Raw genomic sequence first — 57,671 nt, forward strand, 5'->3', positions numbered from 1 at the left:
CCGGCGGAAGCCGAGGAACGCTACTACGCCATGCTGGAAGAACCAGCCATGGCCGCGTGACTCAAAAGAAACGGCCTCCGGCAAACCCGGGGCGGTTCACCTCCTCATCTGTGGTACTGCTGATCTGCGTCCGGTTGCGGCCCTTCTCCTTTGCGAGGAAGCATGCGGCATCGGCCAGGCCGAGAGCCTGTTCTGTTGCGCCGGCACCGGCTTCGCCGAAACATGCAATACCGACGCTCAGGGTCACTCCGTACCGGCGGCTTTTCCAAACAAAGTCTATGTCCTTCACCGCTCGGCGCAGAGACTCAGCGAGAGCGGCAGAGTCCTCCCGGCCACAATTCCATCGGACCAGAGCAAATTCGTCGCCGCCAAGCCGTGCCAACACATCGTCGCTCTGGCACTGGTGTGCTATGGCCGAGGCAACCTCTTTCAGTAGCTGGTCGCCTGCCGCATGACCGCACCGGTCATTCACAATCTTGAAGTGATCGATGTCCATGTAAAGCAGCGCATGTGGACCGGCGCTGGGAAGGTTGTCCGTCTTCTCAGCGAAATCGCGTCGGTTGGATAAGCCAGTCAACGAGTCATGTGCCGCCTGATAGGACACCTCTTGAGCAAGCTGGTAAGCTTCTGTGACATCATTCCCTTGCACGAAAATGCCGGTAACATTGCCACTCTCATCGAGGATGGGTTGGTAGATAAGATCGATGAATCGCTGTTCCAGCTCTCCATTGGCCACTCTCTGCAATTGGATTGGCATGGCGCGCCCGATAAACGGCTCGCCAGTCTGATAAACCCGATCGAGCTTCTCCAAAAAGCCTTGTGGAACGACTTCCGGCAGCACCTCAGATAACGAATGACCGATGATGGTCCGACAAGTTGATAATATGCGTCGTTGGCAAGTTCATAGATGTGACTTGGACCGCGAAGAACACAAATGAAACCGGGCGCTTGCTGAAACAGCTGTCGTAGCCGTTCCTGCTCGAACTTGCGATCCTGTTCACTTGGAACGCGCCTGCCCCTCACTGTGCTAGTTCGAGATCGCATTGCCGCTATCGACCCGGGAGCGCGACCACTCTTTCGCCAGTTCCTCGCCACCATTCACCCCCGCACCATCACGGCCCTGACTATCCAGCTATGTTAAGACCACGAGAGGGGCTCTCCAGCTTCATCGAAATTACCCGTAATTCGCGCGCTAACATTTGTTAGGCTGGCAGTGTTCACAGCAAGTTAATCGGGTAATTCAAATGATATCAACATCACGCTCCCAATAGCAGGCGCTCTACTGCAGGAATCAGCTGCTGTTGCTGAGGCCTCACTCAACCTGCCTCTCGTTAGAAGTGTTCGACATCGTTCGTTTAAGCCAGATATCCGCGCATCACACCGAACTCCTTTTCGGCGTCCCAAAAAGCGGCAGTCTCAGACCGTGGTTCTCTCGTTGCAGGTCTAGGCGAATTTTGTGTCGATTGGCTTCGACACATGACGATTTCAGAGCTTACGCTTAAGTCCAGGGATGAAGAGCCGGTTCGTCGGCTGGAGGTCTTCACGGGCTCCGGTCGTCGGCGTTAATGGTCGCCGGACGAGAAGGGGCGGATCGTCGGAAAGCTGTGAGGCGACCGTGAGCGTGGTGGCACGGCGATATGCCTTGTCCCCACAGCAGTTGTCGCGTGGCGTCGGGCAGCTCGTTACACTTTGGCGGCATTGACGGCATCCGAACCGTTGTTTGTTCCCCCCGTGGTGACGGCGCCGCATTCGGAAACCGCGCTGCCGTCGCGTCCAAGGCCACGAAAACGGAAGGCTCGAGACGCTGGCGGGATCGAGCTTGAGATCAACGGTATCGCCATACGAGTTGGCCGGGGAGCCGGCGCCAGACGATTGCGGCGGTGATCCGGGCGCTGAAAGCAAACATCGTGATCGGGCCGCCAGGTGCCGTCAAGGTCACGGTGGCGACGGAGCCGGTGGACCTCCGCCAGGGAGCGGAAGGGCTGGTCGCGGGGGTGCGCGAGACGATGGGGCCGATCGCTTTAGCGGTGCGGTCTATGTCTTCCGTGCCAAACGCGGGGTCTAATCGATCCGGATGGGGTGAAGCGACGGTTCTGGGTGCCACGTTCTTCCTCACCATCTTCCGTGACCTGACCGAAGCAATCGTCGTCGGTTTCGCTCTGGGATCGGTGCTCTTCATTCACAGAATGAGCCGCACGACCGCCGTCGCGACCCACACTCCATTTGTAAGCCGGGACGAGGCTGATACAACGCGTCCGCGCGGTGCCTATGACGAAGAACTCGCGGCAAACCCGGACGTGGTTGTCTAACGCATCACCGGAGCGCTCTTCTTCGGTGCCACCGCTTCCATCGGTTCGGTGCTCGATCGAATCGAGGACAGCCACAAGGCGTTGATCGTCGACTTCTCGGCCGTCCCGTTTCTCGACTCGACGGGAGCCAACATGATGAAGGGGGGCTAGCCCACAAGGCGCACCAGCGCCACGTTGCGCTGTGGCTGACGGGGGCAAGCGACGACATACGACGAGTGCTGATCACGCATGGGCTGAAGCAGCCCATCGTGCACTACGCGTCCACTGTCTCGGATGCCGTGGCTACGCTACTGATAGACAAGCAGGGAGTTGGCCAGACGCGATAGGCACACCGCCGTTCGGCCGCCGGCAAGTGATGCCCCGGCTCCACCTCCACTCTGGAGCGTGAAGAACGATGTTCGAAGCCTTTGATGGCAGGCATATGCCGAAGCCCAGCCCCCGACCAGCGCAGCGGCCTGAACGCAGCGCTGCAGGGCGTGTTTCATTATCCCTGTTCCCACGCCCTGCCCTATCCATTGGATGTCGGTAGCGAGTTAACCGTCGAAAAGGCAGGAAACTGGGTCGGGCGGCTGGTCACTTCGAACAAAGCGAAGCAACATAGTCGGAGCCATCAAAGTCGGCGCAAGGGCGCGTGGCCGACACCCGCCCTACCTCATGAACTACAACGGACGCCTGTAATGCCCTCATGCTGACTGGAGCGTGCGCGTGGATTCAGCCAGTGGACGAGCGTGGGATTTGCAGGCTCGGATGGCGACGCCGAGCACGGTCCGTCATTGCCGCGCTGATTGGGACCTGCAAGCTAAACGTCGTTGAGCCGCGAACGACCACCTCAACAGCCAGATCGACAATCTCCTGCCCTAGGCCTATATCCGGGCTGCCGAACTCGAGGCCGTGGCCTGAGAACACCCGTTATGGCCATTCAGCGTGCGCTGCGGTTCGTCCCCCGCTTGTCTGACCATCCGTCGTTCGCGGACGCATGACCCGTTCATTTCTAGCCCGTTGAAGCCCCGCAAGCGGATTTTCTCTCCCCTCGTCCAAATCGCGTCGCCATCGACAATGCAATTGACGCGCTTGCTGCGTATCCGGCCGATGTACCCGACGCAGCTTCCACCTGACGCTCTTGGGGAACGCTCTCCCAACTTTGCGCCCCCTGCACCGATAAGCGCAGCGCGAGACCCAAAGACAAAGACCGGCGGTTGCGCGAACATGGCAGCCATTCCGCTTGTTCGAGCCAATGTGATGTGACTGGTTTTGATGTGATCATCGCGACGCGGACGAGAGAATGATCGGGGAGGATGAACACACCTAAAGGCCGGCATGATGAAAGGCTATCGTGAAGCTCTGCCTTTGGCGCTACTTCTCACAAGCGCTATCCTGTTGGCAGCGTTCCTCGTCGCGGCGGCGCTGCTCTTCTGACAGTTAAAAAAAGTGCCTCGCGACCAAGCGGCGCGAGGCAATCGGCCGAGGGGTAAGTCGGGATCCATGGCCGTGGTGCAGCGGACCACGATACACATCAGGCGTCAAGTCAGTGCGGGATGATACAGAAAGAACTGAACCCTCAACATCATTCGACGGCTCCAACCCTGTGTGCAGGTCGAGCGCCCAGTCGCCACGGACGCGATCAGAAGCTACTTAGAGCCGATAGCAATACACTGCCGCCCACAAAGGCAATCGTTGCGATTGAGGTGAGTAAGAGCGACGCGACGACCGTACGTGCTGTATCTCGAAAATCGTACATAGGTACCTCCGGCAACTCTCCCGTAGGGGAAATCCTTGAGCGCGTCACGGGTTCCAACAAGAAGCGCGCGCCAGCTCGCTGCCCGCCATCCTGTCCAGACAGCCGGCGTAGGCAGAAAGGCTCAGGCTCCGGCTTAGGGAGAGTCTAAGTCTCAGGGAGATCGGAAAATCGGGGTAAAGGAGGGTGTCGCGCCGCCGCCAATAGCCGACGGACTTAACCCGTGGATCATTGAGGGGAACCCAGCGAGCGATAATATGGCGTAGTCAGTTGCCCGTCAGTTGCCCGGCACGACCGGTGGCGCCCAATCAGCGCCCACCCGATGCCGATGACGAGAGGATACGGCCAAGCGTGGCGACGAGGACTAGCAGGTTGCAGGCCAACGTCACCGCCATCGTGGCGACCATGCTTTTCGGCGTGATCACGGTAGGATTATTTTAGGTACAAGTTCGCCAATTCCGGGCGACGGAATATCGGCCGATTGTTGCTGCTCACGTCTAGGCTTCGCTTCTATGCTCGACAGAGGTGCATCGTTTTGTCTGGTCCTGGTCATGCTTGAGCCTAGCAAGGGCTATTCGGGTCGCTTCCAGTCTGTCGGCGGCTTCCAACAGGAGCGATACAACTTCAATCTTGGTATAGCTACCAGGTGCGGCGGCAACTTCGCGCAATCTGTTGGTAAGTTCGGGCATGGCTCCTCCTTTCAATGGGGCATTATACGCCCGCTCATCGGACGCGTGTCAAATCGTCCAGGCGGAATGTCTATAAGTGGTGCCACTATCGTGGGGATGCTTGCGCCGCGCCTACCGCGGACCTGCAACGTCAGGTGTGCTCACCATCGGTGAAGCAACGCGGCTTTCCTTGAGCGCAACGGCCTCGATGGGAGAGCGAGTGCATTACACTTGGATTTCTCGTTACGGCCGGAGTGTTGTCATGAACGCGTTCGAAATGGGCGCGGATCGCCGAAAAAATGCTCTGTTTCGTCGTCTCCCGCCGTCTCGCGGCAAGTAAGTGTCTCGAGCGCGATTAAACCAGTTCCAAATATCCCCACCCGTATTTTAGCAAAATGCTGGAGAGCGCAGTGCCTACGGCGACCACTGCAATGAGGCGACGCATGCGCTTCCGCCTCGTTCGTTCACCGGTCCAGTCGTAGCGGGGTTCGTAGTTCATCGTCCAAACCGAGGGCCTTCTCCAGCCTTCGCCCTTTGACAGCCATTTCGCTGCATAACCCGTTAGCGGCCCAATGCTGCGGACGCTCCAAGTTCGCTCATCTTGTTGAAGAATGGCTCACCGCCCGCTCTCTCTGCACCGTCGGCAAGCACGTTGTCTGCCAATTGATGCCGAACCGCGGCGCCTCTGGAGGGATCCGGATGCCCCGGCAGACAGCAAGGGCGGACGAGCGTGCCTGCCAGGGCGTCATGGATTGCTACTCCAGACATTAGCAACACGTGAACTATGACGTCCGATGGTTAATGAGAGCTTAAGGCTATTGCCGATCCATCTATTGCTTATGGCATTTCGCCAACGTGCCTCCAGGGTACGGCATTTTTGAACTCGATACGGGTGACGTAGACTACCTTGGCGTGGGAGCCTTGACGACACCCATCCGCGGCGAAAGGGCCGTCACGGCGACTTTGTCCGATCCCAACCTTGCCTGTTACGCTTCCGAATAGGGCCGTTGATTTTTGTGCAGATCTTCAGGTCCCGGTCGGTTCGACCCAGATGCCGGGACGATCTGCGCCGCGCAATATTTAAACTCCGGGATTTTGCCGTATGGATCGAGCATCGGGTTGGTGAGCTTGTTGGCGGGGCTCTCGTTGAAGCAGAACGGCATGAAGACCATACCGTCGGCGACTTCCCGGTCGGCGCGAAGAATCGCCTCGACGGTGCCGCGCCGCGTCTCCACCGCGATCACCTCTCCCTGCGACAGCCCGCGACGCTTGATCTCATAAGGGTTCATCGCGGCTATACCGTAAGGCTCGATGGCATTGAGCACGCCCGCGCGACGGGTCATGGCGCCAGTGTGCCAGTGCTCCAGCAGGCGCCCAGTGGTCAGCACCAGCGGGTATTCGTCGTCGGGAACCTCGTCAGGCGGCAAAAGGTCGGTCGGCACGATGCGCCCGCGTCCGTCGGTGGTGGGGAAACCTGAGGTGAAAACGACCTCGTTGCCGGGGACATCAGGTCCGTCGGCTGGATAGACGACGGATTCCTCGCGTTCGATGCGTTCCCAGGAGATGTGCTTCAGCGAAGGCATCACCTGTGCCATCTCGGTGTAGACTTCCGAGACATGGCCGTAATTCCAGCCCAGTCCCATGCGGTTGGCGAGCTCGACGATCAGGTCGAGATCTTGCCGCGCCTCGCCGGGCAGGTCGAGTGCAGGCCGGCCGATCTGCACCTGCCGGTTGGTGTTGGTGTAGGTGCCGAGTTTTTCGGCATGGGCCGATGCCGGCAAAACCACATCGGCATGCCATGCCGTCTCCGTCAGGAAGATGTCCTGCACCACCAGATGTTCCAGTTTGGCGAGGGCCGCACGGGCATGGCTCTGGTCGGGATCCGACATCGCCGGGTTCTCCCCCATGATGTACATGCCGCGGATCTCGCCGTCGTGAATGGCATCGACGATCTCGACAACGGTCAGCCCACGCTTCGGATCGAGCGTCTGGCCCCAGAAATTCTCGTACTGGCCGCGGATATCAATGTTCTCCACCGACTTGTAGTCGGGGAAATACATCGGGATGAGCCCGGCATCGGAAGCCCCCTGCACGTTGTTCTGACCGCGCAGCGGATGAAGCCCCGTGCCGGCGCGCCCGACGTGGCCGGTGATCAGCGCCAGCGCGATCAGGCAGCGGGAATTGTCGGTGCCGTGTGTATGCTGGGAAACACCCATGCCCCAGAAGATCATCGAGCGCTCAGCCTTGGCGTAGGTACGCGCGACCTGACGCAGCACATCCGCCTCGATGCCGCAGACCTCGGCCATCGCCTCGGGCGAGAAGTCCCTGACCTTGGCCTCCAGCGCCCGGAAGCCGGAGACGTTGGCCTGGATGTACTGCTCGTCGTAGAGCTTCTCGTCGATGATGACATGCAGCAGGGCGTTGAGCATCGCCACGTCGCTGCCGGGCTGGAAGCGGAGCGAGTAGGCGGCGTGGCGCATCATCTCCTGGCCGCGCGGATCCATGACGATCAGCTTGGTGCCGCGCTTGGCCGCCTGCTTGAAATAGGTGGCGGCGACCGGATGGTTAGTGGCCGGCCGAGCCCCGATGATGATCACGCAATCGGCCTTCAGCGCATCCATAAAAGGCGCCGATACCGCGCCCGAGCCGACACCCTCCATCAGGGCCGCCACCGAGGAAGCATGGCAGAGCCGCGTGCAGTGGTCGACATTATTGGTACCGAAACCCTGCCGCACGAATTTCTGGAAGAGGTAGGCCTCCTCATTCGAGCCCTTTGCCGAGCCGAACCCAGCCAGTCCCTGCCCGCCATGTTCGTCACGGATACGCTTCAGGCCGCCGGCCGCGCGCTCCAGCGCCTCCTCCCAAGTCGCCTCCCGGAAAATCGTCAGCGGGTCGACCCCGCGCAGATCGATGTCGCCGGCCTTGGGCGCGTCGTCGCGGCGGATCAGAGGCTTCGTCAGCCGTTCCGGCGACATCGCGTAGTCGTAGCCGAAGCGGCCCTTGACACACAGCCGGCTCTCGTTGGCCGGACCGTCGCGGCCGTCGATCTGGACGATCCTGTTGTCCTTGACCGCGACCTTCGTCTGGCAACCGACGCCGCAGAACGGACAGACCGAATCGACGACCGTGTCGAATTCCTGGACGACACGGGTCCTTCCCGCCTCGTCCATCAGTGACTTCTCGTAGAGCGCGCCGGTCGGGCAGACCTGAACGCATTCGCCGCAGGTCACGCAGGTCGACAGGCCCATGGGGTCGTGCATGTCGAAGACGGGGACGGAATGGTTGCCGCGTTGCGCCATGCCGATCACGTCGTTGACCTGCACCTCGCGGCAGGCACGCACGCAGGCGCCGCAGGTGATGCAGGCATCGAGGTTGACCGCGATGGCCGGATTGGTGACGTCGAACTCCGGCCGCATGTCGTCTACGGCGAAACGGGATTCGAAGCGCCCCTGCGCAATGCCCATCGAACTCGCCCATTCCCAGAACGGGGACTGCGGGTCGGGGCCTTTCGCGACCGGCCGCATGTTGCTGGCGAGAAGCTCGAACACCATCTCGCGCGATTTGCGGGCGCGCTCGGTGTCGGTCTTCACCACCATGCCCGCGGTCGGCTTGCGTATGCAGGAGGCAGCCAGAACGCGCTCGCCTTCGACGTCGACCATGCAGGCGCGGCAATTGCCGTCGGGACGGTAGCCGGGCATGTCGACATGGCAAAGATGCGGGATCTTCGTGCCTTCTCGCCTGGCGACGTCCCAGATGGTCTCGTCCTGTGCGGCGGTGACGGTCTTCCCGTCGAGGGTGAATGTGATGCGGTTTGCCATCAGAGATCACTCCGGAAATGCGTCAGCAGATGGTTGACCGGGTTGGGCGCCGCCTGGCCGAGGCCGCAGATCGACGAATCCCGCATGACCATTTCGAGGTCGCGGATGTTACTCTCCGGCAGTGGCCCCACTTGCTTCAAGAGGGTCACCAGCTTTTCGGTTCCTTCGCGGCAGGGCGTGCACTTGCCGCAGCTCTCATGCTTGAAGAACTTCATCAGGTTGAGGGTGACGTCCCTGATGTTGTCGGCCTGCGAGAACACCACAACGGCATGCGATCCGACGAAGGCGCCCTGTTTTGCAAGCTCGCCGCCGAAATCGAGCTGAATGTCGCCCATCGACGCCGGCAGGATACCACCGGAAGCGCCGCCCGGCAGATAGGCCTTGAACTCATGGCCGTCGGCCATGCCGCCGCAATGATCCTCGATCAGTTCGCGGACGGTGACGCCGGCGGGCGCCAGCTTGACGCCGGGCTCCTTCACGCGTCCCGACACCGACCATGAGCGGACGCCCGGATGGTCGGGGCTGCCGAGGCCCGCAAACCATTCGGGCCCCTTCTCGACGATGTCGCGGATCCACCACAGCGTCTCGACATTGTGGTTGAGCGTGGGACGCCCGAACAGTCCGACCTCGGCGATGTAGGGCGGACGGTGGCGCGGCATTCCGCGCCGCCCCTCGATGCTCTCCAGCATCGCGCTCTCCTCCCCGCAGATATAGGCGCCAGCGCCGCGCCGCAGTTCGATGAAGCCGGGCTCGACCAGCCCCGCCGTCTCGAGGGCCGCGATCTCCGTGCGCAGGATGGCCAGCACGGCCGGATACTCGTCGCGCATGTAGAAATAGATGCGCTCGGCTTCGACCGCGTGAGCCGCGATCAGCGCGCCCTCCAGGGTGCGGTGCGGGTCCTTTTCGAGATAGATGCGGTCCTTGAAGGTGCCGGGCTCGCCCTCGTCGCCGTTGATCGACATCAGGCGCGGGCCCGGATAGGAGCGGACGAAGCCCCATTTCTTGCCAGCGGGGAAACCTGCGCCACCGAGGCCGCGCAGGCCTGCATCGCCCAGCATGGCGATGATTCCGTCTGTGGTGACCGCGCCGTCGCGGATGCTTTGCAGAAGCCGATAGCCGCCGGTACTGCGATAGGCGTCAAGCCCGATATAGGCGGGAACCCTGACCCGGATCTCTCCGGCATCCACCATCTGCAGCAGGTTCCCTGCGGTCGCGTGGTCGACCTCGCGATCGCCTATGCGCGCGGCAGGCGCGCCGGCGCAGCGGCCCATGCAGGGCGCACGCATCACCCGGATCGCCGCCGGATCGGCGCCCGCCTGCAATTCGGCAAGTAGCGTTTCGGCGCCCGCCAGCATGCAGCTCACCGAATCGCACACGCGGATCGTCAGCGGCGCCGGCGAGGCTTCCCCTTCCTTCACCACGTCGAAGTGGTCGTAGAAGGACGCCACCTCGTAGACCTCGGCCTGCGAGAGGCGCATATCCTCCGCCAGCGCCCGCAAATGCTGCGCCGACAGATGGCCATATCGGTCCTGGATCATGTGCAGGAACTCGATCAGCAGATCGCGCCGTCGCTCGCCCGCACCCAGCAGCGCACGGACCTCGGCGAGCGCGGCATCATCCAGCGGACGCCCCTTTGGTCCGCGATCACGCCGCCGTCGATCCTGCATCGTCAAGCCCTCAATCCCCGGATGTACCTTCCATCTCTGTTAACAGCATTTCCGACACCCTAGGATGTTGATTATGAGGCACGATATGTTCCCTGCACGACGGACGCGAACATCGCCCGAAAGATCGGCGGAATGCAGGGCACCCTGACGCCCCCTCTCACGGCTTCATGATCTGCAACTTCTCCACCACGAACACGAGACGATCGCCGTCGCGCCTCGTCGACTCGAGCCTGTCGCCCGTCTCGTTGAGCAGGTTGGGGATGTCGATCGCCGCCAGCGGGTCGGTGCAATGGACCTCGAGCCCCTCGCCCGGCTTCAGGGTCTTCAGCGCCTTGCGCGTCTTGAGCGCAGGCAGGGGACATTTCAGCCCCGTCAGATCAAGCTTTGTCGTCAACATCATGAGGACGCATGATGCCCGACGCGGCGCGACGACGTCAATCGGCTCCGCTGTCGCGCATGGCTCTGCAAAATGCCGGTCAAAGCAGACTGGAATAGGTGAGGAACCGGACGGTTTCACCCGGCTCCACGCGCGTGACCTCCTCGCCGAGCTCGACGAGGCCATCGGTCGCGACGAGCGACGACAGCAGCCCGGCGCCCTCGCGCGGAAACTTGGTTGCCTCCAGGGAGCCATCCGCGGCCGTGCGGAGCGTCACCCGCACATATTCGCGTCGGCCTTGCTTCTTGCGATAGGAGAAGGCTGTCCGCACGGCACTCGGGATCGGCGGCAGCGGACGGGTTCCGGCAAGGGTGAGGATTGCTGGGCGGGCGATATGCGCGAAGGTAACGAAGCTCGCGACGGGGTTGCCGGGCAGCCCGATGAGCGGGGTTCCCCCGATCACGCCCATGGCGACCGGCCGGCCCGGCTTGATAGCCACGCGCCAGAACACCAGCGTCCCGCAATTCTCCACCGCGGCCCTCACGCAATCGGCGTCGCCCGTCGACACGCCCCCTGAAGTCAGGATGAGGTCGTGCGTCGACGCCGCTTCGCTCAGCTTGGCGGCGATCAGATCGCTGTCATCCGCCAGGATGCCCAGATCGGTGACGTCGCAGCAAAGCCTGGCGAGCATAACCATCAGCATGCTGCGGTTGGAATCGAAGAGCTGCGCCGGCCCGCGCATACCACCCGGCGCGACGATCTCGTCCCCGGTAGAGAACACCGCGACGCGCACCTTGCGCCTGAGCTCGACATTCGCATATCCGAAAGCCGCGGCGAGCGCGACATCCTGCGGGCGCATGCGGTGTCCCGCAGGCAGGACCGTCTCGCCCAGCGCGATATCCTCGCCCGCCGGGCGCACATTGGCACCCCTTTTCAGGCCGGGCGGGAGAATGACACCGCCGGTATCGTCCACGCGCACATCTTCCTGCATGAACACCGTATCGGCCCCTTCCGGCATCGGAGCGCCGGTGAAGACGCGCACGGCTTGACCCGGCGGCACGACCACATCCGATGTCATGCCGGCCTGGAGCCTGCCGGTAACGGCGAAGGGCGTCTCGCCGGTCTGCGGCAGGTCGTCGCCTCGCACCGCATAGCCGTCGACTGCGGAATTGGTGAAGGGCGGCAACGGCAGCGGCGCGGTCATATCGCTTGCAAGGACGCGCCCGTCCGCCAGGACGAGCGGCACCTTCTCGGTCTCGCGCACCCCACTGAGCTTCGAGGCGATCAGTGCGGCGGTCTCGTCGATGGACCGCATCGGTCCGCCAAACGCGAAACAGTCATCCGAAAGTTGCGCCATTTGCCTTCTCAATCTGCCGGCGCGCGGAAGCCTTAGCCGCAAGCGCGCCGATCCGGGGGCCTTTTTTAACCTGCCTTCGTTTGAACAGGCTATAAAGTACGGGTCAAGCCGACGCTGGCGCGACGCCGGATACGACTTCAGGAGACTGCCATGCATCAGTCGATACGCCAATCGGACCTCGCGATCGTCCTGCCCAACCCGCAGGATACGCGGCTGACGGAGCTGGTTACCGGCATCGACCATACCGGCGCGGCGGTAGAGGTCCGCGTGCCCGTGGAGCGCGCCCTGACGCTCTATCTCAACGCGCAGGAGATCGTCACCATGATGACGATCAACGACTACCCGGAATATCTCGCGCTCGGCTACCTCCTGAACCAGAACATGCTTCTGGCCGACGACGTGGTGACCGACGTCGAATATGACGAGGACCTGCAGGTCGTGGTCGTGCGCACCGAGCGCAATACGGATTACGAGCAGAAGCTCAAAAAGCGGACGCAGACATCGGGCTGCGGCCAGGGCACGGCGTTCGGCGACCTGCTCGAGGCGATCGAGGACATCGCCCTCCCCGCTTCCGAGCTTCGCACCTCCTGGCTCTACAGGATGACGCGCGAGATCAACACCACGCCCTCGCTCTATCTCGAGGCCGGCGCCATCCATGGTTGCGTGCTTTGCAGGGAGGGCGCGCCGATCTGCTACATGGAGGACGTGGGCCGCCACAACGCCGTCGACAAGATTGCCGGCTGGATGTACCGCCATGGCGTCGACGCGGCCGACAAGATCCTCTACACCACCGGCAGGCTGACTTCCGAGATGACGATCAAGACGGTGCGGATGGGCATCCCCATCCTGGTCTCGCGCTCGGGTTTTACCGCCTGGGGCGTGGCGCTCGCGCGCGAGGTCGGGCTGACGCTGGTCGGCCGGGCGCGCGGCAAGCGGTTCACCGCACTTTCGGGCCAGGAACGGATCGTTTTCGACCAGGATCTCGCCGCCGTGGACGAGGAAGCGCCGCGGCACCGCCGCAAGGGTGCAGAACATGACGACTGACCGGGCCGCTGCTACCCCGTGCGTGGTGCTTGCCGGCGGACTGGGCCGGCGCATGGGCGGTGGCGACAAGCCGATGCGCGAGATCGGCGGCCGCGCGATCCTCGACCATGTCGTCGAGCGGCTGGGGCCGCAATGCGACGGCCTGTTGCTCAATGCCAACGGCGATCCTGAGCGCTTCACCCGTTTCGGCCTTCCCGTCGTGGCCGACACGGTGGCGGGCTATCCGGGTCCGCTGGCCGGCATACTCGCTGCGCTCGAATGGACGGAGCAGAACAGGCCGGGCGTCGAATGGGTGGTCAGCGCCGCCGGCGACTGCCCATTCCTGCCGCGCGACCTCGTCGCCCGCCTGCAGCAGGCGCGGCAGGCCGAGGGCGCGGATCTGGCTGTGGCGGCATCCGGCGGCCAGGCGCATCCGGTCATCGGGCTGTGGAAGGTTGCGCTTCGGGACGATCTTCGCAGGGCGCTCGTCGAGGAAGACGTGCGCAAGATCGACCGCTGGACCGCCCGCTACCGCCTTGCAATGGTGTCATGGCCGAGCGAGCCGGTGGACCCGTTCTTCAACGCCAACACGGTCGACGATCTCCACGAGGCCGAACGACTGGCCGCGCTGGTTGCCGACTAGAGCATTTTGCAGCCAGGCGGAAATCGTCTGGCGTTCGCACCAATGCGGCCAGGATAACCAGACTAGAGAAACGGAATTGCGTTCGGCAGAACGCCTGTTGCTCTAGCCGGCGCGGGCGAAACCGGCCCGCTCCAGCGCCGCATGGATTTCCGGCGATTGCAGGGCCGTCAGGAACGCCTGCACGGCGGGCTGTTCCCTGCGCGCCGAGACGAGCGCGAAATCATAGTGCTCTTCCGTCAGCGGTATGAAGCCGAGCCCGGCCGCGCGCGCCACGGGCGCGATGGTGACGCCCCAGTCTGCCCGTTCCTGTACGACCGCTGCTGCGACGGCGTTGTGCGAACGCGGCTGGTTCCAGTAGCCGTCAGGGCGCGCCGGGCCGAGCAGTTGATCGATTAGGATGCGCGTCCCCGCACCCTGATTGCGGTTGACCATCAGACAATCCGGATCGGCGAGCGCGCCGGCGACCGCCTCCTCCACACTGCGACCCTCGAAACGCGAATCCCCGGAGCGGAAAACGAGGCCCTGCATGCGTCGCCAGCCCGGAACCAATTCGAGGCCGTCGCCGAGGAACGGCGTGTTGTAGCTTTGGGTCTTCGGATCGAAGAGGTGGATCGGCGCGAGGTCGCACTCGCCGCGTTTCGCTGCAGCGAGGCCTCCGAGGCTTCCCACCGCCAGCGAGCGCACCGATGTCCCGCTCGCCGAGAGCGCACTGAAGACGAGGTCCAGGCCAACGCAGTGGCTGCCGATGACGACGAGGTCGGGAACGCGAACCTGCGGCGTGAACAGCGCCACCGGCGTTTCCGCCCCGGCGGGCAGATGATCGGCCAGCGCTTCGATGCGGATGAAGCCGTCGGCCTGGGCGAAGGAGGTGATGGCTCCCGAGCCCTTTCCGGTCGCATAGGCGGCAAGCCCCTCCGGCCCTTGCACAAGCGAGACCATGACGAACTCCGTGCGCCCGAGTTCGGAGGGAAGGCGCAGCGGAACGCGCGCGCTTACCTGCGCATCGATGCGCGGCGGCAGCCCCGCCATGCGCCGCAATACGGGAACGATCATGTCGTGGAATGTGAACATGGCCGAAGTCGGAAATCCCGGCAGGATGATGACCGGCTTGCCGTCGCACACCGCCAGGCAGAGCGGCTTGCCTGGTTTCAGCGCGACGCCGTGCGCAATGATGCCCGGCTTGCCCAGTCGGCCGATGATGCGATGGCTGACATCACCCGCCCCCTTGGACGTACCGCCGGACAGGATGAGCAGGTCATGGTCAGCGAGCGCATCGCGCATCGCGGCCTCGAGCCTCGCCTCATCATCCGGGAAAGCGCCGAGAAAGCGAGCTTCGCCGCCGTTTTCGGTGACGGCCGCGCTGACGATTGGACCATTGGCGTCGTAGATCGCGGCGGGCCGCAGCGGCTCGCCGGGCTGGACGAGTTCGTCACCGGTGGAAAGGATGGCGACGCGCGGCCTGCGAACCACCGTAATCTGCGCGACCCCGCAGGCGGCGAGCATGCCGATCTCGCGCGAGCCGATCACCGTGCCGGCGCGCAGCACGACCTCGCCTCGCGCCATGTCGGACCCTGCGCCGGAAACGAACTGGCCGGGCGAAACGCTGCGCATTACCTCGATGGCGTCCGCCCCTGCCGGATGCGTATGCTCCATCATCACGATCGCGTCGGCGCCCCGCGGCAGCGGCCCTCCGGTCGCGATGGGAGTAGCGGTTCTGGCCAGCACCGGAATTTGCGGAACCGTTCCGCAGGCGATCGTTTCCGCGTTGAGCGCGAGCCGGACGGGATGCGCCTGCGAGGCGGCGGCGAGATCAGCGGCGCGCAAAGCGAAGCCGTCGACATTGGAGCGGTCGAAAGGCGGCACGTCGACAGGCGCCACAACGTCTTCGGCAAGCGCCAGTCCCAACGTATCCGAAAGAACACGCTTCTCCGTCTGTGCCGGCCGTGGAAACAGGGCCGCTTCGAAGCGCGTGAGCGCATCCTCGCGCGACAATATCGTCAGGAACTGCTCCTGGCCGGTGCCCTGCCGGGTAGAAGATATAGACGTGTTCATATCCGGCGGGCTCAATTCGAATGGCGGAGCGGAATGGCGGCAACGGGTGTATCGGCGGCATATCCCTCACTGTCGCCCGGCACCGCGAGCCAGGCATCGGCCAGCCGCATGGCGTCGAGGGGGAAATCGCCGACGGCGAGCGGCGACCACCTGTCCCCCTCTCTGCCGAGCAGGGCGATCTCGCAGATCCCGACCGCGGACGAAATCTTCCGCGAGAGCGGCATGACGATGCCGACCCGTTCGCACCGCCCTGACAGGCGATCGAGGACCGGCTGGACGAGCGCGAGGAAACCGCCGAGAGCCTGGTCGGGCGAACCGGCCAACGCTATCACCGGCGTGCTGCCGAGCCGGCCGACCGCCGTGGTGCGGCCAGGCTGCAGGGCGATTCGGTGCGCAATCAGCACGCCGCGCCGCGCAAAGGCCTCGGCGGTCACGTCGGTGCGGCCGTCGCCCGTGCCTCCGACCATAAGGATGAGATCGCAGGCCTCGCCGTCGAGTGCTGCGGCGATCGTGGCCGCGTCTCGCGCCTTGCTCTGCGTCCCGGCAACGGCCGCGCCTGAAATCTTCAGCCTGTCGATGACGAACTGCGTCGAGAAGGTTTCCCGGCCCGCAGCTGCGACATCGATCACGCGGACCCGTGGAACCCGCACGGCAAGCTCACTCAGTCCCGCCTTGCGCGCGACCAGAAGGTCGGCAGCGCAGATCGTCTTTCCTTCAACGGCCACCGGCTGGCCGGCCGCCATGTCCTCGCCCGCACGGCGCACGCCCTCACCGGGCGCAGCCTCACCGTGGACCTGCGTTATCGGGCCGCTGCCATCGACCAGGCCGGCCTGAAGCACGCAATCGCATCCCTCCGGCATGGTGTCCCCCGTCTCGACCCAGACCGGGACGGCGGCCAGCGCCAGGGGCGAATAGGCAGACGCTCCCACCAGATCGAGCGCGCGACACGCCCAGCCGTCGATTGCGGCGATGTCCTGCACCGGCTGCGCCGGCAGCACATCCGCCATCCCGGCAGCAATGCAACCAAGCGCCTCGCCAAGCGGCGCCAGGCGGGGCGCAACCGGCGACATGCCGTCAAGCAAGGCGGCAAGCGCCGGGTCGAGACCGGTCAGGGCGCCGGTCGGGAAAGGCATTCTCATCATGTCGCGATGATGGACAGACGCGAACGCCTTTGCAACAAGGGTCAGGAGCGCGCCTGCTCGGCGTTCGGGAAGAAGAGCTGCTGGCCGTCGATCTTGTGTTCGCCGATCGAGGTCTGCCCCTCGGGCGAGATCAGCCAATTGATAAAAGCCTTACCGGCCTCCGCCTTGACGCTCGGGTGTTTTTCAGGATTCACCAGCATAACGCCATACTGGTTGAACAGCCGCTTGTCGCCCTCGACCACGACTTCGAGATCGCCGCGGTTCTTGAACGCCAGCCAGGTGCCGCGGTCGGAAAGGACGTAGCCGTTCATGGCGGAGGCCGTATTGAGCGCCGCTCCCATGCCCTGCCCGATCTCCTTGTACCACTGGCCCTTCGCAGTTTCGATATTGAGGTCGGCCTCCTTCCAGAGCCTGAGCTCGGCGGAATGGGTGCCTGACTTGTCGCCGCGCGAGACGAACGGCGCTTCCTTGTCTTTGATCGCGGTCAATGCGGCCGCTATATCCTCGGTGCCGCGGATGCCGGCGGGGTCGCTCTTGGGGCCGATCAGCACGAAATCGTTGTACATCACGTCGAACCGCTCCGTCGCGAAGCCCTCCTCGACGAACTTCTCCTCCTGCGCCTTGGCATGGACGAACACGACGTCGGCATCCCCGCGGCGACCGGTGTCGAGGGCCTGCCCGGTTCCCTGCGCCACAATCTTGACGTCGATCCCGGTCTTCGCCTTGAACACCGGGAGAATATGGTCGAACAGGCCGGAATCCTGCGTGGAGGTTGTCGATGCGACGACGATCGACTGGTCCTGTGCAAGGGCCGGCGTGCCGCCTGACAGCATCAGGAGCATTACGAGGCTAGAGAACGTTCGGCGAGTCAGCATCTCAATCTCCGTTCGGTTGATCAAAGGACGAGATCGCCGCGCACGAAGGCTGCAGCTTGCGGGGTCGCCGGCCGGTCTAGGAAATCGCCGGCGGACGCATGTTCGACCAGGCTGCCGCGAACGAGGAATACGACCTCCCCCGCAAGCCTGCGCACCTGACCGAGATCGTGCGAGGCCATGACGATTTTCGTGCCCGAATGGGCGGCGGCGAGAATGATTTCCTCGACGAAACGCGTTGCGGCGGGATCGAGGCTGGCAGTCGGTTCGTCGAGCAGAAGGATCTCGGGCTGGCGCGCCAGCGCGCGGGCAAGCGCCAGCCGCTGCTGCTCGCCGCCGGACAGGCGGCGCGCCGGGCGCGAAGCGAGCGCAAGCAGGTCGACGCGGTCGAGCAGTTCCTCGGTGCGTCGGGCGCGCTGGCCGCGCGGACAGCCGGCCTGGGCCAGCCCGTAGACGACATTCGCGGCAGCGGAACGTCGCAGCATCACCGGCTTCTGGAACAGGATCGCGCGGCGTTCCGGGCCGCCATCCGTTCGGCCGCCCCAGCTCACCGCGCCCCGCGACGGGCTTGCCAGCCCCATGCAGAGCCGCAGCAGCGACGTCTTGCCCGATCCGTTGGGGCCGAGAATGAGCGTCGGCGCTCCCGGCCCGATCGTCAGGTTCAGCCGGTCGAGTATGGTCGTGGCGCCCACGGTCAGCGACACGTCGCCGAAGGAAAGGGGGAGATCGCTCCTGGCTGCCCGCATCGCTAACCCGCCCGTTGCTCGGACCACACCCGTACCCCCCAAGCGGTGGCGTTGATCAGCATGATCAGGAAAATCAGGATGAGGCCGAGCCCCATTGCCAGCGGTAGGTTCCCCTTGGAGGTTTCCAGGGCGATGGTGGTGGTCATGGTGCGGGTGAAGCCATCGATATTGCCGCCGACGATCATCACCGTGCCCACCTCGGCTGCGGCTCTGCCGAAGCCGGCAAGCAGGACGGTGACGAGACTGAAGCGGCTGTCCCACAGAAGCGTCGCGACCTGTCCCGCCCGGCCGACGCCCATCGCGGTCAGCTCCTCGCGATATTCGAGCCAGAGATCCTCGACCGTCTGGCGGGCCAACGCCGCAACAATGGGCAGCACCAGCAGCGCCTGCGCGATAACCATGGCGGTCGGGGTGAACAGGAGCCCGAACTCTCCCAGCGGCCCGGACCGCGAAAGCAGCAGATAGACCGTCAGGCCCACCACGACCGGTGGCAGCCCCATGAAACCGTTCAGCACCACGATGATCGCCGAGCGGCCGGGAAAGCGTGTCAGCGCGAGAAGGGCGCCGAGCGGCAGTCCCACAAGCGTCGCGATCGCGACGGCCGACAGGCTGATGGCCAGGGACAACCGCACGATGGCGAACAAGGTCGCATCACCGGACGCGATAAGTTGCCATGCGCTGACGGTTTCCGACATCGGCCATCCTACTCAGGTGTATTTTTCACGCATGAGCTTCCTGAATGTCAAATTGTTGAACCTGAACAGGAATATGCATAAGAATGCAGGATGGAGCTTTTAACGACATCCGAGGCCGCCGACTATCTCCGCCTGGGGGAGCGCAAGCTCTACGAGCTCGTCGCGGAGGAACGCATTCCGTGCAGCAAGGTGACCGGCAAGTGGCTTTTCCCGCGGCATGAGCTCGACCGCTGGGTGATGTCGGGATTGGCGCGGCCGGCGGGCATGTCAACGCCCGAGCCGCCGCCGATCGTCGGGGGAAGCCAGGACGACCTGCTCGAATGGAGTTTGCGCCAGTCAGGCTCCGGCCTGGCGTCGCTGACGGAAGGCACGGAAGGCGGCGTCGCGCGGTTGCTGCGAGGCGAGGTCGCCGCGGCGGCGATCCATTTTCACGGCGATACCGCCGACGCAAACATTGCTGCGGTGGCAGCCATGCCCCGGCTTTCCGATGCGGTGCTGGTCGGATTCGCCCGCCGCGAGCAAGGGCTGCTGTTGCCGCCCGGCAATCCGAGATCGCTTCACGGGCTGGCAGACGTGCTTTCTACCGGCGCAAGGATGGCCGTCCGGCAACGCGGCGCCGGCGCGGACATGCTGCTCACCCTTCTGCTGGCAGGCATAGGCGCGCAGCCCCAGGATATCGACCGGCTGGAGCCGCCCTGCCTAACGGGTCCCGACCTTGCGGCAGCTATCCGCACCGGTCGGGCCGACTGCGGGATCGCCACGCGCGCTGCCGCTCGCGCCACCGGCCTGGACTTCGTACCGCTGGCCCGGGAGAGCTTCGACCTGCTGATGCGTCAACGGACCTATTTCCAGCCATCCTTCCAGGCGCTTATACGATTTCTCTCACAAGAAGCCTTCGCCGGCCGGGCCGCCGAGCTTGCCGGATACGACCCGGCCCCCGCCGGGCAGATCCGGTTCTTCAAATAGGGAGCGATCCTATCGCGGCCGCGTCATCCGAGATCGATCTCGCCTTCCACGACATGATGCAGGCCGGCGGCTTCGGACGTGATGACCGCTTTCACGGTTATTCGTCCCTGCCCTTTCAGGCCCTTTTGCTCCACCGCCTTCTCGATCGCCTGCTGCGAGGTCACGCCGACCTGCTTGAGAAACTTGCGCATGGAGACGTTGAAAGGGTCGGTTTCCATATTCTGGGTCATATGATTGCCTCGAACAGTGTGAACGCTGCCGCCGTCCGGCAAGCTCGGGTCCTGCGGCGGAGGCACATCCGCCAACGGAGCACGGAACGGGTCAGGGTGCAATGAAGACGACGCTCGCGATAGGCATGGCGGCAATCGTTTCGTTGATCCTCGGCGCATCTGCGCAGGGGGCGGAGCTGCGCGGCCATGGCGGTCCGGTGCGCGCGATCGCCATCGCCGGCGACGGGCGGACGGCGATCACCGGCAGCTTCGATGCCAAGGCGATCATCTGGTCGCTGGAGACGGGCGAGGCGCGGGAGGTGCTGCTGTTCCACGACGACCAGGTCGACGCCGTCGCATCCCTGCCGGACGGGCGCTTCGCCAGCGCGGGAGCGGACGGCCGCATCGCGATCTGGGAGGACGGCAGGAGCGCGCCCGTTTCTGTCCTGGAAGGACATACCGGGCCGGTCGCGGCACTCGCCGTATCGCCCGACGGCGCGACGCTCGCTTCGGCTTCCTGGGATGCCAGTGTGCGGCTGTGGCCGCTTTCCGGTGGAGAGCCGCTCATCCTTGAGGGTCACCGGGGCAATGTCAACGCGGTTGCCTTCCTTTCCGACGGGACGCTGGCAAGTGCCGGCCACGACGCGGCGGTCATCCTCTGGCCGCCCGAACGCGACACAACGCCGGTCAGGGCCGACATGCCGGTCCCGCTCAGCGCGCTGGTGGCAACGGCGGACGACCGCCTGTTTGCGGGAGGTGTGGACGGAAAGATGCGCGAGGTGGACCGGGATGGCGTAATCCGCGGCGAAATTGCGGTGTCCACCGGTCCGGTAACCGCGCTCGCTGCATCGGAGGATGGAGGGTATATCGCAGCCTCGTCCGTCAGGGGCGGAATCACCCTGCTCGACGCCGGGAGCCTGACACCGATCCGTACCCTTGGTGCGGCCGGCGTACCGGTCTGGTCCCTCGCCTTCTCATCCGACGGCAGGACCCTGCTGGCCGGCGGCGCGGATCGCATCGTGCGGGAATGGGATGCCGGGACCGGACAGCAGCTCGGGACCGCGCCCGAAGGCCCGGCCGATCCAATGGCCGAATATGCAGGCAGTCCCGGCGCGGAAGTCTTCCGCGCCTGCGTGGCATGCCACACGCTCGATCCGGACGACGGCAATCGCGCCGGGCCGACACTGCACGGCATCTTTGGCCGGCGCATCGCGTCGGTGCCGGACTACCGCTATTCGCCCGCCTTCCGGGAGATGGACATCGTATGGACGCCGGAGACGGTGTCGAAGCTGTTCGAGGTCGGGCCAACCAAATACACGCCCGGCACCAAGATGCCGGAACAGACCATCAGCAACCCCGAGGACCGGGCGGCGCTGATCCGCTTCCTGCAGGCCGAGACCCGCGACTGAGGTCACGTCGTCTTGTCGTCCGGGGTTTCCCGGGCGCGGAGATAGTCTTCCGTCGTTCGCGGTGCGGGGCGCTGCCGCGCCTCGTAGGGATCGAAACCCTCGTTCATCACGACCTCGACACGGCAATTGTCGCACATCCGCACCAGGTCCAGCCGTTGCGCGTTCTCTCCCGCGAACATCCAGTGCTTGCCCTCGAGCTTGGCGACGATCCGCTCGACCGTGCTGCGGGTGCCGAACGGAGTGCCGCAGCGTATGCAGTCATAAGGCTCTTCCTGCTTCACCGCGAGGCGCGGTGCGCTCCACGCGGCAAAATCCACCCGCGGCGTCAGGGTGATCACCTTCTCCGGGCAGGTCGCCGCGCAAAGGCCGCATTGGACGCACGCACTCTCGGAGAAATACAACGCGGGATGGTCCTCGCTGTCCGAGAGCGCGCCTGTCGGGCAGGCCGACACGCAGGAAAGGCAGAGCGTGCAGCCGTCGATATTGACGTCAAGCCCGCCGAACGGCGCTGCCGCCGGCAACGCCACGCGGTCCACCGGCGTCGGCGCGGCGCGATGCAGTTCCAGCATCGTGCTTCTCAACAGGCTGCGCTTGTCACCGAGCGGCAGGAAGGTCGCGGGCTTCCGCACGTTCGCCCCCGGGACGATCCCATCGAGAGCCGATGCGAGAATATCCGGATCGTCGGCCTCGATCAGCCCGCAGATATCCGGCCCGTAGCCGAGCGCCTGCCCGACGAGATTCGCGATGACGACGTTCCTGGCCAAACCGTCGAGTTCGTGCTTCGGCTTCGCTGAAGAGAGCGCCCTGACCGCCACCGCACCCCATGCGACGGGCGAGGTCCACGCCTCGACGCCCAGTTGCGTTATCCCGTTGACGGCGACCGGCAGCACGTTTGCGGGCAGACCCAGGCCGAAACGCGCAAGTGCATCGATGAGCGGTTCGCCATGATCGCCATCGTGAAACAGCACGATCGGGTCGCTACCGCCCGCCTCGCGATAGGTGACCAGCAGCGTGCGCAACCGCCGGAGCAGGGCCTCGGCATCGGGGACGGCATAGGCGGCAGCGCCGGTCGGACAGGCGGCAGCACAACTGCCGCAGCCGGCGCAGACTTCCGCATCGATGACGACGTGGTCGCCGGCAGGCGTGATCGCGCCGGTCGGACACAGGTCCAGGCACCGCGTGCAGCCGGTGATGCGCGAGCGCGAATGCGCGCACAGGTCGGCGGTAAAATTGATGTAACGCGGCTTGTCGAACTCGCCCACGAGCCCGGCAGCCTTCGCGACAGCGGCGGCGATTCCCGCCCGATCGGCGGGATCGGCCTTCAGGTAGCCCTCGCGCAATTCGTGGGCCGGAAACAGGGGAACGCCGCCCGAAATGTCGAGAATGATGTCCGCGTTGGAGTTCGCGCCGTCGCGAGGCGCCCCGAACCGCAGGCTCTCGCGCGACGAAGGCGCAGGCATCGCGAAACCGTCCACCGTCAGTTCGAAGGCGCCGAGATGGCCCCGCGCGTTTCGGATCGTCCCCTTCACGACCGGGAAATCCCATACCCGGTGCGGCGGAACGTCCTCTGGACGCGTCAGCAGCACGGTGACGTCCAGTTCGCCGGCGAGCTGTCGACCGGCGTCGACCGCCGCCTCGCCGCGGCCATAGACCAGCACCACGCCGCCGCTTGCAAGTGTGACGGACGCCGGCGGCGCGACCGGTTCTGCGGCCATCGCAATGAGGGCCGCAGCCTTCGGCCCGGCTGACGCGGCCAGTTGCGACCAGCCGGCCGTCTCGCGGATGTTCGCGAAAGCAAGATCGCCCTCGAAGCCGGCATCCTGCGCGACCTCGCGGAACAGCGGCGCCTGCTGCGTACAGGCTATCGTGATGGCACCGCCGGCGCTCAACGCGCCTTGGACGCGGTCGAGTTCGGCGCCACAGAACTGTTCGCCGGATTGGACCACGGCGCTCCTGCACCCGCGGGCGACGCTGTCGCCAAAGCCGGGCATGCTCCTCTCGCAGGAGCAGACGAAGACCGTGCGCGGTTTTTCCAGGCTGCTCATCGTGCCTCCCCGCGGCGCGATACCGCCCACTGCGATAGCGCCTTCACTTTAGAACCATTATAAGGATAATACGCTCGCCGTCATCAGCAATGGACCGGCATCATGTCGCTGCGCGCTTCGGTCATGGACCGGGCACTCGATCTGCCCCCGCTTTACAGCCTCGTCGTCCTGCGAGAGCACGGCGACGCATTTGCGCACGCCTGCACGATAGCGGGCGAGCGGGGCGCGGGCACGCTGGTCTGGGCGCGGCGCTACGATGCGGCCGAATTCGCGGTCGTCCTGGAGCCGGAAGAGCCGCTGGCAGAAGCCCGCCTGGCGCTCTATGCCGGCATGAACGCGCTGGCCGACGCGCTTGCGATGCATGCGCCGCCGTCGCGACCGATCACCTTCGAATGGCCGGACACGATCTGCGTCGACGGGGTGCGCGTGGGCGGCGGGCGCCTGGGCTGGCCCGAGGAAACGTGGGACGACAGGACCCCGGCTTGGCTCGTCTTCTCGGCCACGATCCGCACGACTGTCACCCGTGACGACGAGCCCGGCCTGCGGCCGCTGTGCGGCGCACTCGACGAGGTGGGCTTCGAAGCACCCGATACGGGCGAGATCATCACCAGCTTTTCCCGTCATCTGATGTCCGCGTTCCATCAGTGGAGCGAAACCGGCTTCGCGCCCGTCGCCCGGCAGTGGCTGGAACGCCTTTCACCAACAGGCCAGGATGTCCGGCTCGCCGACAATGGCGACCTGCTGCTTTCGGGAAAGCCTGGCCAGGACGGCTTCGGGAGGCGGGGCCTGGCGAAAGCCGTTGCCTCTCCCAGCTGGCTCGATCCCGCGACGGGAATGCCATGGCTTTGAAGCTGCCGCGCACGATCCGCCTCGATCCCTCGGACACCTTCGTCTATTCCCGCGCCGCGGAACCCGGCGAGTGGGCCGTCACCGGCTCCTTCCTGTTCTTCGGCGCCGATGTCGAGGCTCTTTCCGGCAAGGAACGGCAGGCCTTCCGCGCCGGTTTCCTGGGCGTCGACAGCTTCGGTTGGTCCACCCTCGTCGTCGTGACCGAGGCCAGCGCGGAAGAACGCGCGGCCGTGGTCGAAAAACTGGCTGAGCAGCTCGTCGCCCGTTGCGGCGCGCCGGGGCTGGAGGCCGCGCGGCCGGCCGCCGAGGAAGAGGTCGCCTTCGCCCAGTCGCTGTGCGACCATCCGCCGAACACCCTGCTCGCCCTCCACCGCGCGAGCGAGGAGCCAGGGGTCCGGGAAACCTTCCGCACCCTCCACCGGAAGGTGAGCCGGCTCGATCCGGCGACGGCATTTCGCGTCATCGAAATCGATGAGGAAAACGACCCCGTGGAAGAGGTCGACATCCGGGCATTGGCTGGAAGGGACACGTGAAGGATTTCTGGATTTCCTCAGGTCACCACCTGCTTGATCGGGATCAGGCAGGCCGGCTGATCGTGACCGATACGTTCCTCAAGGCCTATTTCGCGCGGCCCGAACTCATGCCGCCCGAAGAGGCCTGCGAGGCGGAATTGCGGCTGCATCACGAGCTTCTGGCTCACGATCCCCGCCGGCCTGTCGGGCAGGACGAGATCGCCGCGTTGAACGACGCCGACGCGCGCGAGAACTGGGCGTTCATGATCGCCTTCCGCGACCGCCTGCTGGCCGCCCCCTCGATCGAGGCCGCTTATCTCGAGCTGGCGCGCGGCTCGGCAGCCGACACGCCCCCGCTCTTCATGAACCAGCTCGCGCAGGTGGTGCTACGCAATGTGCTCGACGGCGAGGACGACCCCTTCGTCCTGCGCGCGGCCGAACTGTTCTACCGGACGCAGCGAGTGACCTTCCACGAAGGCGCGCTGCTGCTTGCCGATGCCGAAACGATAGAGGTCCATGAGCAGAACCGCCACGCCTCCCCGCTTCTGGGCATGCTCGGCGGACCGGCCGTCACCGAGCTCGCGATCCTCGAGGACAAGAATGCCGACAGCTATTTCGGCAGGAGCGACGCCTTCGACATGGTGCTCAGTCTCAGCGCCGCCGACAGCCCCGCGCGACGCGGCCTTGCCGCCGCGATGGAAGCCTGGATACGCCATCTGCTGGCGGTCGAGGTGACGATCGAACCGGTCGAGCAGATCGAGGACGACGACTGGGCGTGGTTCGTCGGCCTCGACGCCGAGGCGACGCGTATCGGCAATGCGCTGTGGACGGGCAAGGATGTTGATCCGGAGGCGATGGAGAACGTCCTGGCGCTGTTCCGGCTCACCTTTTCCGACACCGCGGAAGCCAGGCCTGACGTGGGTGCGCGGCCCGTCTGGCTGATCATGGCGATGACACCCGACCGGACGATCCGCATGAAGCCGCAGAATCTCGTCGCCGGGCTGCCGCTCCGCACTATGGCGGCGGCGAATTAGGAGCGCAGCATGGTGCGTGAAAAGGTCGAAATCGGGGTTATCGTGGAGCGGCGGGCTCTGAAAAACCCCTGGGTTGACCACGCCTGGGTGCCCGTCGCCTTACTCGTCGGCGTGCCGGCCGCCGCGCCATGGACAGTGCTTGAACAATCGGCGGGGCTGATCCGTTATTATGCCGGCGCGATCGAGATGGAGTTCTTCGGAACGGACACGACGATGTATCGGGAGAACCTGCGTTCGCAGCGGCCCAGCCTCTGGGTGGTGCTGCGTCAAACCGATGTGCCGCCAGGGGTCGTGCTGCACCTTGTGACGGCCGATCCCGCCGACGCCGAAGCGCTGACGGAGACCGGTACGGACATCATTGAGGCCCTTCCGATGCCGGTCGAAATACGGCAGCAGCTTGCCGCCTTCGTGGAGGCGCATCACGTCGAGCGCCCGTTCATCAAGCGCAAGCGTGATCGGGCGGACCCCAACGCGATGGCCAGACGGGATCCGAGTCCCGGACATCGGGACGACGGGAAATGAGCGGCGGCAACGAAAATCCCTTCGCCCGCTGGTCGCGCCGCAAACGGGCGGCGCTGTCCGACGAGGCGCAGCCGGTACCCGAAACGAAAGACGCAGGGGACGAGGCTGCCGCGCATGTCTATGCCGACGCCCCGCTGCTGCAACCCGATCCCGCGCAGCCGGAAGCGGCGGAGGCGGAAGCGGCTGACCCTGCAGAGCCCCTTCCCCGCCTCGAGGACCTGACCGCCGAAAGCGACCTTACGGCCTTCCTGAAAAAGGACGTGCCGCTGGCGCTGAAGAGCGCGGCCCTGCGCAAGATGTGGTCGCTCGATCCAGGGATTCGCGACTATGTCGGTCCGTCGGAATATGCCTGGGATTTCAACCAGCCCGGCTCGATGGCGGGCTTCGGCCCGCTCGATGCGAAAGAAACCGTCGTCGACTTCCTGTCGAAAACGGTGCGCGCCTTGGAGCCGGATGCGGGACCGACTGCCGCCGACGAGCCGCCCGGTGCGGCCTCCGAACAACCGGCGACCGTTCCGCCGGATTCGGTAACCGACGCCGGCACGCCGGACCCCTCTCAGGTGCCGGAACCACTCGGACCGGCCCTACCCCTCGACGTTGCAGGCTCGACGGTAACCGCCTCAGATGATGCGGACCCGGCAAAGCTTCCGCGCCAGACCGACGAGGCCGGGCGTCAGCAGGTCTCCGAACCGGGCCTCCGGCCACGCCACGGCGGCGCCATGCCGCGCTGAGCCGGCGCACTTGAAGCTCACGAATTCTTTCCCTGAACAGGGATTGCATTATGCCCATCGGGAAATACTATAAACGTGCAGTACCGAGGGCATGAATATGCATAGGGAAGCAGGGTTGGAGGAGGCGATCAGGGCGATGGGCGGAGTTTCCGTCCTGGCGCGCGGTCTTGGTGTCGCTCAACCCACGGTTTCGCTATGGTATCGCATTCCGGCCGAACGGGTTCTCTCCGTCGAGGCTCTTACCGGCCTTTCCCGGACCGTACTGCGCCCCGATCTCTATCCCGCGCCCGACGAGCACGCCGCAGGTGTCGATGATATCGACCGCGCGCGGTCGGACGAATACGCATTGCTTGCCGCGCTGCTGCTTGCGCCGCCCGATGCCGCCATGTTGACCCGGCTTTCCGACGTGACAGGCGACGCCGAGATACCGCTTGGCCAGGCGCATGCGGCACTCGGAAGAGCGGCGGGAACCGCGTCGGCAAATAGCGTCAGACGGGAATATTATGAGCTTTTCATCGGCGTCGGACGTGGAGAACTTCTTCCTTACGCGTCCTACTATCTCACCGGTTTCCTCAACGAACGCCCGCTCGCCCGCCTGCGCGGGGACATGATCCGCCTTGGCATCGAGCGGGCGGAAGGCCATTTTGACCCGGAAGATCATCTCGGCACCCTTTGCGAGATCATGAGCGGATTTGCCGGCAATCACTTCATCGCCCCGGATGGCGGCCAGCAGGATTTCTTCGAGCGCCACGTCTTACCTTGGGCCGGGCGCTTCTTCACCGATCTGGAAAACGCGAAAAGCGCCAGTTTCTATCGCTCGATCGGCACGGTCGGGCGGCTCTTCATCGACATCGAGACAGAGGCCTTCGCCATGGAGACGCGGCGAAGCGCATAGACGCATGCCTAGGGCCGGGAGCCCGCAAAAAGAGGAGGAAGGAAGATGCAGGACGAGCGGCAATCGGCACTGAGCCGGCGCAACTTCCTTCGAGCCTTCGGCGGCGCCTCCACCGCCGCCGTCGCGACCGCTGCGTTCGTTCCTACCGAGGCGCACGCCTACGATCCCGGCGAAGAGGAGACGCGGGCCCGTTATCAGGAGACCGATCACGTCAAGACCTTCTACCGCGTGAACGGCTATCCGAAGGGAAAGTGAGGGCGCCATGCTGACGAAACGCAAAGGCGGACAGGCAAGCCGCACGAAACTGCAGTCGCTCATTGGAGGCACGGCGTCGGCTCCCGTGGACCGGCGGACATTCCTTCGCCGATCCGGCCTCGCGGTCGGCGGGGTCGCCGCACTCGGCTCGTTCCAGCTCGGAACGGTCAGGAAGGCCGCCGCGATCAGCCCGCCGCAGCCGGGTGTGCCGATCGAACTGAAAAAGAGCATCTGCACCCATTGCTCGGTCGGATGCACCGTGACGGCCGAGGTCCAGAACGGCGTCTGGACCGGCCAGGAGCCCTCTTGGGACAGCCCGTTCAACCGCGGCTCTCACTGCGCCAAGGGCGCCAGCGTGCGCGAGCTCGTGCACAGCGACCGCCGCCTGAAATATCCCATGAAACTGGTCGCAGGGCAGTGGGAGCGCGTCTCGTGGGACGAGGCGATCAACGGCATCGGCGACAAGCTTCTCGAGATTCGCGAGAAGTCCGGCCCGGAATCCGTCTACTGGATGGGATCGGCGAAGTTCTCCAACGAAGGCACGTATCTCTTCCGCAAGCTCGCTGCCCTGTGGGGAACGAACAATCAGGATCATCAGGCGCGTATCTGCCATTCGACGACGGTCGCCGGCGTAGCCAATACCTGGGGCTACGGCGCGATGACCAACTCGTACAACGACATCCGAAACTCTAAGACGATGCTCGTTCTGGGCGGAAACCCGGCCGAGGCGCATCCGGTCGCCATGCAGCACCTGCTCGAAGGCAAGGAGCTGAATAACGGCAACCTGATCGTCATGGACCCCCGGTTCACCCGCACGGCCGCGCACGCCACGGAGTATGCCCGGTTCAGATCCGGAACCGACATCGCGCTGATCTGGGGCATGCTCTGGCACATCTTCGAGAACGGCTGGGAGGATAAGGAATTCATCGCCCAGCGCGTCTACGGGATGGATGAGGTCCGCAAGGAAGTCGCGAAATACACCCCCGACGAGGTGGAGACGATCACCGGCGTCCCTGGCGATCAACTGAAGCGCATCGCCGAGATGTTCGCGACACAGAAGCCGGCCACGATCATCTGGTGCATGGGCCAGACGCACCACACGGTCGGAACCGCCAACACGCGGGCAAGCTGCATCCTGTGCCTGGCAACCGGCAATATCGGAAAGCCGGGCACCGGCGCGAACATTTTCCGCGGTCACGACAACGTGCAGGGCGCGACGGATATCGGGCTCGATGTGGTCACGCTGCCCTTCTACTACGGGCTGACGGAAGGCGCCTGGAAGCACTGGTCGCGCGTCTGGGAGATCCCCTACGACGATCTGGTCGGACAGTTCGCCTCCAAGGAGCTGATGGAGACGCCCGGCGTTCCGCTGACGCGATGGTTCGATTCGGTTGCGCTGCCGAAGGAAGAGGTCGAGCAGCCCGACGTCATGCGCGCGATGTTCGTGCAGGGCCATGCCAGCAACAGTATCGCCCGCATACCGGAATCGGTGAAGGGGCTCGCGGGTCTTGAACTGCTCGTTGTGGCCGATCCCCATCCGACGACCTGGGCTTCGCTCGCGGTGCAGGCGGGCCGTCAGGAAGACACCTATCTGCTGCCGGTCTGCACGCAGTTCGAGACCTCAGGGTCGCGCGTTGCCTCCAATCGTGCCCTCCAGTGGGGCGAGCAGATCGTGCCGCCGAGCTTCGAGCAGAAGGACGACTATCAGGTCCTCTACCTGCTTTCGCAGAAACTCGGCCTCGCTGACTGGATGTTCAAGAATATCGCGGTCGAAGGTGACCGGCCGGTGCCGGAGGACGTGCTGCGCGAGATGAACCGCGGCAGTTGGTCGACCGGCTATTGCGGCCAGTCGCCGGAGCGGCTCAAGGCGCACATGAAGAATCAGCACAAGTTCGATCTGGTCACCCTGCGCGCGCCGAAGGATGATCCGGAGGTCGGCGGCGACTATTACGGCTTGCCCTGGCCGTGCTGGGGCAAGCCCGAGGTTCGCCATCCCGGAACCTCCAATCTCTACAGCACCGGCCTGCATGTCATGGACGGCGGCAGCCCGTTTCGCGCGCGCTTCGGCGTCGAACGGAACGGCGAAACGCTTCTTGCCGAAGGCTCCTATACGGAAGGTTCCGAACTCACCGACGGCTATCCGGAATTCACTATGGCCGTGCTGCAGAAGCTCGGCTGGGACCAAGATCTGACCCCTGAAGAGCTCACCGTCATCCAGACGATCGGCGACGACATGGGCGACATCGGAGCTGTGTCGTGGTCGACGGACCTGTCGGGCGGCATCCAGCGCGTCGTGCTCAGCCATGGCTGTCATCCATACGGGAACGGAAAGGCCCGAGCCCTCGCCTGGAACCTGCCCGACCCGGTGCCGATCCATCGCGAGCCGATTTATACGCCCAGGGTGGACCTGGTCGCGAAATATCCAACCTATCCGGATGCCCGGCAATTCCGCCTGCCGAACATCGGCTTCAGCGTGCAGAAGGCAGCGGTGGACAACGGCATCGCCAATTCGTTCCCGATCATCCTGACGACCGGTCGTCTGGTCGAATATGAAGGCGGCGGCGAGGAAACCCGGTCGAACCGGTGGCTGGCCGAGCTTCAGCAAGACATGTTCGTCGAGATCAACCCGGCCGACGCGAGCGAGCGCGGCATCAGCGACGGCGCGTGGGTCTGGGTCAACGGAGCGGAGAACGATTCGAAGGCCAGGGTGAAGGCGCTGGTGACCGAGCGTGTCGGCAGGGGTGTCGCCTTCATGCCCTTCCATTTCGGCGGCTGGTTCCAAGGCGAGGATCTGCGGGCCAACTATCCGGAGGGAACCGATCCCTATGTGCTGGGTGAAAGCGCCAACAGCATCACCACCTACGGCTACGACCCAGTGACGGGCATGCAGGAACCGAAGGTCACGCTTTGCCAGATCGCGGCGGCTTAACAGGGAGGAACGAACAATGGCCAGGATGAAGTTCCTTTGTGACGCCGACCGCTGCATCGAGTGCAACGCCTGCGTCACCGCCTGCAAGAACGAGCACGATGTGCCCTGGGGCATCAACCGGCGCCGTGTCGTCACCATCAACGACGGCAAGCCGGGCGAGCGCTCGGTCTCCATGGCCTGCATGCACTGCACCGACGCGCCATGTGCGGCGGTATGCCCTGTCGATTGCTTCTACACGACAGCGGACGCGGTAGTGCTGCATTCGAAGGATCTGTGCATCGGCTGCGGCTACTGCTTCTACGCCTGCCCGTTCGGCGCGCCGCAATATCCGCGTGTCGCCAATTTCGGCTCGCGCGGCAAGATGGACAAATGTACGTTCTGTGCGGCCGGTCCAGAGGCGGATTCGACCGAGGCCGAATATGCGAAATACGGCGCCAATCGCCTGGCCGAAGGCAAGCTGCCGCTCTGCGCGGAGATGTGCTCGACCAAGTCGCTGCTCGCCGGCGACGGCGAGATCATCGCGGCCATCTACAAGGAGCGTGTCACGCAGCGCGGGTACGGCTCCGGAGCATGGGGCTGGCAGACGGCCTATCGCGAGACGGTCGAAGTCTAGGTCAGGATCTAGCAACCTAGCAGCGGGCGCTGGACGGGTTCCCGCGGCAAACACGCTCAGGAGGATGAAGCACATGCGGATCTGGAGCCTTGGTCGATTGATTCCGCCGGCTGTCGCAGCGTTCATTCTGGCCATCGGCCTGGTTGTCGTTCCTGCGGGCGCGCAGGAAGGCTCGGGAAGCAACCCCACCGCCCAGGCGGTGAGCGAACAGCAGCTTCTCGATGAGCTTAACAAGGTCCAGGGCCGCGTCAGCATACCGGACCGGAAGGCCGCGACCTTGCAGCAGCCGCAGGGCCGCGACTATCAAGGCTTCCATGAGCGCGCGCTGCCGTGGATCGGCGGCATCGCCATCGGTGGCATGCTGCTCGTGCTTTTCCTATTCTACTTCATCAGGGGCCGGATCCGCACGCAGGCGGGTGAATCTGGCGTCAGAATCCTCCGGTTCAACGCGTTGGAGCGCCTGGCGCATTGGACGACCGCTGTAGCCTTCATCGTCCTGGCCATCACGGGTCTGAACTTCGTCTTCGGCAAGCGCTTGCTGATGCCGCTTATCGGACCAGAGGCATTCTCGACATGGACGGTATGGGCGAAATACGCGCATGATTTCGTCGCCTGGGCGTTCATGCTCGGCGTGCTCGTCATGCTGGTCCTGTGGGTCTGGGACAATCTCCCCGACCGCTACGACGCGAACTGGCTCAAGAAAGCCGGCGGGATGTTCGATCGATCGAACAGGACGCATCCGCCGGCAGCGCGCTTCAACACGGGACAGAAGCTCATCTTCTGGGCTGTCGTGCTCGGCGGAATATCGTTGTCGGTTTCTGGCATCTTCCTGCTGTTCCCGTTCGTTTTTACCGACGTCAACGGCATGCAGATGGCCCAGTATGTCCACGCGGCCGTCGGCGTCATCATGGTCGCGGTCATCATCGCGCACATCTATATTGGCACGCTCGGCATGGAGGGCGCCTACGATGCGATGGGTTCCGGCACGGTAGATTTGAACTGGGCCAAGGAGCATCATAGCGCCTGGGTCGAGAAGCAGCAGGCCAAGGCCGACGGAAGGGTGCCGCCGCACAATGCCACCGAGCCGGCAGAATAGACCGATCTTCCCCCCGATCAAAAAGCCCGGACCGGTCGGTCCCCAGCCCTTAACTGAAATGTGGACTTCTAGTTGAAGTTCCTCCGAAACCACATAAGTCTCAAAGGCTTGTGGGGTTTCCTCCTGCCAGAGAAATCTGAAACGGACGAATAGCTTCGGCTGCCCGCCCCTTAGGCGGGGTCGACTTCCACCTCTGCAAGAACCTGCTGTGCCAGAACGCCGGGCAGCCTTCGGCAATCGAAGGACTGACGGGGACGGAGCTCCGCAAACGGGGCTCCCTCCTGGTGATGCCTGGCGGGCTGCACCATCTAATTAGTGTAACTCCGCCACATTAGATTAGTGTCCTTCAAAATCAGCAAATTAGTGTTAGAGGAATGCATGAAATTAGTGTAAACAATCCCGATTACAATGTCCTCAGGAGCCATAATGCCAGGCATGACACCGAACGAACTTCTCGCCACCTCCCTCAACGAGTTGCGCGGGATCACCGAGACGGGGACGAGGTCGGTGATCCGGAGCGATGCGTTGAGCCGGGTCCATAGGGAACGGTTGACGAAGACCGGCTTCGTCGAAGAGATCATGCGTGGCTGGCTTGCCGTCAACTCGCGTCCTTCGGACAGGCGGCGCGTCGACGCAGCCTGGAGCACCGTATACTGGGAATTTATCCGCGAGTACCTGAGTGATCGGTTTGGCCAGGACTGGTGCCTGTCGGCTGAAAGTTCGGTGGCTCTCTGGGCAGAGAATTGGTCGATCGCGAAGCAGATCATCGTCAGGAGCCCAGCGGCAAACAATCAGTTAGTGGAATTGCCGGGAAACACCTCGCTCTACCTGTTGCGCGTGGCTGCCGTGGGCGATGCAGTCGAACATGGCGGTCAGCGCGTAATGACCAAGGAGGCAGCCGTCATCAACAGCGCGAAGGTCAGCTGGACCACAGCGCCCACCGACCTCATCGCCGTAATCGGTTCAGTGAGGGGGTCGGCGGATCTGCTCCGCATCCTGCTTCCGAATGGTATGAGCACGGTCGCGGGGCGCATCGCGGGCGCTCTTCGGCACCTCGGTCGCGGCCGCGACGCCGACGAGGTGCTTTCATCGATGGCAGCGGCGGGATACAACGTCCTAGAGGAGAACCCCTTGGATGACCGTGCTCACGCGTTGCTGGATACCCGCAAGGCAGCAGCTCCGGCCGCGACACGGATACGGAACATGTGGGCCCGCATGGCCCCCGATGCGGTCGCCGCCATCGACGTCGAGGCAACGCTTATCAACGACATCGATGGCTACATGGACGAGATCGAGGAAAGGTATGTGGCCGACGCCCTAAATTCGCTTTCGATCGAGGGCTACCAAGTATCGGAAGAACTCATCGATCGGGTAAGGTCAGGCTCCGGGAACCCGGAAGAGCATGCGGGCGACGCAGACGCGCGAAATGCCATGGCCGCGAAGGGCTATCGCCTGGCGTTCGAGGAGGTGAAGGCCGATATCCAGAAGATCCTCGAAGGCGCTCCATCGGGCGAACTGCTTTCCGACAGGCATCAGGACTGGTTTCGCGCGATGTTCCAGCCATCGGTCCAGGCGGGCATCATCGCTGCGCACAGACTTGCGGGCTATCGCGATCACAACGTCTATCTTCGAGGGTCATCTCACGTCCCGCTGCCTCCTCATGCGATCATGGATGCCATGGAGGCGCTTTTCGAATGCATCGGCGACGAGCCCGATCCCAGAGTGAAAGCAGTCGTCGCGCCGTTCCTTTTCACCTACATCCACCCGTTTCCCGACGGGAATGGACGATGCGGGCGCTTCCTCATGAACACGCTTCTTGCAGAGGCAGGACTCCCATGGACGGTTGTACCGCTCGATCAGCGCGACCGTTACATGGCCGCTCTCGAGGAGGCCAGCCAGCACGAGAACATTCGCCCGCTAGCGACCTTCATCGGGGAACTGGTGAAAGCACCACCTCCTCCACGGCCAAGCGAAACGGCTTGGAGCCGTAAGCCGTAATCACGACGGTGAGCGGGCGGTGGGTCGCCACGGGTGTAGCGTGGCTGATATGTCCAGCGACAGGTAGCGCTCGCGTCAGGCGCTCAACCCCACACGTGGAACGCGATCCTCCGGAACTGTAATTCCCGACGGTTGGCAGACGAACTTCAAGGTTGCAATCTTCATGCAGAGTCTAAGAAAAAAGGACGACCCGTAGTTGGTGATGGGTCGTCCACATTTCGGTTAAGGGCTGGCGGTCGGTCCGGGCTTTTTCTTTCTGGCGCTGCCGGCTTCGGCACCCGCGGCCTGATCGCATCGGGCCGGGCTTCAAAGCACGTCTCGATCTCTCAGATGTCCCGCTTTACGCATGTCCGGGTCCCGGAACCGGTTCCCGCGTTCGGGGCATGCTTTCAGGAAGATATTTCGTCGCGCCCGACCGCGCTGGGATCAGGTTCGCCGGACCAGTTCGGCCCGACGAGGTTGTGGCCCGGGTCACCCACTCTCACGCTTTCGGTGCTATAGGCCTGCCACGCTGGCTGTTGCTGCGGTGCGTTCAGAAAAAAAACTCCGGCGCCAAGCGCGATTGCGACCGCAAGGAAGATTCCCGTCAAGATCATGCCCATTCCCGCCTACTCCTGCCTTCCGAGCCAAGCCGCCGATGGCCCGCCCCCGAATAATTCTGTCGTCGCAAGCCGCGCCTATTCGTCCTCATCTGGATCGGCGGCCCGCGATGGCCCGGTCGCCGGGCCCGACCTCTGCTGATACTGAAGGTCGAGCGCTGCCAAAGCCATCAGCGGCGGCGGCATGGCGACGCCGGCAACCCTCATTTCACGAGCTGTTTTGTGGCATTGCGCGATGTCGTTGGCGGAGGCGAGTTGTTCGGCTGCCTCCACTGTCAGCACCGCCTCCTTCGGTGTGCTGGTCACATCGGCAGGCGGCACGGGCGCAGCCCTGCTTTCCTTCTGCGGCGCATTCGACGCCGAGCCGCTCGCGGCGGCATTGTCCTTGCCGGGCTTCGGAGCATCGGTCGCTACGCCATCCTGTCCGGTGATCTCCTGCGCCGAGCCGGTTTCTTCGTCTGCCTTCGCCTGATCAGCGTCGGTCGTGCCCTGCGTGGCAGCGCTTTTCCCGCTTGGTGCGGTCTGCCCGGCCGACGCTGACTGTTGAGCTGGCGGCTCTGCCGATTTTGCCGCGCCGGCCGGCGCGGCTGGCTCGGGCGGGGGTGCCTTCATGAAGGCGACGAGTTCCTGACAGAGATTGGCCGGGCCGCCTTGCTGCGGGGCGACCTCATCGGTCTGCGCTTCAGCTGCGGGAGCAGCAGGCTGCGGCGACGTGGTGGTCTGTGCCCATGAAGCCGAGGCCGAGAGCACGACCATACCAGCGAGGATGATACTTTTCATCGTTAGCTCCTTCCCTGTTGTTAAGAAGCCGGCCGCCCTCTTTGCCGTAAGGTGCAGGATCATCGCCCGACTTGCAAGTTGGAACGTGAGAGCCGGTTCCGAGCTTATGTTCGATGGCAGCGGCGTGAGCGCAGCGAGATGGCAGTCAAACGTCCATGAAAACGCCAAGCTGAGCCACGGATCGGCCGCGTGGCGGTGTTCCGGAGCTTAACGGCGGGGCCTTAGCGGCGCGCTACTTTCTGGCTTGCTATCGGAAACCCGGTCATCTGAATCGGAAACGGGAACACTGTGGGGCTACTTCGTCGTTTGGCATCCGATCCGCGCCGCGGCCACCGGCCCCGTTATCCTGCACTCGTCCCAACTGGGCCGCAACCGCTTACGATCAGCATTCCGCAGCGCCCCGAGGCTTTCTCAATATGACGCGCATAGGGCGCCCAGCTTAACACATCCCTGTCGTGCGAGAACGCAATGCCGGCCGGCACCACGGCGTGCAACAGGACCGCGAGGATGGCTGTCTGGGACAGCGATCTCTAGGCAGCAATCCCGTCTCGAACAAGAAACTGAATAGTCATCTCAATCATGTCTGATCCGGCCGTTGCTGTGGACGGTTCCATTGCAGATGCCATGTTGAGCTTTTCCCGTACCTGAACAGGTTTGTGCGCAAGGGAGACGGGAAGGTCGGGTCATCGATCGAGAGTGACAGATACTCGCCCGCCTTCTCGCCCTGGCGCTTCTAAGCCAACCGATCTCGGGGCCATCTGCCTTGCCACGATGAACACGAAAGTCCGGCGCGTTCTCGGTTTCAACAGGGTCTGCCACGACAATCACGAGCTCAAGATCCCGCATTGCAGTGCTCAGTCGGCCGGCAAAGCCGGTTGACGTGCGCTCCAATTTTCCAATCGGTGGTTTCCCGCGGATTGGTGTAGCTGGCGGCATTGGTGGCCGCGCTCTCCGGCTCGGCCGGGCTGATCAGCGCGCCACTGCGGGCAGGCTGATGAGCGGATCATCGCTCAACTGGCCGACGCTTTCCAGTGTCATGTATCGGGCGCGCTGGACGGCATCGTCGTTGGGGAAGATTCTGACGACATCTGTGCGCCGCTTGATCTCGCCGTTGAGCCGTTCGATCGGGTTCGTCGAGTGCAGCTTGGCGCGATGCTCCTTCGGGAAGGTCATGTAGGCGAGCACGTCGGGCTTGGCGTCGTCGAGGATGGCGGCGAGCTTCGGCACCTTCGGGCGGATCTGGTCGGCGACGGCCCGCCGCTGGGCGCTGGCCGCTTCCGGCGTTTCCTGTGCGAAGGCAGTGGCGATGAAGGCCGAGACGACGCGACGGCCGCTCTTGCCGGCATGCGCCAGCACGTTGCGCATGAAGTGGACGCGGCAGCGCTGCCAGGTCGCCGAGAGCACCTTGGTGACGGCAGCCTTCAGGCCCTCATGGGCGTCGGAAACGACCAGCTTCACGCCGCGCAGGCCGCGGCGCGTCAGCTTGCGCAGGAACTCGGTCCAGATCGGCTCTGCCTCGGACGTGCCGATCTCCATGCCCAGCACCTCGCGCCGGCCGTCGGTGTTGACGCCGACGGCGATGATGACGGCGACGGACACGATGCGGCCGCCACGGCGCACCTTCAGGTAGGTTGCATCGATCCACAGGTATGGCCAATCGCCTTCGATCGGTCGTTCAAGGAAGGCCTTCACCTTACCGTCGATCTCCTCGCACAGCCGGCTGACCTGGCTCTTCGAGATACCGCTCATGCCCATGGCCTTGACCAGGTCGTCGACCGAGCGCGTCGAGATGCCCTGGACATAGGCTTCCTGGATCACCGCCGTCAGCGCCTTCTCGACCATGCGGCGCGGCTCCAGGAAGCCTGGGAAGTAGGATCCCTTCCTCAGCTTCGGGATGCGCAACTCGACGGTGCCGGCCCGCGTCTCCCAGTCCCGGTCGCGATAGCCGTTGCGCTGGGTCAGCCGCAGTGGGTTCTTATCGCCATAATTTGCACGGTCGCGGCACCTACCTCCATTTCCATCAGCTTCTCGGCAGCAAAGCCAATCATCTCGCGAAGCAGATCGGCGTCCGGGGTCGTCTCCACGAGCGCGCGCAGGTTCATCATGTCGTCAGTCATCGGTGTCCCTCCCAATCAGGAGTTGGCTTCGACGGCCAGACCCTACCGGAAAGCGCCGATGACCACCGCGCTATCCAGCTACACCACGTCCTGCGACGTCACCCCTGCTGACACCTCGATGTCAGGAAACGCACCCATATCATCCACCACCAAATATCAACACAACGCCAACCAAGCCCTGCGTTATGCCGCACTTCAGCGCTGGCGAACGGCAAACTGGTGAACGTCTGGGAAGGGATCGAGTGCCGTATGTCGGCTTGCTCCGTTTCTGCGCTAGAACCGGAAGGTCCGCTCACGTGAAGAGTTTCGGGCGCCGGCAGGCGTACGAAAGTCCCCGAGGAAGGAACCCGCGGGGGCACGGTCGACTGCTATGGGGATTTCGATTTGCGGCCGATGTTGGCGATCGCGCGACAGCGTTTGGGAAGAGTGGGGATGGATGGGGAGAGCGGCTTCGTTGTGCCTCCGCGCAGTCCAGCCGATCCCGCACGAGGATTGTTGCGACGCTGTCGGCGGCGATTTTGACGATAGACGCGCGGGGGTCCGTTGCCGGCGGCGGGGTGTCTGCGGCTGATGCGGGGACCAAGCCATGTCGGGTCATGGGTCGGTCTCCCGGTTCGTCGCGGTCGTATCGGGCGGTCCGCGAGGCTGTCTCCAGCGTTCGCACACCTCGAGATGATCATGCGTCCGCCGCAGCACGGGCACGGCGGGCGGAAGTCCTCCCGTTCTTCGGGATCATCGGGGTCCGGTGGCGCAGCTACGTCCAGGAGTTCGCGGGCGAGCGCGAGGCTGGCCTTGCGGGCGGAGCCGGCGAGCAGGCCGTCGTGTCGGATGCGGTGGAAGCCGCGCGGCAGGACATGGAGCAGGAAGTGGCGAATGAACTCGTCGGGACCAAGCGTCATGACCTGCTGGCGATCGGTGCCGTCGCGGCGGTAATCCTTGTAGCGGAAGGTGACGCCACTCTCGTTGAACGCTATCAGGCGGCTGTTCGATATCGCGACCCGGTGAGTATAGCGCGAGAGGTAGGCGAGCACCGCCTCCGGTCCGGCGAAGGGCGCCTTGGCGTAGACCACCCAGCGCTTCGTCCGGACGGGAGCAAGGTGGCGCAGGAATGCGCGTCGCTCGATGAGGTGCGCCAAGGTGCCGAAGAAGGCAAGTCGCCCGGCCTCGTGCAGCACGAGCAACCTGGTGAGGAAGAGCCGTCGGAACAGCTTGCCAAGCACGCGCACCGGAAGCAGGAAGGCCGGCCGCGAGGAGATCCAGCGCTTCCCGTCCGGTGTGATGCCACCGCCTGGCACGATCATGTGCACGTGCGGATGGTGGGTCATCGCCGAACCCCAAGTGTGGAGCACGGCGGTGATGCCGATGCGCGCGCCGAGATGTTTTGGATCGGCGGCGATCGTCAGCATCGTCTCCGACGCCACCTTGAACAGCAGGTCGTAGACGAGCGCCTTGTTCTGGAGCGCGATGTCGGCGACCTCGGCTGGCAGGGTGAACACGACGTGGAAGTAGCCGACCGGCAGCAGGTCGGCCTCGCGCTCGGCAAGCCATGTGCGCGCCGCCGCGCCATGGCACTTCGGGCAGTGCCGGTTGCGGCAGGAGTTGTAGGCGATCCGCCACTGGCCGCAATCCTCGCAGGCCTCAACATGACCGCCAAGCGCTGCGGTGCGGCAGTTCTCGATCGCCGACATGACCTTGAGCTGAACGAGGCTCAGGTGCCCGGCATGGGCGGCGCGGTATGCAGGCCCGGCAGCACGGAAGATGTCGGCGACCTCAATCGAGGCGCGCACGGTTCAGCCGTCGGGCGAGATCTCCGTCGGTCTAAACAGCCCGAGCTTGTCGAGCGGACTGGTGACCGTGCGAACCGTCCGCGTCGCGACCTTGGCGTAGAAGGCGGTGGTGTTCAGCTTGGCCTGCCCCAGCAGGACCTGGATGATCCGGATGTCGATGCCGTCCTCCAGAAGGTGGGTTGCGAAGCTGTGGCGCAGCGTGTGCGGCCCGACCCGCTTGGCGATGTCGGCAGCCCGCGCCGCCTCGACGACGATGCGATAGAGCCGTCGCGTGCGGATCGGCTTCATCGCGTGCTGTCCCGGGAACAGCCAACCGTCGCGGTGCATCACGCCCTGCTGCCGACCTTCCACCACTCACGCAGCAGCGTCAGCAGATCCTCGGAGAGCATGGCATTGCGATAGCGCCCGCCCTTGCCGCGCTCAACGCGCAGCAGCATGTGCTCGCTGTCGAGGTCGGCGACCATCAGCATCGACACCTCGGCGACCCGCAGGCCCGCACCATAGGCGACCGACAATGCAGCCTGCCGCTTGAGACAAGTCGTGGCGGTGAGCAGCCGGGCCACCTCGTCGCGGCTCAACACCACGGGCAGGTTGCGCCGATGTGCGAGCCGGACGAGCCTGCGCGCCAGGTCCGGGCGGTCGAGCGTGTGGATGAAGAGGAAGCGCAGCGCCGACACGATGCTGTTCATCGTCGGCACCGGGACGCCGTCCTCCTGCTGCTCGATCTGGAACCGGCGCAGGTCGTCGGCGGTTGCCGTGTCAGGTGAACGCCCGAGGAACGCCGCCAGGCGTCCGATGTCGCGGAGGTAGTTGCGCTGCGTCTCGCGGGAGAAACGCCGCATGTTCATGTCGTCGATCAGCCGCTGGCGCAGCGGGCTGACGGGCGCGTCGAGATCGGGATGGGGCATTGGTCAGGCTCCTTGTTGAAGAAGCCCGTCATGCTCTGCCGCTGCCGCGACGCTCAGTGGAGGCCCGACCTCCGGCCTGTGCCCTCTACCTCAACCCCAGGCGCCCTCCCGCGCGAGCGGGTTCGGTCTCCGGCCCCAAAGCTGCTGTCTGGGGCTGGCTAACGCGTTTCTTGTCCGGCGCACGTCATCAGTATTGGCGTCATCGTTCTCACATGGTCATCGATCCGCTCGAGCACCTTCTCCGGTATCACGGTCCGTTCCGGCAATCCCCACCAGTGCTCGTTGACGCGCTCGACGGTCTCCATCACGGTCTTTAACACCGCCGGCTCGGGCAGCCGAGCACGGTTGGCGAATGCTTTCCATCTCGGTGCAGCGAGGGCCTTGAAAGATCGCTCGCCGCCGAGAGAGAGGGCCATCGCGTCGGCAGGGATATAGGGCACGGTCGATAGGACGTCATAGACTGGCGCAAGGTCCGGCTTGTCGCCATCGCCGGGAAAGATAAGCGACCAGTTTTTGAGGTGCATGTCACCATTGCCGGTAATGACGCTCAGTGCCAGGCGGCTTACGAATTTGAGAGCAGCCATCGGAGAAATTGCCGCGTTCAGGGCGGCGGCAATGTCGTGATATGCGGCCCCTTCGTACTTGCGAGCGGGGTAGACGCCGAAAACCTGCGCAAAATCCTCGATATGGATGCGCTCGCCACCGCCGCGGTCAAAGCGCTTGATGAGCAAAACCTTGCCGTCCGACAGCGTGTCGAATTCTTTAGGAATTCCCTCGAATTCCGACTTCTCCACAAGTTCGCGCTTTGGCACGTCCATGCCGATTGCGGCAGCCAGCGCCAAATTGGCGAACTCGTTTTCCGAAACGCCGGGGAAGGCCGTCGAAGGGAATTTGGCGATGTATTCGCCCTGCTCGTCCCCCATCGGCAAGGTCAAGCCGCCGCCCTTGCCAGTGTTTTTCATCACCGAGAGCTTCATCTGTACGCCCGCAAGGGAGAAGCGGGCTTTTGGTTTGTTTTTTGCGGCATCCTCGACAATTGACGGGGTGCCATCGCTTGGCAGGACTCTTACGGCGCCTGGAAGATCCGCACCGAGAGCGGCCAGCAGGTCAAAATCGTTTCCTGGACGCACATTGCCGGCGTGGTGCTTTTCCATCGCCGCGCGCAGTTTTTCTTCGGGAAGAAGGTTCGCGAAAAACGCGGGCAAGGCACCAGCGATAGGCTTCGGATCCTTTCTCAATCCTCCGGCTGCTGCCCTGAAGGAAAGGCTGAGCACTGGAAACCCGCCGGTCGCGCGGTAGGCTTCTTCGAAGTTGAAGGCGTTGAAATCGCCCGGCGTCCTAACGATCGTTCCGACCTTCAAATCCTTCAACAGCACGTCGAGGGACGAGATGGTCTTGGGTGCCCTAAGCATCTCGATCATGATCGTCCTCGTCGGCCTGGGTAACAAAGGCGGGGAGATCGTCATCGTCGTGCGGTCGCAGCAAAGAGTTAACTGCCGGAACCATGGACTGCGGGATCAGCATCATCTCCAAGCCCAAAGCGCGGGCAATGTTTATCAGAGTGGTCGCTCGGGCTGCGGCTGTCCCAGTTTCGATGTCGCGATAGCGGGGCCGCGATATGCCGGCCATGTCGGCTATCTGTTCCTGCGTCAGCGACGCGGCAAGTCGCGCCTGCTTGAGCAGGCGACCGATTTCGAGCAGTGCCGCCGATTCTGAAGGCATAGAGATACCTATACATTACATTGCAAATGCGAATGGTACGCAAAGGTATCGTTATGCCCCCGGCGAGTCAAGTAAATGATCCGTTGAGAGATCATTATCGCAATGAATGAAATGCCTACAGAACCTGGCCTGCTTCAGCGCCAGGCTGCACGTACCTTTCCCGCAATTGTCCAGATTTTCTTTTTCTGTTTTGCTCTCTACTACGAGGCAGTATGCGCGCCTGGTCGATGAATGGGTGACGGCGATCGATCTGCGTGCGGAGGAGTATGGCACGCACTCGCTTAGGCGCACGAAGGCGTCGATGATCTACCGGGCGACAGGAAACCCGCGCCATGCAGATCCTGCTTCGCTACTCCGAGATCGAGAGCACGGTCCGCTATCTTGGCGTCGATGTGGAAGACGCGCTTCTGTCGGCTGAGAGAACCGAGATCTGACGTAGAGCGGCCATCCTGACCTGCGGCTTTCGGGTATCGAAGTTGAGAAGCGGCCGAGCAGGTGCTCGCCATTCAACTGACCTGTCTCTTTCTACGGTCGCTAAGCCATTGAAAAGGCAGTATCACTCGATCGAATCGGCTTTTTTGGTTCGTCCTACATCGTCCGCACTCGTTCGGGCGGTTCCCGAGCGGGATCATACCATCTACGTTCGCGTGGCTTACTCTTCTATGCTCCCGTGCAGTATCAACTTCACGCCAATGTTCCCGAACGGGAACATCGGCACTTGAAAATCCTTCCAAATTCAACTATGTTCCCGTGCGGGAGCAATTGAATGCCGGCAAAGTTCTCCAAATCTCACCCCACCCTGACCGCGCTTAACGCGGCTGAATTAGCACGTGTGGCAGCACAAGTGGGAGCGGCCGAGAATTTGGCCAATCAACGCCCTGCAATCAACGCACTAATTAGATCGCCAAAGAAAGTCGTTCCGGCGCTGCCTGTAAACAACGGAATAAACAAGGCTCATCAAACAGCATCTAACCTCGCGAAGGCGTTCTCCCGCTACGACGCCTTGAACGATCTGAGCAAGAGTCTCACCTCTCCCATGGTGACCCTCAATTTGCCGGACACGTCCCGGATGATACAGGCGTCCTTGCCGCGAGTGCTTACGGACTCATATTTGCGCCCGCAACATGAAAGCACGGGGATTGTTAGCGGACCAAAAAATGCGCCAAGGGCCAGTCTTCCCACCAGCGAGTTGCCGAATATCGAGATAAACACGCCAGAAGACTTGGGGCGTTTAATCCGCAAAGCCCGTGAAAGGCGAAATCAGTCGCAGCAAAGCTTCGCCGACCTGGCAGGTGTGGGACGCCGGTTCGTCTCTGAACTGGAGAACGGCAAGGCGACCCTCGAGCTGGGAAAGGTTCTAAAAGTTATGCGCGCCGCCGGCATATCGATATTTGCGCGGAACCCGCCTTAAGATGGAGCCGCTTGCCCTTGACGTTCGCCTAGACGGCTACAACGATCCTGTTGGCGTCCTCGTCCGAGATGACCGAGGAGCGGTAGCGTTTGCCTACATGGAAGACTATGTGTCCAATTCGGATGCTACGCCGCTATCGTTATCCTTGCCACTTAGTCCAGAGCCCTACGAAGATGTCATTGCCCGGCCCTTCTTCGACAATCTTCTTCAGGAGCGTGATTCAGCGCTCACCGACATTATGGCCCGTGAGGGACTTTCACGCGACGACGTAGCGGGCTTGCTCTTTCATATTGGAAAGGACTGTGCTGGAGCCTTGTCAGTTCTGCCAATGGGCGCTCCCCCGGTGAAAGTGCCGGGCGATTATGATCACGATTACACAGCAATACGGCCGGAGCGACTAGAGGCGATCGTTGCCTCACTTCACAAACGTCGGCGTCTGCCGGAGGGCACAGAAGATCCATCGCCCCTGGCAGGCGTGCAAAGCAAGATAGCGCTGACATTGCTGCCAGACGGCCGGCTCGCTGAGCCCAACCCCGGTACGGGCGCACCAACAACACATATCCTAAAGGTTCCTGACCAAGAGCATCTCCAGGATGCGCTGCTGGAGGCGGAGGCAATGAGCCTTTCGCAGAAACTTGGCTTCGAAACAGCCGATGTCGTTGCGATGCCTATAGCAAATATCGACACACTGCTCGTCACACGCTTCGACCGCGGCTTGGATCGCGAGGGAAGAATCGTTCGAATTCATCAGGAGGATTTCGCCCAGGCGCTCGGCTTGCCGGCATCATTGAAGTATGAACGACGCGGTACAGAAGGCCGCCGGTTCGATGTTGCCGGCATCCGCAGAGTCTTGGAGGCGACCGCCGATCCGACCGGCGAAAAGGACAGGTTCATTCGGGCCACCCTTTTCGATCTGCTGATTGGCAACACAGACGGGCACGCGAAAAACTTCGCACTCCTGTTTGAACGGGGACAAAGTGTCCGCCTCGCCCCTCGCTACGATATCCTGCCGACGCGGCTAGATGACAGCCTGACGGACGAGTTCGCGTTTCGCATCGGTTCTGCGCAAAGGCTTGGGGAAATCGCCATCCAAGACTTCGACGCGTTTCTTCGCGACATGGGAATCGACAGCGCCCCAGCTCGGCGTCGCCTCCGCGTACGATATAGCGATGAAATCGCATCTGCCCTCGCTGCCCACCTGGATGAACTCAACAAGCGGGGCATGAAGAGGTTTGCGGACTTGATCGCTACAAACATCAGAACTTTGCTCGGAAATTTGGAGGTCGACGTTCCTGAGACAGCAAAGGAGCGCGACGCTTTCCTCGGCAGTGCAGGTGGCTGGCTCCTCAGCTGAGGATCAGAACACCAGGCCTGACGTAAATGGGAACTTGTAGAATAGCGAAGGTGCAAGCCGGCAGGCCACGGGAGAACGGCCATTGCGAGAGCTTCAACTCGAAGCTGCGTGACCAACCACTCAACGGGGAGTTCTTCTACAGCCTCGCCACAGCCAAGGTCATCATCGAGGCATGGCGGTCCTGCTATAACTCCGAGCGCCCGCACTCATCGCTTGGCTATAGGCCACCGGCGCCAAAGGCGACGGTCTGGCCTGCACCTCCCCGGGGATCAACATTGACCTCTGCCCGGGCAATGGCCGCAAAGCCGATCATGCACAAAGACTGAAACCGGACCACCTCATAGGCGCAGGCCACAATCTCATACGGACGGCACCCCGGCACGAGGAGAATGGGGGAAAGCTCTCCCTTACGGCCGAGCCAAGGTCTCGGCCGACCCCTTCTGCGGGAAGCCCCCGCAACGCCCCTTGGAGCGAAACGGGTTCTGAGATGTAAACTCAGAAAGCGCCTACGTTGTAGCTCTCATGGGGTTGATGATCTCGACACCCGAGAAATCCTTCTCATTGTCCGCACCACGCATCCGTTCGCCTCACCAATTGCCGCGATGATCGTATCCAGCGCGCTACGCGGGCGACCGCTCGCCTTGCCGTCGGCCATCAGCCGCGCCCAGATGGGGCCGGCATCTTCGTCAAACACGAGGATGCGATGCTTGAAGAGAGCTTGCGGACCTTCCGGCCCCGAGAACCACGACTCAGGTCACGGCGTTTCTTGCCAGCAGACTTTTCGAGGATGCCGCGCTGGATCTCGGCGAGGGTCAGGGACGCGATGAACAGCTCCGTATCGGCCCTTTCGGACATCCACGCCAACAGTGATTCCGAAGGCGCGGGCTTGATGACATTGCTGAGGATGTTGGTGTCGAGCAGATAGCGCATCAAAGGTCGACCGTGCGGCCTTCCCATCAGCGCGGCTCAGGTCAAGATCGGCCCCTACCAGAGGAGAACGACGAAGCGCAGCCAACACGCCGCTCTTCTTCGCAGGCTCGTCAGCGATGGTCTGACTGACGGTGGCGCGAAGGCGGGATGCGTCCGAGCTGTCTTCAGCCAGACGACGGGCCAAGGATCGGATAAGCTCGCGATCGGCGTCCCGACCGAGAACCTCGAAGCGCGACAGCCCGCGCTCTCTGAGGCGAGTTCGATAGTTCTGAATAGCGCGCTTCTGCGAGGTGCCCACGACGTTCTCCTATTTCCAGTAATATAGCCGGATCGCCGCGTCCAAATAAGGGAGCGCGGTCTTTCGCAGGTGCGCGCCGCTGAGAGTGAGAGTGCGGACTGGTTTCGACGTGTCGGCTTGAAACGATGAAGCCGACCAGGCTGCTTCCACACAAGCGTCGGTCTGGTGGGTTCCGGTGATCCGAAAGATCAGCGTTCACGATCGTGTCGAACCACCGGCTGACGGGCGGCGAAAGCCGGCCAGAGCTGCTGCCAGACCAACATGCCCTGGCCGGCCTTTTTGGCCTTCGCTTCCTTGCCGAGAAGCTTCAGGCCAACCTGCCTGACCTGATAGCCTATCCGCCGATGCAGGGCGGGGGCGGACAAGATGGAGGGCGTCGCCGGGGTTCCGGTGCCGGAAGTGAAATTCGCGTCACTGGCGCGCTTGCGCGCACATTCATGACGGGTGCTTCAATGCGCAACCACACGCACACAACGCCAATGCCCGAAGAACATTTCACGCCTGGTTGGGCCGAGCCGACTGACGCCTTCACAGCCAAGCTCCCGGAAAGAACTGGTCCGGCGCCGTCTGTCGCTCGAGTGCGACCAGATCCACATGCGCCGAGCGGATCTGCTGCCAGGGAAACGTCGACGGATGTTCAGCCCATGCCTCGCCCCAGCGCACGACCGCATCAAGCTTGCCGGCCACACCGGCAAGCGAGGCTGCCCGTGTTGCAGCCATTGCGTCAAGAATAGCTTCGGCCCGATTGAACGCCTGCTGTTCTGCCTTCATGGTCGAAAAGTAGCCTATCTCGTCAGCAACTGCTTCAAACCGGGCCTGCTGCTGAGCAAGCTCGGCTGCCGCCTGCAAACGAATAGCGGCCATGTCCGTTCGCTCGCCGATCAATCGATCGAGCGCATGGGTTGAGCAGACATAGACTGGCTCCCCTCCCGGTACACTGACCAGTGTTCCCAGACAGTTCACGCGCTTGGCAAGTTCGATTTCCAGCTCCTGCTGCCGCCGACCGAGACGCTGAACCCGTTCGTGTGTCGCTGCCCAGTCCCGCCAAAGGGACACGGCAGGATCGTCGATAACAGTTGCCGTATTCGGCGTTGAAAAGCCGCGCGCCTGTGCAGCTTTGCCGAACACCCCGCACACAGCGGCGGCACCGCCGCATAGCGCTAGCCGACGTGTGACGAAGGCACAGACTCGTGTATTGTCGGAATCAGCCATGATCCGAGCTCCTAACAGCTTGGTTGTGGTTAGGCTGCTGACGGTGGTAACGACACCATCAGCAGCCGATGCCTATAAAAAGCATATTTGCACATATTGTGCAACGAGGCAACACATAGCAATGGAAGTGACTTCAGCACAAATTCGCGCGGCCCGCGGGCTGCTCGACATTTCACAGCAAGAGCTAGCGAATTTATCGAAGGTCAGTTTGCGAACGATCGTGCAGATAGAGCGCGGCTCCAAGCCGGCGTCTGCATCAATCGTTCAGGCGCTTGTGCTCTCCCTCCAAGGAGCCGGTATCGAATTCATTCCGGAGAACGGGGCAGGCCCTGGTGTGCGTCTGGCGCGATCGTCGAAGAAGAGCTGACCCAGAACCGGGCGAGCACTCCGACCGCGGAGAAGAACATGCCGCGGGTACAACCCATGCGCGCCGCCAACAAGTGGCCCGTCGTACCAGTATCTGGGTCGTTCCCCCGCGAACGCCCTTTGTAGCCCACAGCCCGCGCGCCCGTTGGGCGTGCGCGCTTTAGAGCTTGTCAGCCATCCACTACTGCGTGCCATTGATCATGGCGGGATCGCCGTTGGTGAGATCGACGATACCCGCCTAGAAGACGAGGCCACCAAGTTCGATAAGATGCCTTGTGCGCTTGCGGCGCTCGACCTGCCAAGTGCAAAGGACGACGCCACCGAACGAGCACACTCTCCATCCGATTCGGCATCCTCGAGAGATGCCGAGCTACCGCATCAGTGACGCTCTATGCACTGCTCTTCGCCGTTCTCTTCGGCCCCGCCTTCGGGATAGCCCAGAATCTGTCGACGGGTTTTCTCAGCATCCCTGTCGCCGGCGTATCGAGTTCTGACGCAGCTCGGCCGTGATCGTCATGCTTCTCGTCTTCAATTGCGCCCTGCTCGTCTTCTGCGTCATACTGTCGGCCAAGACGGTAGGGCGATGGTCCCTAGTCTCAACACCGGCGGCTATCCCAGCCAGGCTGTCCGTGCCGCTACTGACCCGAACAACATCTAATAGACCGGTCAGTCCTCAGTTGCGATCACACCAATGGTCGTGGACCGCTTCTCCCGGGCTCGCTAGCGCGACATATTTGATGCCCCACCCATATTGACAAACGCTGGCTTCCCTGCGCGGGCTTCGATTTTAGTTCGAGAAGCACGTGTTGTAACAGTGGGAAAATTGAGGCGGTCATGCGATATCAAAACGGTAAAGAGATAAAAATCGGTGAATACGTGGCGATGCCAGACGGTATTACTGGAAAGGTTCTCGTATCGATTACCGATGATGATTACAATAATGGAAGAACGAACCCCGAATGGGGCCAATTGACCCCAGGAATACTAGTTAGGACTGCCGATATGAGTGTTGTTCATTATGGTATGGAATTCGATATGACAGCAAATGCTACTGCCGATAGATAGAGGTAGTCGGCGCTAGTTATACTGTGATACGACGAAGAATCATTCTATCCGCGAATTTTTACTTGCCAAATCCATCAGGGATGTCGAGAGCCATCCGCTTGTTCTGTCAACTACCAGGGCGGCACCCTGGTGAATACCGCCATCTCGCAAGCTGGTCCAGATCTGCTCTTTGCGATAGACCGTCCTCAATGCGAATTGCAACTCGCTGGCAGAACTGAAGCGCAGACCATATGGGCCAATGTAATGATTAAGTGACTGCGGCATATCGATATGAGCAACAGGCAGGCCAGACGCCATTGCCTCTACCGGCATCATTTCAAAAGTGCAGAATCTTGGGAGATGGACATAAAGCCGCATTTTTTCGAATACGGCGTAGACATCGCCAGCCGGCACTATTTCTACACCTTCCAAGAAGTCAGGAAGGGGGCGTGAGCCATGATACTGGTTGATCGCGACGATCCGTTCGCCGGGAAGCGTCTGCCTTACGGTATCTAGCCACTGCGATGCGTCCGGGGTTAAATCTGGATTTGCCAGTTTTGCAACGTCGCCAATAAAGACACCGCTGCGATCGGCGAATGTCGCTTCTGATACGCGCGCGGGTTCGATCGTCTTGGGAACAACGACCACTTGCTCGGCAAATTTGCCGAGCCCTCTGTCGTTTCGTACTTCCGGAGAAAACGCCATGAGGTGTAGCCGCTCCGAGGAGACGCGCTCCATGAATTCGACGATCTGCTTGGTTCTATCGGGGCGTAAGTTGTAGGAGAGGTTCGCGAGGACCATCTTTCCGCTTTCCACCGCAGACGCGATCAACTCTTCGACGGGAAAATAATCCTGCGCGATTTGATCGCCTGTGTAGAATATTGCGACATCGTAAGGAGCTTTCAAGATAGTTTTGGTTTCTTCAAGCGAATCCTCGATTTCGATCTGCGTGACATGTCCCCCGAACCTTTCGATCTGCTTCGCCATCAAGCCGCAGGATTTGTGAATTCCACCCTGCCGCCAGCGCTGAGGTGACGTGCGACCAACAAGCGCCACGCGAATGGGGCGATACTCCAGATCCGAATAATAGTTGGGGGGCAAGAACGGCATCGATGCCTTGACGAGCTCGGTCGCCTTGTCGCCAACGTTCAGCGAACTCTCGACACGATCGATCGACGCGCTGGAAATGCTGACGTCGTCTTCGATTTCGATCGCTACCGCTTGTTTGCTGTCGTGGGCAATCTGTAGCAGAGGGATGTGCCGCTTCCTTGCCTCAAGTGCGAAATAGATATCCGCGAGGCTTTGCGCGGGAAACCAATCGGCGCTCGGGCGAAGGGTGTCGGTATGGAACGCCGAGATACCAGTGCCCAATATATGAACGAAGCGATCCTCGGCTTGCCGAGAACCGAAAGTGTACACTTTCCGCGATTTCCTCTCGTAGTAGAATTCAAAATTTTTCTCTATTATCGACCCATGCCATCCTACAACAGATGAGCGTTTATATTCTTCAATCTTATAAATGCAATAATCGATGTAATATTCAGGGTATATAATATCATCATCGCAAGTGAAATAATAACCGTCAAAACCATCAAGAAACTGGAATTTGGCCTTGTCGCCGATGTTCTCCTGCAGCACGACCGTTATCTTCTCATGCTTTAGAAATTCGGGAACTGTTTCATGCCCGTTGAGAGCAACGAAAATCTCGTCGGCCTGTGGAAGCAGGCATGCGATCGTCTGCTCCAGCGCGACTTCTCTTGAAGGGATGGTGGCAATGCCTACACGCACGCGCCCGTCTGGCCGCGCGCGATAAGATTTTGCTTCGGGAAAATTGACTTGAATGGGTGGTGTTGTCGGCGCCGTTGTGGGTTTTGCCGCCGGGGTCGTCTCGACGGTAGCCTCAGCCGTGTCGTTCACCGCTTCCTGCGGTCCCGGATCGTCCGCGCTCACAATTGGCGAGGGGATCGCGGCCTGTATCGAGGCGCGTCTTGCGATATCCCGCTCCACCGAGGCAAAATCGGCCATGCGCTTTTTTAGGCCCAGCTTTGACGCAGCCTGCAAAACGAAACGCTGGGCGGCCGCTCCCTTGGTTCCATGCATCTCCCGCGCATGGTCGCGCCAGGCCTCGACCATCCGATCCAGCGTCTGTCCCTGAGCCTGCAGCGCCCGAATCCGCTTTTCTGCCTGGTCGATTTCCCTTGTCAGCTTTCGCCTCTGCGCTTCCTTGATCTCAAGCGCACGCTCTTTTGTGCCGATCTGCTTCCTTAGCGCCTCGGCGTCCTGCCGAAAGCGGGAGCCAAGCTGCGAGTTGAGCTTCCGCAGGCGCTCCACTTCCACACGCTCGCGTTGGTTGGCCGCGATAGCGGCATTCGTCAGGGTTTCTACCCGCTTCGCAATGCCGTCCGGGCCAAGCAAGGCGTATTGCAGCTTGTCAGATAGATTTTTCTCGGCGTCGGTAATACGTCCGGCGATACCCTTTTGAATACCCTGCAGCTTGTCGGAAAGTTCCTTATGCCCGCTGCCAATTGCGTTGGCGATGCTAGCTTGCGTCTCAGTCAAGCCGCTATCCAATTGACCGACTTGGGATGCGACTGCCTCTAAGCTGCCGAGCAGTTTGTCCGCGCGCGCATCCGCCCGGCCCTGAGTGGTGTCGTGGATCGCGTTCCCGCGAGAAACCAGGGCTCTGAGTGAAGATAGTTCGCGCGTATTGTGCCGCCGCAAGCCGACATCAACATATCGGCCGATAATCTCGGCAGCCTTTTGGGGCGCCATGATCCAGTTGTCGCTGTTGCCCGCGATGCCGGCGGGCACGTAGCCGATTTGGGTGAAGAACGCAGACGTTTGGCTTGCCGCGTTTGCGCCGTGGACTTCAACGATACACACGGGTTGGCATCTCTCGATCGTACAGCGTGCGCCGGCGAGAACGTCGAGTTCTGCGCCTTCGACGTCGATCTTGATCAGCGCGATGTTTTCGTCCGAGGACACCAATGAGTCGAGCGTGCGCAGAGGCACGCCTGCATCGCCGATGTGGTCGACCCGGGTCTTTCCGAGGTTGTCGATATCGTGGTGTAAAACTGCGCTCGTGTCTCGCGAGTAAAGACCAAATCCGAATATCGTCACAAGCGCATCGAGGTTGTTCGAGGCGCAATTCTCCGAAAGTATATTCCTTATATCTGGGCTGACCTCGAAGGAATAGGTCTTTCTCTTAAGTACCTTCGAGAAGAAGACCGTATGATTGCCGATGTTTGCGCCGGCATCAACGAATATGCCCTCTGGCAGAGGGATTCTGGCTATCAGGCTCAGAACATCAAGCTCGTAGAAGTTTTGCGTCTTGTTTATGTAGTCGAATATATATTCGCCCTTCACGCCCGACATGGAAATGTCGACGTGGTCATGGGCGAAGCTAATTGTTTCCAGATTCGGTACACTGACGGTGTGATTCATGCCTGCGTTCACTCAGTTGCTGTCTGGAAGATGCGGGCCTTATGGCCGCTTTAGCCGAAACGGCTCCTCGGTCACCTTGCTCGGGTGGGGTTCTATTACGCAACCCGGTGGTCTGCCAAGCCTTTGCTTGAACCAAATAGCTCCGAGCGCGTCTCGCAAAACCGGTCGTCCCGCGCCAGTTTGCGTTAACCCGTCCGGCGCGCGATCAGCAGCGCCTTCTGCTTCCGCTCGTGGGGATAATGGAAGTTGGAAATCTCGATCCAGTCGGCCTGCGGCAGAGCCACGGTATAGTCTTCGACGCTGCGCCACCTGCAATGGGTCGCCTGCGCCGCGCCCTTTCCCGGGAAATGCTCGATGATGACAAAAACGCCGCCCGGTAGAGTTGCTTCGAACAGCGCGCGAACCGAAGCTGCCCATTCTAAGTCGTCCACTAGGTGAAATAGAACGTCCAGACAGAGCACGGCATCGAATTTGTGCGCGAAGCCGACTTCCGCGAGGGAAGAGACGACAAACTCGCCGCAGCCGGTTTGCTTTGCGGTTTCGATTGCAGTCGGAGAAACGTCGCTGCCGAAGAGATCGTAGCCTATCGGCGCAAGCATGGATGTGAAAACGCCGGCGCCGCACCCCGCATCCAATACGCGCGCGGGGGGCTTTATTCCGAGAGCGCCAAGTCGATGGGAAACCAAGGCCGCTTTGGAGGCGATGAGGACCAGATTCTGCTCAGAGGTCAGGCCGCGATTGCCGACATTGCGATGGTCGCCCTGCAATTCCACATGGCGAGTTTCCCAGAAGCGATGTGCGTTGAACTCTTGATTCAATGTGGTCTCCGGCGGGGGGCGTGGGGCCCCGGTAAGTTCGTGTTGGAAAGGGGGGCACCCTTAGATTCTCGTCGGCTTATGCGGAAAGGTTTCACGTGGCCCATCATATCCAACGATTGCCTCACAGAAAGCCGGCACATCGGTGAAAGGCAAATCCAGAAGCAGGCGCTGGGGCACCTCCCACCACCGAGACTTTAGCAGAGGCTCCACCAGATCGGCTGGAAAGCGTTCTCTGATGGGCGCTGCCGGTATGCCGCCGACGATTGAATATGGCGTCACATCTTTCGTAACGATGGCACCCGCTGCTATTATCGCGCCGGTCCCCACAGTCACGCCGGTCATTATAATGGCTCGATCCCCGATCCAGACGTCATGTTCTATAACGACCCTCTTCCGCCGTACCGCGTCGGCATATTTTACAACGTTGCGGTCCGGAGCGGCGAGGGCCGGGCTCGTCGAAAGCAGAGTGTGGTCGTGAGTGCCCGTTCCAATGGTGACGTCGCGACCGATGGAGCAATAGCGACCGATTTCCGTCGCGCTTCGGACGAGCCCGCTGTTCATGTAGGAGTGGCGCCCCATCACCACGGTGTGAGCGCATTCGACCTCACCGAGCATTGCAGGTGCTTCGAAGATGAACGGAGCTGCCGGGATACGTGTACCCCCCAGTTTCAGGCCCGCTGCGGTGAGCTGGGTTTTGCGATCTGCAGATGTCATGACTTGGCGTTCGTAGGTATTTTGGAGCCGTCTAACGTCACGTAGAGTGTATCGCAACTATGCTTGGCACCGGATGGGCCGGCCGTAAAGCCGATACCGGGGTGGATATGGTTTGGCCTTCCGCCATGAGATTGCTCAGAACAGCGACCGGTAGAGCGAGAGTGACACGAAGGCGACAGCATAGCCTGTGGAAACCGCCAGAAGTGGCCCCGATTTTCGTCCCTTCATTAGACGTGCCGCCGGGACCTCCACCACGCGATGAAGCACAAGCGCGATTACGATGGAAAGCGCCAAGCCGACTGCAAGAAGATAGAGATAATAAAGTTCCTCCACGCCCATATAGTAGGGCGCGAGCAGGTCGCGTGCGATGCGCAGTGCAGGAACATGAACTAGGTAGATGATAAAGGACAGCGTCCCCACCGTGCCGAGTAGGGAGGGCGTGGTCTCACCTTCCTTTGCGAAATATATGTAGCAGATCAGCAAGACAATCGCCCCCAGCACCTGCAGCCTCTCTAGCCGGTTCTGCGTCACAAAGTCGTTCGACCAGATGTCCTGAATGCCACCGGGGAAGCCTGATAAAGCGATGACGAGCAATCCGGCGCCTGCAAGCCAGAACCATCGGACGTATTTCGCTGTCGGCACCTTTCCGGCCATCCACCAAGCATGGAATGAAAAGGCGGCAGCGATGCCCGCTGCAAAGGCGTCAAAATGATAGAAGGCCGACAACCGCGACCATGACAGCACCTTTGGCCAGCCAGTCTCGACGTAAATCGACAATCCGATGGCTGCTGCAAGGAAGGATAGCCAAAGAAGGGCAGGACTAATGCGGCGTGCCAGGAAAGCCAGCGACATCACCAGCAGCGGCAGGAAGATATAGAACTGGAATTCAGTGGCTATGGACCACCAGACGCTATGATTGAGAGGCAGCAGACGTGAAGCGGGATGGAAGATGTGTGCAAGCATCAAGTTGTCGGCCACCATTGCGGTCGTCAGCGGTTTCGCCGCGTCGACGATCATCGGGCGAAACAGCATCGCAAGAATGAAGACCGCTGCAAAACTCGGCACGATTCGCGTGAAGCGGTTGTGGAGAAAAGGCCGGTAACTATACGTTTCTGCCGCGCGTGCGTGCAGGAGGCTAAGCGTCAGTGTGAAAGCGCTGACCACATAGAAGAGTTCGACGCCATAGTGGCCGTTGTAGATGAATTTGCGTAGGTACGGCCAAGAATCGAAGCCCGGCAGCCCGCTGCCGCCGAGTGTGTGAAGAACGAGGACGAGCAATACGGCCACGCCTCGCAACTGGTCGATGAATTCCCAACTATGCTTCGTGGAGACCGACGTTCTAATGGTAAACCGTTGCGCGACCGCAAGTGCCGCGCACAAGAGCAGGCAGGCGGCCGCAGACTGGAGCAAGAACCCAATGCGTATTGGCGATTGCGAGCTCTGAAACGCGACATGGTCTACCGAGAAGTAGCGGAAGGTCGTGTCCGATACGCTCAGAGTGAGTGCCTTGTCTTCGACAATAATTTGCCCGTCGAGCGTAAATCGACCTATTGCTTGCTTGCCTAATGATGAGGTGGTGATCGACGCGTGTCCGATCTCCTGTCCACCACTTCGCAGCGTCAATTCCGCGGTCCCATTCTCGAAGGCGTAATAGGAAATTTCTACGGCTGCGGGCACGAAGTCGCTCTTCAGCGGAACTTCTAGTGACCCACTGTTGCCCCTGTAGAGCATTAGGGCGTTGTTTCTGATGTAGTCGGTCTTGAATGCTTTTCGCCAAGGACCATCGGCGATCTTGAAGTGCTCGGCGGTCACCATGTACGCCTGCTGAGGCATGAAGATCGCGGCGGCTGTGATGAAGCCCCCCAGGATCAGGGAGAAAACCGCAACCAATTTTCCCACATCACCCCATTTGTCAGCGAGTAATGAAGTGAGGCGGCTGTCGGTCAAGGATCCAGCGTCGCCACCGGCCTTCATGGAGACAGCCGCTGGAAATATTCTTCAATGCCGATAGTCCTACCAATTAACTCAATTGTTGACGGCTTTAGGTTTCTGCGAATGTGATTGTTATCGCGGTAGATGAATTCCCCATTCCATATAGTGCTGCAGGAAACGTTCCCGCACATCGAATCGGTAGGTATCAGCACGTTTACTTTTCGATCATCACTCGCGGCATTAACGAGAGCTTGGTTCGTTACTCGTTGGAATTCTCGCGTTGCATTAGCCTCAAGTGATTTGTGGTCTATCGCACAGCCGTAGCGCCAAAGCGATGAAGCTTCTAGAGCAGCACACACATTCAAGTTTACTCTTGGCCGGGGTACGTCACCGATTAGCAGCACGTCCCTAGATGGCGTGTCGATTTTATTAAGCAGCTCTATCAGGCTCGACTCCATAACCGAACCCGCGTCGGCCCGTGCTAGGGGGGGTATTGATGACGACGGCGACAGCGTATCTATATAACCTGACCAAGCCGCTGCCATAATAATTAGATTGACTTCTGGATGGTCAGAAAGCCACTCAACAGTAAGTCTTTGCTTGTTGCCGCATATCTCCGAGTAATTCGGCCGGTCGCCCCTATGAACATAGCTTGACGTGCCATTTAGGAATGCGGGGCAGGACCGCGGACCGACTACAATAGCTATTTTCATTTCCCGAGCCCACAGATCTACAATCGGGGCAAAATGATCAGCATGACTGTCGCCCCACAGTACCCCTTTCCTGGCTGCTTCATCCCATTTTACACCAACAACACATGAGTCTCCCGCGCCGGGCATCGCGATGGTATCGACGCAGTCGAACTCCCACATCGTATCCAGATCCGTTAGACCGGCAGCCGCCGGGTTTTCGCGCATCGGGAACCCATCTTTCCAGACAAGCACCAAGCAGATTGCGGCGACCACAGTCATAGCCGCGACTGGACGTCCGATTGCGGCCCAAGGCTGCGAGGTCGAGTGCCTAAACGTTTCTTCTATAAACCGCCACGAAATCCATCCTAGAGCAAGCG

General features: G+C 62.3%; 46 protein-coding genes and 9 pseudogenes (1 of these 55 running past the window's edge). 24 read left to right on the forward strand and 31 right to left on the reverse strand.

Annotation, left to right across the window (positions count from 1 at the left end; translation table 11 throughout):
- Positions 1 to 61: 61 nt before the first annotated feature.
- Positions 62 to 886: a GGDEF domain-containing protein gene (locus V1479_RS24090; protein ID WP_438620881.1), complete on the reverse strand. Its 825-nt coding sequence runs from the start codon at positions 884 to 886 to the stop codon at positions 62 to 64.
- A gap of 994 nt (positions 887 to 1,880) precedes the next feature.
- Here V1479_RS24090 and V1479_RS24095 point away from each other — a divergent pair.
- The gene (locus tag V1479_RS24095) at positions 1,881 to 2,309 is read left to right on the forward strand and encodes a hypothetical protein (RefSeq protein ID WP_368805094.1); all 429 of its coding nucleotides are present in this window, start codon (positions 1,881 to 1,883) and stop codon (positions 2,307 to 2,309) included.
- Positions 2,310 to 2,357: 48 nt separating this feature from the next.
- A complete protein-coding gene (locus V1479_RS24100) occupies positions 2,358 to 2,459 on the forward strand; it encodes an STAS domain-containing protein (protein ID WP_368805095.1) in 102 nt (33 codons plus the stop codon).
- A gap of 2,082 nt (positions 2,460 to 4,541) precedes the next feature.
- Here the strand turns inward: V1479_RS24100 and V1479_RS24105 are convergent.
- The 5 genes from V1479_RS24105 to V1479_RS24125 all read right to left on the reverse strand — a co-directional run bounded on the left by V1479_RS24105 (position 4,542) and on the right by V1479_RS24125 (position 11,930).
- Positions 4,542 to 4,733, reverse strand: coding sequence for a hypothetical protein (locus V1479_RS24105; RefSeq protein ID WP_368805096.1), 192 nt, complete (start codon positions 4,731 to 4,733; stop codon positions 4,542 to 4,544).
- Positions 4,734 to 5,698: 965 nt separating this feature from the next.
- Positions 5,699 to 8,530 carry a formate dehydrogenase subunit alpha gene (fdhF, locus tag V1479_RS24110; protein WP_368805097.1) on the reverse strand — a complete coding sequence of 944 codons (2,832 nt, stop codon included), beginning with the start codon at positions 8,528 to 8,530 and terminating at the stop codon, positions 5,699 to 5,701.
- Positions 8,530 to 10,197 carry an NAD(P)H-dependent oxidoreductase subunit E gene (locus V1479_RS24115; protein WP_368805156.1) on the reverse strand — a complete coding sequence of 556 codons (1,668 nt, stop codon included), beginning with the start codon at positions 10,195 to 10,197 and terminating at the stop codon, positions 8,530 to 8,532. The genes fdhF and V1479_RS24115 overlap by 1 nt, the downstream gene beginning before the upstream one ends.
- A 157-nt stretch (positions 10,198 to 10,354) precedes the next feature.
- Positions 10,355 to 10,597 carry a sulfurtransferase TusA family protein gene (locus V1479_RS24120; protein WP_312860703.1) on the reverse strand — a complete coding sequence of 81 codons (243 nt, stop codon included), beginning with the start codon at positions 10,595 to 10,597 and terminating at the stop codon, positions 10,355 to 10,357.
- 76 nt (positions 10,598 to 10,673) lie between these two features.
- Positions 10,674 to 11,930, reverse strand: a complete 1,257-nt coding sequence (locus V1479_RS24125; protein ID WP_368805098.1) for a molybdopterin molybdotransferase MoeA — start codon at positions 11,928 to 11,930, stop codon at positions 10,674 to 10,676.
- Between the two features lie 150 nt (positions 11,931 to 12,080).
- Between V1479_RS24125 and V1479_RS24130 the strand changes: the two genes are divergently transcribed.
- Entirely contained in the window at positions 12,081 to 12,974 is an 894-nt protein-coding gene (locus V1479_RS24130) for a formate dehydrogenase accessory sulfurtransferase FdhD (RefSeq protein WP_173193896.1), read from the forward strand.
- A complete protein-coding gene (gene mobA / locus V1479_RS24135; RefSeq protein ID WP_368805099.1) occupies positions 12,964 to 13,596 on the forward strand; it encodes a molybdenum cofactor guanylyltransferase MobA in 633 nt (210 codons plus the stop codon). The genes V1479_RS24130 and mobA overlap by 11 nt, the downstream gene beginning before the upstream one ends.
- A gap of 102 nt (positions 13,597 to 13,698) precedes the next feature.
- Here mobA and V1479_RS24140 read toward each other — a convergent pair whose 3' ends face one another.
- From V1479_RS24140 to V1479_RS24160, 5 genes are read right to left on the reverse strand one after another with little or no spacing between them, the layout of a single operon-like run.
- Entirely contained in the window at positions 13,699 to 15,648 is a 1,950-nt protein-coding gene (locus tag V1479_RS24140) for a molybdopterin biosynthesis protein (RefSeq protein WP_368805100.1), read from the reverse strand.
- A gap of 11 nt (positions 15,649 to 15,659) precedes the next feature.
- Entirely contained in the window at positions 15,660 to 16,781 is a 1,122-nt protein-coding gene (locus V1479_RS24145) for a molybdopterin-binding protein (RefSeq protein WP_368805101.1), read from the reverse strand.
- 50 nt (positions 16,782 to 16,831) lie between these two features.
- The gene (locus V1479_RS24150; RefSeq protein ID WP_173193891.1) at positions 16,832 to 17,665 is read right to left on the reverse strand and encodes an ABC transporter substrate-binding protein; all 834 of its coding nucleotides are present in this window, start codon (positions 17,663 to 17,665) and stop codon (positions 16,832 to 16,834) included.
- A 20-nt stretch (positions 17,666 to 17,685) separates the two neighbouring features.
- Complete coding sequence (locus V1479_RS24155; RefSeq protein ID WP_368805102.1) at positions 17,686 to 18,408, reverse strand: ATP-binding cassette domain-containing protein; 723 nt, start codon at positions 18,406 to 18,408, stop codon at positions 17,686 to 17,688.
- Between the two features lie 2 nt (positions 18,409 to 18,410).
- Complete coding sequence (locus tag V1479_RS24160; protein WP_368805103.1) at positions 18,411 to 19,103, reverse strand: ABC transporter permease; 693 nt, start codon at positions 19,101 to 19,103, stop codon at positions 18,411 to 18,413.
- A 90-nt stretch (positions 19,104 to 19,193) separates the two neighbouring features.
- On the opposite strand from V1479_RS24160, the gene V1479_RS24165 reads away from it, so the two are divergent.
- Positions 19,194 to 20,069, forward strand: coding sequence for a substrate-binding domain-containing protein (locus V1479_RS24165; RefSeq protein WP_368805104.1), 876 nt, complete (start codon positions 19,194 to 19,196; stop codon positions 20,067 to 20,069).
- Between the two features lie 23 nt (positions 20,070 to 20,092).
- On the opposite strand, the gene V1479_RS24170 is transcribed toward V1479_RS24165, so the two are convergent.
- Positions 20,093 to 20,299, reverse strand: a complete 207-nt coding sequence (locus tag V1479_RS24170) for a DUF6494 family protein (RefSeq protein WP_368805105.1) — start codon at positions 20,297 to 20,299, stop codon at positions 20,093 to 20,095.
- Between the two features lie 101 nt (positions 20,300 to 20,400).
- On the opposite strand from V1479_RS24170, the gene V1479_RS24175 reads away from it, so the two are divergent.
- A complete protein-coding gene (locus V1479_RS24175) occupies positions 20,401 to 21,687 on the forward strand; it encodes a c-type cytochrome (protein WP_368805106.1) in 1,287 nt (428 codons plus the stop codon).
- A 2-nt stretch (positions 21,688 to 21,689) separates the two neighbouring features.
- Here the strand turns inward: V1479_RS24175 and V1479_RS24180 are convergent, their stop codons facing one another.
- Positions 21,690 to 23,732 carry a 4Fe-4S binding protein gene (locus V1479_RS24180; protein ID WP_368805107.1) on the reverse strand — a complete coding sequence of 681 codons (2,043 nt, stop codon included), beginning with the start codon at positions 23,730 to 23,732 and terminating at the stop codon, positions 21,690 to 21,692.
- 102 nt (positions 23,733 to 23,834) lie between these two features.
- Here V1479_RS24180 and V1479_RS24185 point away from each other — a divergent pair, with 102 nt between their 5' ends.
- The 11 genes from V1479_RS24185 (at position 23,835) to V1479_RS24235 (ending at position 35,166) form a co-directional block, all read left to right on the forward strand.
- Positions 23,835 to 24,581: a biotin/lipoate--protein ligase family protein gene (locus V1479_RS24185; protein WP_368805108.1), complete on the forward strand. Its 747-nt coding sequence runs from the start codon at positions 23,835 to 23,837 to the stop codon at positions 24,579 to 24,581.
- Positions 24,572 to 25,114 carry a DUF6505 family protein gene (locus tag V1479_RS24190; protein ID WP_368805109.1) on the forward strand — a complete coding sequence of 181 codons (543 nt, stop codon included), beginning with the start codon at positions 24,572 to 24,574 and terminating at the stop codon, positions 25,112 to 25,114. The genes V1479_RS24185 and V1479_RS24190 overlap by 10 nt, the downstream gene beginning before the upstream one ends.
- Positions 25,111 to 26,127 carry a DUF6352 family protein gene (locus tag V1479_RS24195; RefSeq protein ID WP_368805110.1) on the forward strand — a complete coding sequence of 339 codons (1,017 nt, stop codon included), beginning with the start codon at positions 25,111 to 25,113 and terminating at the stop codon, positions 26,125 to 26,127. The genes V1479_RS24190 and V1479_RS24195 overlap by 4 nt, the downstream gene beginning before the upstream one ends.
- A 9-nt stretch (positions 26,128 to 26,136) precedes the next feature.
- On the forward strand, positions 26,137 to 26,649 hold the full coding sequence (locus V1479_RS24200) for a DUF3305 domain-containing protein (RefSeq protein WP_368805111.1): 513 nt from the start codon (positions 26,137 to 26,139) through the stop codon (positions 26,647 to 26,649).
- Positions 26,646 to 27,380: a DUF3306 domain-containing protein gene (locus V1479_RS24205; RefSeq protein ID WP_368805112.1), complete on the forward strand. Its 735-nt coding sequence runs from the start codon at positions 26,646 to 26,648 to the stop codon at positions 27,378 to 27,380. The genes V1479_RS24200 and V1479_RS24205 overlap by 4 nt, the downstream gene beginning before the upstream one ends.
- A gap of 91 nt (positions 27,381 to 27,471) precedes the next feature.
- Entirely contained in the window at positions 27,472 to 28,275 is an 804-nt protein-coding gene (locus tag V1479_RS24210; RefSeq protein WP_173193871.1) for a molecular chaperone TorD family protein, read from the forward strand.
- 45 nt (positions 28,276 to 28,320) lie between these two features.
- Positions 28,321 to 28,530 carry a twin-arginine translocation signal domain-containing protein gene (locus V1479_RS24215; RefSeq protein WP_173193869.1) on the forward strand — a complete coding sequence of 70 codons (210 nt, stop codon included), beginning with the start codon at positions 28,321 to 28,323 and terminating at the stop codon, positions 28,528 to 28,530.
- Between the two features lie 7 nt (positions 28,531 to 28,537).
- Entirely contained in the window at positions 28,538 to 31,459 is a 2,922-nt protein-coding gene (locus V1479_RS24220) for a formate dehydrogenase subunit alpha (RefSeq protein WP_368805113.1), read from the forward strand.
- A gap of 16 nt (positions 31,460 to 31,475) precedes the next feature.
- Positions 31,476 to 32,072, forward strand: coding sequence for a formate dehydrogenase FDH3 subunit beta (gene fdh3B / locus V1479_RS24225; RefSeq protein ID WP_173193867.1), 597 nt, complete (start codon positions 31,476 to 31,478; stop codon positions 32,070 to 32,072).
- A 73-nt stretch (positions 32,073 to 32,145) separates the two neighbouring features.
- The gene (locus V1479_RS24230; protein WP_368805114.1) at positions 32,146 to 33,168 is read left to right on the forward strand and encodes a formate dehydrogenase subunit gamma; all 1,023 of its coding nucleotides are present in this window, start codon (positions 32,146 to 32,148) and stop codon (positions 33,166 to 33,168) included.
- Between the two features lie 426 nt (positions 33,169 to 33,594).
- Positions 33,595 to 35,166 (forward strand): Fic family protein, encoded by a 1,572-nt coding sequence (locus V1479_RS24235; protein ID WP_368805115.1) that lies wholly within the window; start codon positions 33,595 to 33,597, stop codon positions 35,164 to 35,166.
- A 389-nt stretch (positions 35,167 to 35,555) separates the two neighbouring features.
- Here the strand turns inward: V1479_RS24235 and V1479_RS24240 are convergent, their stop codons facing one another.
- The 4 genes and pseudogenes from V1479_RS24240 to V1479_RS24255 form a co-directional block, all read right to left on the reverse strand.
- Positions 35,556 to 35,768 (reverse strand): hypothetical protein, encoded by a 213-nt coding sequence (locus tag V1479_RS24240; protein ID WP_368805116.1) that lies wholly within the window; start codon positions 35,766 to 35,768, stop codon positions 35,556 to 35,558.
- Between the two features lie 75 nt (positions 35,769 to 35,843).
- Positions 35,844 to 36,545 carry a hypothetical protein gene (locus V1479_RS24245; RefSeq protein WP_368805117.1) on the reverse strand — a complete coding sequence of 234 codons (702 nt, stop codon included), beginning with the start codon at positions 36,543 to 36,545 and terminating at the stop codon, positions 35,844 to 35,846.
- A 577-nt stretch (positions 36,546 to 37,122) separates the two neighbouring features.
- A pseudogene (locus V1479_RS24250) lies at positions 37,123 to 37,481 on the reverse strand (DUF736 domain-containing protein).
- Positions 37,482 to 37,514: 33 nt separating this feature from the next.
- Positions 37,515 to 38,662: pseudogene (locus tag V1479_RS24255) on the reverse strand (IS256 family transposase).
- Between the two features lie 58 nt (positions 38,663 to 38,720).
- Between V1479_RS24255 and V1479_RS24260 the strand changes: the two are divergent.
- Complete coding sequence (locus V1479_RS24260) at positions 38,721 to 38,885, forward strand: hypothetical protein (protein WP_173193861.1); 165 nt, start codon at positions 38,721 to 38,723, stop codon at positions 38,883 to 38,885.
- 371 nt (positions 38,886 to 39,256) lie between these two features.
- On the opposite strand, the pseudogene V1479_RS24265 reads toward V1479_RS24260, so the two are convergent.
- The 4 genes and pseudogenes from V1479_RS24265 to V1479_RS24280 all read right to left on the reverse strand — a co-directional run bounded on the left by V1479_RS24265 (position 39,257) and on the right by V1479_RS24280 (position 43,079).
- A pseudogene (locus V1479_RS24265) lies at positions 39,257 to 40,449 on the reverse strand (IS91 family transposase).
- Between the two features lie 3 nt (positions 40,450 to 40,452).
- A pseudogene (locus tag V1479_RS24270) lies at positions 40,453 to 41,357 on the reverse strand (tyrosine-type recombinase/integrase).
- Positions 41,358 to 41,515: 158 nt separating this feature from the next.
- Entirely contained in the window at positions 41,516 to 42,778 is a 1,263-nt protein-coding gene (locus tag V1479_RS24275; protein ID WP_368805118.1) for a type II toxin-antitoxin system HipA family toxin, read from the reverse strand.
- Positions 42,762 to 43,079 (reverse strand): helix-turn-helix transcriptional regulator, encoded by a 318-nt coding sequence (locus tag V1479_RS24280; protein WP_173193855.1) that lies wholly within the window; start codon positions 43,077 to 43,079, stop codon positions 42,762 to 42,764. Before V1479_RS24280 ends, V1479_RS24275 begins: the two co-directional genes overlap by 17 nt.
- Before the next feature lie 199 nt (positions 43,080 to 43,278).
- Here V1479_RS24280 and V1479_RS24285 point away from each other — a divergent pair.
- The 4 genes and pseudogenes from V1479_RS24285 to V1479_RS24300 form a co-directional block, all read left to right on the forward strand.
- A pseudogene (locus V1479_RS24285) lies at positions 43,279 to 43,513 on the forward strand (site-specific integrase); the annotation flags it as partial.
- 332 nt (positions 43,514 to 43,845) lie between these two features.
- Positions 43,846 to 44,490, forward strand: coding sequence for a helix-turn-helix transcriptional regulator (locus V1479_RS24290; RefSeq protein WP_368805119.1), 645 nt, complete (start codon positions 43,846 to 43,848; stop codon positions 44,488 to 44,490).
- Position 44,491: 1 nt separating this feature from the next.
- Positions 44,492 to 45,844 (forward strand): HipA domain-containing protein, encoded by a 1,353-nt coding sequence (locus tag V1479_RS24295; protein ID WP_368805120.1) that lies wholly within the window; start codon positions 44,492 to 44,494, stop codon positions 45,842 to 45,844.
- Between the two features lie 50 nt (positions 45,845 to 45,894).
- Positions 45,895 to 46,170, forward strand: a pseudogene (locus V1479_RS24300) (integrase core domain-containing protein); the annotation flags it as partial.
- Between the two features lie 180 nt (positions 46,171 to 46,350).
- Here V1479_RS24300 and V1479_RS24305 read toward each other — a convergent pair.
- The 4 genes and pseudogenes from V1479_RS24305 to V1479_RS24320 form a co-directional block, all read right to left on the reverse strand.
- A pseudogene (locus V1479_RS24305) lies at positions 46,351 to 46,774 on the reverse strand (PIN domain-containing protein).
- A pseudogene (locus V1479_RS24310) lies at positions 46,774 to 47,072 on the reverse strand (hypothetical protein). The pseudogenes V1479_RS24305 and V1479_RS24310 overlap by 1 nt, the downstream one beginning before the upstream one ends.
- 188 nt (positions 47,073 to 47,260) lie before the next feature.
- A complete protein-coding gene (locus V1479_RS24315) occupies positions 47,261 to 47,437 on the reverse strand; it encodes a hypothetical protein (protein WP_368805121.1) in 177 nt (58 codons plus the stop codon).
- Positions 47,438 to 47,600: 163 nt separating this feature from the next.
- Positions 47,601 to 48,284 (reverse strand): hypothetical protein, encoded by a 684-nt coding sequence (locus V1479_RS24320; RefSeq protein WP_368805122.1) that lies wholly within the window; start codon positions 48,282 to 48,284, stop codon positions 47,601 to 47,603.
- On the opposite strand from V1479_RS24320, the gene V1479_RS24325 reads away from it, so the two are divergent.
- Positions 48,283 to 48,651 carry a helix-turn-helix domain-containing protein gene (locus V1479_RS24325; RefSeq protein WP_368805123.1) on the forward strand — a complete coding sequence of 123 codons (369 nt, stop codon included), beginning with the start codon at positions 48,283 to 48,285 and terminating at the stop codon, positions 48,649 to 48,651. The two genes, V1479_RS24320 and V1479_RS24325, sit on opposite strands and share 2 nt — an antisense overlap.
- Positions 48,652 to 48,813: 162 nt before the next feature.
- On the opposite strand, the pseudogene V1479_RS24330 reads toward V1479_RS24325, so the two are convergent.
- Positions 48,814 to 48,984: pseudogene (locus tag V1479_RS24330) on the reverse strand (conjugal transfer protein TraD); the annotation flags it as partial.
- A 500-nt stretch (positions 48,985 to 49,484) separates the two neighbouring features.
- Here V1479_RS24330 and V1479_RS24335 point away from each other — a divergent pair.
- Positions 49,485 to 49,715, forward strand: coding sequence for a hypothetical protein (locus V1479_RS24335; protein WP_368805124.1), 231 nt, complete (start codon positions 49,485 to 49,487; stop codon positions 49,713 to 49,715).
- Positions 49,716 to 49,754: 39 nt separating this feature from the next.
- Here the strand turns inward: V1479_RS24335 and V1479_RS24340 are convergent, their stop codons facing one another.
- The 5 genes from V1479_RS24340 to V1479_RS24360 all read right to left on the reverse strand — a co-directional run.
- The gene (locus V1479_RS24340) at positions 49,755 to 53,138 is read right to left on the reverse strand and encodes an FkbM family methyltransferase (RefSeq protein WP_368805125.1); all 3,384 of its coding nucleotides are present in this window, start codon (positions 53,136 to 53,138) and stop codon (positions 49,755 to 49,757) included.
- Positions 53,139 to 53,323: 185 nt separating this feature from the next.
- Positions 53,324 to 53,956: a class I SAM-dependent methyltransferase gene (locus tag V1479_RS24345; protein ID WP_368805126.1), complete on the reverse strand. Its 633-nt coding sequence runs from the start codon at positions 53,954 to 53,956 to the stop codon at positions 53,324 to 53,326.
- 60 nt (positions 53,957 to 54,016) lie between these two features.
- Positions 54,017 to 54,670: a CatB-related O-acetyltransferase gene (locus tag V1479_RS24350; protein ID WP_368805127.1), complete on the reverse strand. Its 654-nt coding sequence runs from the start codon at positions 54,668 to 54,670 to the stop codon at positions 54,017 to 54,019.
- A 135-nt stretch (positions 54,671 to 54,805) separates the two neighbouring features.
- A complete protein-coding gene (locus V1479_RS24355) occupies positions 54,806 to 56,644 on the reverse strand; it encodes an acyltransferase family protein (RefSeq protein WP_368805128.1) in 1,839 nt (612 codons plus the stop codon).
- Positions 56,641 to 57,671: the end of an acyltransferase family protein gene (locus V1479_RS24360; RefSeq protein WP_368805129.1), read on the reverse strand. The gene runs 1,054 nt beyond the window's last position; the window shows 1,031 of its 2,085 coding nt (coding positions 1,055–2,085); its start codon lies off the right edge, out of view; the stop codon is at positions 56,641 to 56,643. Before V1479_RS24360 ends, V1479_RS24355 begins: the two co-directional genes overlap by 4 nt.

The sequence above is a fragment of the Neoaquamicrobium sediminum genome, from assembly GCF_040970315.1.
In the GTDB taxonomy this organism is placed as follows: Bacteria; Pseudomonadota; Alphaproteobacteria; order Rhizobiales; family Rhizobiaceae; genus Aerobium; species Aerobium sediminum.

Coding starts and splice junctions, on each gene's coding strand:
- V1479_RS24105 (WP_368805096.1), bottom strand. CDS start 4,733: ATGCCCGAACTTACCAACAGATTGCGCGAAGTTGCCGCCGCACCTGGT.
- fdhF (WP_368805097.1), bottom strand. CDS start 8,530: ATGGCAAACCGCATCACATTCACCCTCGACGGGAAGACCGTCACCGCC.
- V1479_RS24115 (WP_368805156.1), bottom strand. CDS start 10,197: ATGCAGGATCGACGGCGGCGTGATCGCGGACCAAAGGGGCGTCCGCTG.
- V1479_RS24120 (WP_312860703.1), bottom strand. CDS start 10,597: ATGATGTTGACGACAAAGCTTGATCTGACGGGGCTGAAATGTCCCCTG.
- V1479_RS24125 (WP_368805098.1), bottom strand. CDS start 11,930: ATGGCGCAACTTTCGGATGACTGTTTCGCGTTTGGCGGACCGATGCGG.
- V1479_RS24130 (WP_173193896.1), top strand. CDS start 12,081: ATGCATCAGTCGATACGCCAATCGGACCTCGCGATCGTCCTGCCCAAC.
- mobA (WP_368805099.1), top strand. CDS start 12,964: ATGACGACTGACCGGGCCGCTGCTACCCCGTGCGTGGTGCTTGCCGGC.
- V1479_RS24140 (WP_368805100.1), bottom strand. CDS start 15,648: ATGAACACGTCTATATCTTCTACCCGGCAGGGCACCGGCCAGGAGCAG.
- V1479_RS24145 (WP_368805101.1), bottom strand. CDS start 16,781: ATGCCTTTCCCGACCGGCGCCCTGACCGGTCTCGACCCGGCGCTTGCC.
- V1479_RS24150 (WP_173193891.1), bottom strand. CDS start 17,665: ATGCTGACTCGCCGAACGTTCTCTAGCCTCGTAATGCTCCTGATGCTG.
- V1479_RS24155 (WP_368805102.1), bottom strand. CDS start 18,408: ATGCGGGCAGCCAGGAGCGATCTCCCCCTTTCCTTCGGCGACGTGTCG.
- V1479_RS24160 (WP_368805103.1), bottom strand. CDS start 19,103: ATGTCGGAAACCGTCAGCGCATGGCAACTTATCGCGTCCGGTGATGCG.
- V1479_RS24165 (WP_368805104.1), top strand. CDS start 19,194: ATGGAGCTTTTAACGACATCCGAGGCCGCCGACTATCTCCGCCTGGGG.
- V1479_RS24170 (WP_368805105.1), bottom strand. CDS start 20,299: ATGACCCAGAATATGGAAACCGACCCTTTCAACGTCTCCATGCGCAAG.
- V1479_RS24175 (WP_368805106.1), top strand. CDS start 20,401: ATGAAGACGACGCTCGCGATAGGCATGGCGGCAATCGTTTCGTTGATC.
- V1479_RS24180 (WP_368805107.1), bottom strand. CDS start 23,732: ATGAGCAGCCTGGAAAAACCGCGCACGGTCTTCGTCTGCTCCTGCGAG.
- V1479_RS24185 (WP_368805108.1), top strand. CDS start 23,835: ATGTCGCTGCGCGCTTCGGTCATGGACCGGGCACTCGATCTGCCCCCG.
- V1479_RS24190 (WP_368805109.1), top strand. CDS start 24,572: ATGGCTTTGAAGCTGCCGCGCACGATCCGCCTCGATCCCTCGGACACC.
- V1479_RS24200 (WP_368805111.1), top strand. CDS start 26,137: ATGGTGCGTGAAAAGGTCGAAATCGGGGTTATCGTGGAGCGGCGGGCT.
- V1479_RS24205 (WP_368805112.1), top strand. CDS start 26,646: ATGAGCGGCGGCAACGAAAATCCCTTCGCCCGCTGGTCGCGCCGCAAA.
- V1479_RS24210 (WP_173193871.1), top strand. CDS start 27,472: ATGAATATGCATAGGGAAGCAGGGTTGGAGGAGGCGATCAGGGCGATG.
- V1479_RS24215 (WP_173193869.1), top strand. CDS start 28,321: ATGCAGGACGAGCGGCAATCGGCACTGAGCCGGCGCAACTTCCTTCGA.
- V1479_RS24220 (WP_368805113.1), top strand. CDS start 28,538: ATGCTGACGAAACGCAAAGGCGGACAGGCAAGCCGCACGAAACTGCAG.
- fdh3B (WP_173193867.1), top strand. CDS start 31,476: ATGGCCAGGATGAAGTTCCTTTGTGACGCCGACCGCTGCATCGAGTGC.
- V1479_RS24230 (WP_368805114.1), top strand. CDS start 32,146: ATGCGGATCTGGAGCCTTGGTCGATTGATTCCGCCGGCTGTCGCAGCG.
- V1479_RS24235 (WP_368805115.1), top strand. CDS start 33,595: ATGCCAGGCATGACACCGAACGAACTTCTCGCCACCTCCCTCAACGAG.
- V1479_RS24240 (WP_368805116.1), bottom strand. CDS start 35,768: ATGGGCATGATCTTGACGGGAATCTTCCTTGCGGTCGCAATCGCGCTT.
- V1479_RS24245 (WP_368805117.1), bottom strand. CDS start 36,545: ATGAAAAGTATCATCCTCGCTGGTATGGTCGTGCTCTCGGCCTCGGCT.
- V1479_RS24260 (WP_173193861.1), top strand. CDS start 38,721: ATGACCACCGCGCTATCCAGCTACACCACGTCCTGCGACGTCACCCCT.
- V1479_RS24275 (WP_368805118.1), bottom strand. CDS start 42,778: ATGATCGAGATGCTTAGGGCACCCAAGACCATCTCGTCCCTCGACGTG.
- V1479_RS24280 (WP_173193855.1), bottom strand. CDS start 43,079: ATGCCTTCAGAATCGGCGGCACTGCTCGAAATCGGTCGCCTGCTCAAG.
- V1479_RS24290 (WP_368805119.1), top strand. CDS start 43,846: ATGCCGGCAAAGTTCTCCAAATCTCACCCCACCCTGACCGCGCTTAAC.
- V1479_RS24295 (WP_368805120.1), top strand. CDS start 44,492: ATGGAGCCGCTTGCCCTTGACGTTCGCCTAGACGGCTACAACGATCCT.
- V1479_RS24325 (WP_368805123.1), top strand. CDS start 48,283: ATGATCCGAGCTCCTAACAGCTTGGTTGTGGTTAGGCTGCTGACGGTG.
- V1479_RS24320 (WP_368805122.1), bottom strand. CDS start 48,284: ATGGCTGATTCCGACAATACACGAGTCTGTGCCTTCGTCACACGTCGG.
- V1479_RS24335 (WP_368805124.1), top strand. CDS start 49,485: ATGCGATATCAAAACGGTAAAGAGATAAAAATCGGTGAATACGTGGCG.
- V1479_RS24340 (WP_368805125.1), bottom strand. CDS start 53,138: ATGAATCACACCGTCAGTGTACCGAATCTGGAAACAATTAGCTTCGCC.
- V1479_RS24350 (WP_368805127.1), bottom strand. CDS start 54,670: ATGACATCTGCAGATCGCAAAACCCAGCTCACCGCAGCGGGCCTGAAA.
- V1479_RS24355 (WP_368805128.1), bottom strand. CDS start 56,644: ATGAAGGCCGGTGGCGACGCTGGATCCTTGACCGACAGCCGCCTCACT.